Here is a 56,423-nt window from a genome sequence, read left to right as displayed (position 1 = left end):
TCTGCCATCGCAAAAATCACACGTGGGAATGAAAGAACCTTTCCGTTCAAACAGCCAAAGATGCTGATGATGATCCCAATACTAATGATTTTCCCGCCGATTGGTCCAAAGAGCATGGTAGCAGCAGTGCTCGTCGCATTTTCACCTAGCTGGACGATTTGATCAGCTGGCAGCACGTGCAAAAGTGCGACATTAATAAAGAGATAACAAGCCGTCACAATTAAAATTCCGCCTGCCATCGCGCGAGGAAGCAGTTTCTCAGGGTTTTTCATTTCTCCACCAAGCGCAGCAAGTAAAATCCAGCCATCATAAGCAAATAACGTAGCCAAAATCGCTGCACCGAAGTTCATTTGAGCGATACTATCGTTGACAGCCATGAAGATGTTTTCGTTACCCTTCCATATGCCAAACACAATAATAGCGGCAATCGGGACAAGCTTTCCAATAGTGGTCAGCCCCTGAACAAATCCGCCGTATTTTGTTCCCATGATGTTGATGATACATAAAAATAAAACGGTGATAATGCCGATCGTTGTAGACCATAAAGTCGAAAGCGAAAATAAATTGGCTAATAATGAACCAAAATAAAGACCAAGTGCACCAATGATGGCGGGTCCGTAAATAATAATCTGTACCCAGCCGCATAAGTAGCCCCAAAATTCACCATACACTTCTTCAAGATAGGCGTATAAACCGCCGGTTCTCGGGATTTGTGTACCAATTTCAGCGACAGTCAGTCCGCCTGCAAGGGTTAAGATTCCACCTAACAGCCAAGCAAATAATGCGATGTCTGAGCTCCCTGAATAGGAAAGGACGTTGCCTGGCTTCATAAAGACGCCTGACCCGATAATGGTCCCGATGACAAGAGATAGGGCGAAAAATAAGCCGATGTCTTGTTTTAACGCTGGTTGTTCTTTGTTCATTACACACGACCTCCTGCATCACTTTCGTACGTTACTGTGACATGTATTTTGTTCATTGTAATACGATTTTAGGAAAACAAGAATTAAAAAAATTTTCTGATTTTCGTATTTGTGATTGAAAGTGTTCGTTTATTGGAGATATTAGGGTGAATGTTGTGTTAAAAACGAACAATGAAAGATTATTTTCGATTTAATGTTAATTTAATGTCCAGAAACCGAACATCCAGTAAACGTACAGTTAAATGGTTGACTTTTCTTGAAAAATGAACTATTTTATTCATAAGGATATTATCTCGAATTCGAGATAATTAAAAATAGGAGTGAAAATAATGAAAATCAATGGGATTCACCACGTATCTGCGTTAACAGCCAATGCTCAGAAGAATGTTGATTTTTATCGCCAAATTCTTGGCTTGAAACTTGTAAAGAAAACAGTCAATCAAGATGACCCGTCTATGTATCACTTGTTTTATGGAGATGAGGTTGCTTCACCAGGAACAGAGCTTACATTCTTTGAGATTCCAATGCTTGCCCGCCGTTTGGAAGGGACAAATGCGATCACAAGCACAGGCCTTCTCGTTTCTTCTGAAGAGGCACTCACGTTTTGGGAAAAGCGGTTTGAAGATAAAGGCGTACAGCAAGAAACAGCTTCCTTGAGAGGCGGAAGACCTGCCTTGCGTTTTAAAGATCCAGAAGGGCAGCAGCTGTTTTTAACAGTAGAACCGAACGCACAAGAAGAAGGCTCACCGCCAGTGCATGACGATATCCCTGCAGAGTATGCGATTAGAGGTTTAGGTCCAGTTGAATTAACTGTTGCAGAAGCTGATAAGACGATCCGTGTTTTAACAGACATCCTTGGTTTCACCGAAAGAGCACGTGAACAATCAAATGATGGTGAGATCGTGACCATTTTTGAGTCAGGAAATGGCGGTGCTGGAACAGAAATTCATGTGATTGAAAAAACAGAAGGGCCTTCTGAACGTTCCGGCAGAGGAAGTGTGCATCATGTCGCATTCCGCGTGAAGGATGCAGAAGAGCTTGAAAAATGGTATGAAAAAATATCAAAAGCAGGCTTTACGAACTCTGGTGTTGTAGAACGCTTTTACTTTAAAGCTCTTTACTTTAGAGAGCCAAATGGTATTTTATTTGAAATTTCAACAGATGGTCCTGGGTTTACAGTTGATGAAGGGGTGGATGTACTTGGCGATCAATTAGCCCTTCCGCCATTCCTAGAGCATAAACGAGCAGAAATTGAACAAAGATTAACGCCAATTCAATCGTCATAAAAAAACAGCTCATAACTGAGCTGTTTTTTCATTAGGAACTGACTTGCTTAGATTCAGATTGTGTTAATGTGACCTGTTTCGTTTCTTGTTTTCCGTTTCGAATGAGGGTGATGCTCACGGTGTCTCCTACTTTTGTATTCGTGTATAGCTCGTGACGTAATTCGCTGCCAGTTTTGATTTGTTTTCCATTGATGGCGGTAATGACATCCTCTGACTTTAAGCCTGCTTTGGCGGCAGGTGAGCCAGCGGCGATTTCTTTGACATACACGCCTTGATCGAGCTGACTGCTTTTAAGTCCGAGTGTTTCTTTCTGATACACATCTGGAACTTGTTCGAGATCCAGCATGCTGATGCCGATATATGGACGTTCAATTTTTCCTTTTGCGAGAAGCTGATCAGCGATTGGTTTGACATCATTGATTGGCAGCGCGAATCCAATGCCTTCCACACCTGTTTCAGAGATTTTCATACTCGTGATCCCCACAACCTTTCCGTCTGTCGTTAGAAGCGGGCCGCCGCTGTTACCTGGATTAATGGCTGCATCTGTTTGAATGACATTAATGCTGCTTTCGCCTGCTGATGTGTTCATAGAGACTGTTCGATCGACACCGCTGACAATTCCTTGTGTTACCGTTCTTGAAAGGTCTTCACCAAGCGGGTTTCCGATTGCGATGACAGTTTCTCCAGCACGCAGTGAGGAGGAATTGCCTAATGCCGCCACCTTCGTCACATGACTGCTGCTAATTTCCACAACAGCTAGGTCAGTGAGCGGATCAGCTCCGACCAGTTTTCCTTCAATGGTTTTGCCATCGTGTAAGGATACGGTGAGTTTGTTTGCCCCTTCAATGACGTGGTTGTTTGTTAAGATATAGGCTTTATTGCCTGATTTTTTGAAAATCACTCCTGAGCCTGTACCGGTTTCTTCCTCTTGACTGCTTTTGTTTTGCTGTGATTCATCGAAAGGGTTACTGAAATCGCCAAAGCTCGTGTCTGTTTGAGTTTGTGCTTGGTAGTTTGTAATGCCGACAATTGCTGGTGATACATTTTCGACCATGCTGGAAATGCTGTTTGATGAATTTGCTGTTTGGACGGCTGTTGTTTTTGACGAATTCGTGTGATTTGTCGATACTGCTTCTGTTTTCGCTGCCGAATCATTTGCAGAGCTGTTTGATGAATGCTGAGCATACGGTGTAAGAACGTAGACACCTAACGCTAATATACCGCCTACAACACCGCTGACGAATGGTTTAAACCAGCCATTTGGCTTCTTCTGTTTTTGAGGTTGTTCAATAGTTTGTTTGTCATCTTTGTGAGTCATCCGAATCACTCTCTTTCATTGATTTTTTCATGTATGTGTTCAAGGTGTTTTACCGTATGTGGTGGTGACTGATTTTATCGTAAGAAAAAAGTGTGGGATAAAAATGAAAACATTGTGGGAAATTGTTAAAATAAGTAGTGAATCTTAGCAAATAGAGGAGTTTAAACTGTGGAGACAATCGGAATTATTGGATATGGAAGTATGGCTGATATGATGGTGCAAAAGTGGTTGGAAAATGGGGTGCTAGATGCTCATCAAATCATGATCCATACAAGAAGTGAAACGGAACGCCTGCATCAGCTTCAAGAAAAGTACCAAGAAATCAGCATTTGTTCATTAGACGAACTTTCTGCGTCATGTGATATATTGTTTGTCTGCGTGCCGCCGCTTGCTGTACTAGATGTTCTAGATCAGCTGCCATCTAAAGCGAAAGCGGTACATATTGTGTCAGTAGCAGCAGCTGTGACATTAGAAAAGTTACAAGCACATACAACACAGCCAGTGTCTAGATACATCCCAACACTTACGTCAGCTGTTGGGACAGGCGTATCCCTTGTTGCACATGGTGCAGCCGCAGGGCGTGAGAACAAAGAACGTTTACACCGTCTGCTTTCAGCTTTTAGCATCGTCAGGGAGGTAGAGGAAGACCGGTTTGATGCGGCAAGCAATTTGACAAGCTCATCTCCTGGTTTTATTGCTGCTCTGTTTGAAGAAATGGCGAAAGCCGCTGTGAGAAATAGTGATCTTTCCTTAGAGGAAGCGAATGAATTTTTAACGTATGCCCTTTTAGGGACAGGCCAGATCCTTGTAGAACGAGGTCTCACCTTTGCTGAAACTGTCGATAGAGTGGCGACAAAAGGGGGAATTACAGGAGAAGGTGCTGAGGTCATTCAACAGCAGGCACCTCAGATGTTTGATGATTTATTTACACAAACCATGAAGAAATATGAACAGCTGAAATCGCAGATTAATGAAGCGGATAAACACCACTAAAGACATAGTTAGTGGTGTTTTATTTGTTAAAAAAATCCTTTCTGAAATAGTCTTTTGACCTGTATTATCTGAGTCTAAATTCCTTATTTTCAGACATTGTATTGAAAAATCAATCAAGTTCTCATATAATTTTTTAGAAAATTTAGAAAAATATACACAAATTTTATGTTTAATTAAAGGGGGATGGGAATGAAGCTCTATCTATCTGTCGATATGGAGGGAATTACTGGTCTAGCTGATCATACATTTGTTGATTCACGCCAGCATAACTATGAGCGGGGCAGACGTATTATGACAGGTGAAGTGAATGCCTGTGTAGAGGCGCTTATTCAGCATGGTGCCACCGACATTTTGGTGAATGACAGTCATTCTAAAATGAATAATCTTTTGATCGAAGAACTGCATGAAGAGGCAGTTCTCATATCAGGTGATGTAAAGCCTTATTCCATGGTGCAAGGGTTGGATCAAACCTATGATGCAGCTGTTTTTTTAGGCTATCATGCAAGAGCATCAATGAAAGGTGTGATGTCGCACAGTATGATTTTTGGGGTCAGACATTTTTACATAAATGATCATCCAATTGGTGAAATGGGTTTTAATGCGTATGTTGCAGGCTACTATGGTGTTCCAGTGATTCTTGTTTGCGGGGATGATCAAGCAGCACTAGAGGCAGAAAAGCTGATGCCTGGTGTGAAAACAGTAGCGGTGAAAGAGACCATCTCAAGATCTGCTGTGAAATGCTTACCTCCTGCCAAAGTCAATAAACAAATCTCGCAGCAAGTGGAAGCCGCGATGAAACAGATTGATCAAATGAAGCCGCTGACGCCTCCTGATCAGCCGCTGCTTAAGATTGAGTTTGCCAACTATGGACAAGCTGAATGGGCGAATTTAATGCCGGGTACTGCCATCATAGAAGGAACAACAATGGTGACGTACCAAGCAGAGAATATATTAGAAGCCTATCAAGCGATGCTTGTCATGACAGAGCTTGCCGCACGTACAACATTTTGTTAAGCGAGGGGGAGACAGTAGATGGCCAGCTTTTTGCTCAAGCGTTTTATTGCGATGATTGCCACGATCTTAACGATTACGACTTTAACGTTTATTTTAATGAAGGTCATCCCAGGATCGCCTTTCAATGAAGAACGAAATACAAACGAAACCGTCCAGCGAAACCTCGAAAGCTACTATCACTTAGACGAACCACTCTATGTTCAATATGTCATCTATTTAAAATCCATTGTTACCTTTGATTTTGGTCCTTCCATTAAAAAGCCTTCTGAAAGTGTCAATGATCTATTGGCGAGAGGCTTCCCAGTCTCATTAGAACTTGGTCTTATCTCAATATTGATTGCTGTCATCTCTGGCATTCTGCTAGGGGTCATGGCTGCCCTCCGGCATAATGGTTTGATTGATTACATCGCTATGACCATTGCTGTTTTCGGTATATCCATTCCAAACTTTATCTTTGCTACCTTATTAATTCAGCAGCTTGCTGTCAATTTGAAGCTCTTTCCTACAGCGATGTGGACAAGTCCAATGCATATGGTGCTGCCTACAATCGCCCTTGCTGTCGGGCCAATGGCCATTATCGCCAGGTTAACGAGATCGAGCATGATTGAAGTGCTGTCGCAAGACTATATCCGTACTGCCAAAGCAAAAGGACTTTCTCCCTTAAAAATTGTATTTAAGCATGCGCTTCGGAATGCACTTTTACCCGTTGTGACCATTCTTGGAACACTTGTCGCAAGTATTTTAACAGGAAGTTTTGTCATTGAAAAAATATTTGCCATTCCTGGAATGGGAAAATACTTTGTCGAGAGCATTAACAACCGTGATTATCCTGTCATCATGGGAACCACTGTTTTTTACAGCATTATTTTAATCACACTTCTCTTCATTGTCGATGTGGCGTATCGTCTCCTTGATCCGAGGATTCAGCTGCATCAGAAAGGAGGAAAGGCATGAGTATACACCTTCAGCATGATCCACCGAACAGGCATCCTGAAGTCCCGGACGAATGGTTTTCCCCTCGAGAGCAAAAGAAAACGGAAGCCCATGCCATTAAAAGACCCTCTCTTTCCTATTGGGCTGATACATGGAGGCGGCTGAAGCAAAATAAGCTTGCGATGTTTAGTCTATCGGTCCTGATTTTTCTTTTTGTCATGGCAATCTTAGGCCCATTGCTTGCGCCAAATAGTGTGACAGAGCAGCGTCTTTCGATGCAAAATCTGCCGCCCTCGGCTGCTCACTGGTTCGGAACAGATGAGCTTGGGCGAGATGTGTTCACACGTACTTGGTACGGAGCACGCATTTCGTTATTTGTGGGTGTCATGGCAGCCCTGATTGATTTTGCCATCGGTGTGATTTATGGGGGCATAGCCGGCTATAAAGGCGGACGCTATGACCATATCATGATGCGGATTGTCGAGGTGCTCTATGGACTTCCTTATTTACTTGTCGTCATTTTATTGATGGTGCTCATGGGACCAGGGCTTGTCACCATTATTGTAGCGCTCACTGTCACCGGATGGATTGGAATGGCAAGAATTGTGAGAGGTCAGGTTCTTCAGCTGAAAGGCCAGGAATATGTCCTTGCCTCAAAAACCTTTGGTGCCAAAAGCCTGCGGATCATTCGCCGCAACCTTCTGCCGAATACGATGGGGCCGATTATCGTCCAGATGACCCTCACTGTGCCGACCGCGATATTTGCTGAAGCGTTCCTAAGCTTTCTCGGTTTAGGTATTCAAGCGCCGTTTGCAAGCTGGGGCGTGATGGCCAATGATGCTTTGCCGACTGTGCTGTCAGACAATGGACATTGGTGGCGTTTATTTTTCCCGGCATTTTTTATTTCACTCACGATGTTTTGCTTTAACAATTTAGGTGATGGCTTGCAAGATGCGCTTGATCCAAAGATGAAGAGGTGATGGTGCTGTGAAAAAAGTTCTGCAAATTATCGATCTGCACGTCAGCTTTCGAACATACGGCGGTTCAGTTCAAGCAGTACGCGGAGTGAATGTCGATGTTTATGAAAAAGAAACCTTAGCCATTGTAGGAGAATCAGGCTGCGGAAAAAGTGTGACATCACAAAGTATTATGAGGCTTCTGCCTGCATACAGCGCGCATGTTGATCAGGGAGAAATCTGGTTTCAAGACCGCAACTTGCTGTCATTATCTGAAAAAGAAATGCGCGCCATACGAGGTGTCGATATCTCGATGATCTTCCAAGATCCGATGACGGCACTCAACCCAACCTTGACAATAGGAGATCAGCTGATGGAAGCAGCGAAGGAACATCAAAAGCTGACGAAAAAAGAAGTGAAAGAAGCCGCCGTACAGATGCTTGATTTGGTTGGTATTCCGCAGCCGAAGGAGAGGTTAAAGCAATACCCGCACCAATTCAGCGGAGGAATGAGGCAACGGCTCATGATTGCAATGGCACTGATTTGTGAGCCAAAGGTGCTGATCGCAGATGAACCGACGACCGCGCTGGACGTGACCATACAGGCACAAATTTTAGAGCTGTTTAAAGAGATTCAGAGGAAAACAGGTGTCACCATTATTTTAATCACACACGACTTAGGGGTCGTAGCCCAAGTTGCCGACCGAGTAGCAGTCATGTACGGAGGGAAAATGGTTGAAGTCGGAACAAGACGAGATATTTTTTACAGTCCGCAGCATCCTTATACTAAAGGGCTCCTGCAATCCGTTCCAAGACTTGATATGAAAGATGAACTGATTCCGATCGAAGGAAGCCCGCCTGATTTATTTGCGCCGCCAAAGGGCTGTCCGTATACCGATCGCTGCCCGGTGGCCATGAAAGTGTGTGATCATATCATGCCGCATGAAACGCGGCGATCACCTACTCATACAGTGCATTGCTGGCTCCAGGATGAGCGAGCGAACCAAGCGATGTTATCTTCAACACAAAGGGGGAGTTTTTGATGAGAAAAAAAGGGTGGATCATCAGTGTTTGTTTGTTCATCATCATGCTGCTCGCAGGATGTACAGCGAATGAGCAAGCAGGTAAAGGATCATCAAGTAGTAAAGGTGAAAAGAAAATATTAACCTTAAATAACGAAAACGAACCGACGTCATTTGACCCGCCGATTGGTTTTAATAATGTATCGTGGCAAGGGCTGAATAACTTAATGGAAGGATTAACGAGACTGAATGAAAAGCACGAACCATCTCCTGCAATGGCTGAAAAATGGGAGATTTCAGAGGATGGAAAAACGTACACGTTTCATTTAAGAGATGGTATCAAGTGGTCGAATGGTGATCCAGTGAAAGCGAGTGACTTTGAATATGCGTGGAAGCGTCTGCTCGATCCGAAAACAGGCTCCTCTGCATCGTTCTTAGCTTACATGATTGAAGGCGGAGAGGCATTTAACAGCGGAAAGGGAAAGAAAGAGGACGTAAAAGTCAGTGCTGAAAATGACAAAACGCTAAAAGTCACACTGGCATACCCGCAGAAGTCATTCTTAAATATGACCGCAAACCCTGCCTTTTTCCCTGTCAATGAGAAGGTAGCTGAGAAGGACCCAAACTGGGCAAAGGATGCCAAAACCTTTGTTGGGAATGGACCGTTTCAGCTGACAGAATGGAAGCATGATGAGAGCTTCACTATGGAAAAAAGTGAGACGTATTGGGACAAAAAATCAGTTAAGCTGGATCAGGTAAAGTGGCTGATGATCAGTGATCGCAACACTGATTATCAAATGTATCAATCGGGAGATTTAGATACTGCCTTCGTCCCAGCAGAACAAAGTGAAAATTTGCTGAAAAATAAAGATGTGCATATTGAAGATCAGGCAGGACTGTTCTTTTATCGTCTGAATGTGAACATGGAACCTTTTCAAAATAAGAACATTCGCAAAGCCTTTCAAATGGCGATCAATCCGCAAGATATCGTGGATTATGTAACAAAGAATAAAGAGAAGCCTGCCCGCGCCTTCGTTTCACCGGGAATTCTAGATTCAAAGGGTGAAGATTTCAGAGAAGCTGGCGGCGATCTTGTCAAACAAGATACGAGTGAAGCTGCGAAGCTATTAGAAAAAGGGCTGAAAGAAGAGAACTATTCGAAGCTGCCGCCCGTCACATTAACATATAGCACAAAGCCTGAGAACAAGAAAAAAGCTGAAGCCATCCAGCAGCAATTAAAAGAAGCGCTGGGTGTAGACGTGAAGCTTGCAAACATGGAAGCCAATGTATTTGCAGAAGATCAAAAGGCACTGAAATTCCAATTCTCGCAAAGTTCATTTTTAGCAGACTATGCAGATCCGATCAATTTCCTCGAGAGCTTTCAAACAGGGAATGCGATGAACCGGACGGGATGGTCAAACGACACCTATGATCAGCTGATTAAAAAGGCGAGCCAGGAAGCAGATGAACAAAAGAGAAACAGCATCCTTCATGAGGCAGAGGCACTTCTCATGGAAGAAGCACCGATCATTCCAATTCATTTTTATAACCAAGTCCATTTACAAAAAGAGGGCGTAAAGGGGATTGTCCGCCATCCTGTTGGGTATATCGATTTGAAATGGGCACAAGTAGATGGAGAGTAGTAAATGAGAAACACGGACGCTTTGGAAAAAAGCGTCTGTTCCTTTATTCGTTCATGTTATGGAGAAGATGCCCATAGATTGAAAGAAACAAAGAGAAAGAGGGGATTGGCATGAACCAGCTGCCAGCAGCGCTTCAAACAGGGGATACGGTGGGGATTATTGCACCAGCAAGCCCGCCTGATGAATTGAAATTAGCAAAAGGAATTGCCTTTTTAGAAAGCCTCGGGCTGAAGGTGAAAAAAGGGAAGTATCTCGATTCTCGGTACGGGTATTTAGCGGGGCGTGATCATGAAAGAGTGGAAGATCTTCATGGCATGTTTCAAGATCCAGAAGTCAAAGCAGTTATTTGTGCCTGCGGAGGGTACGGAACTGGAAGACTTGCGGAAGCCATTGACTATGATCTCATTCGCCGGAATCCGAAAATCTTTTGGGGTTATAGTGACATTACGTTTTTACATACGGCCATCCAGCAGCAGACCGGCCTTGTGACCTTTCATGGTCCAATGCTTTCCTCTGATGTAGGACTTGAAGAGGTTCATCCGTATACGAAGGATACCTTTTTGCAGCTGTTTGCCCCGAAGGCCTTTACGTATACGCACCACTTGTCACCTCTTCATACCTTCTACCCCGGCACTGCTTCAGGTGACATCATAGGAGGGAATCTTGCCCTCATCGTGACAACACTTGGTACACCTTTTGAAATTGATACGAAGGGAAAGCTGTTGTTCATTGAAGATATTGACGAAGAGCCGTATAAAATCGATCGCATGATGCAGCACCTCACCTCTGCTGGAAAACTGGATGATGCGGCAGGATTCATCATTGGAGATTTTCATCAATGTGAACCAAAAAAGAAAGACCAGTCCTTAACCTTGGAACAGCTGTGGGAAACCTATATTGTGCCGCAAAAGAAACCTGCACTCGGCGGCTTTCGGATCGGTCATTCATCACCGAACTTTGCCATTCCAATGGGCGTGCAGGCTGCACTAGATGCGGAGGGGAAAAAACTGCACATTTCTCCAGGCGTTGCTGCGAAAGAGGCGATCAAATGAAAATCGTGGATGTTCATACATGCAGAACGAGTGTACCGCTAAAAAAGCCTTTTAAAACCGCTTTAAGAACGGTGTATGACGCAGCATCTCTGATCGTCATCATCACATATGATCAAGGTGACGTCAGCTACGGAGAGGCAGTTCCCACGGCGGTGATTACAGGAGAAACGCTGGAAAGCATCGACTATGCCATCTGTGAAGTGATCAGACCCATTTTGCTCGGGGCTTCCTTGGCAGAGTATGAACAAATCTTTTCTGCTATGAACCGTGTGCTCGCAAGCAACACAAGCGCAAAGGCTGCAATCGATATGGCCATTTATGATGGGTTAGCAAAGCAGGCAGGACTTCCGCTTTATCAATATCTTGGCGGATATCGTCATCAGCTCGAAACCGACTATACGGTCAGTGTAAACCGTCCGCTCGAGATGGCAGAAGATGCGAAACAATACGCAGCCGAAGGCTTTCAGACGTTAAAGGTGAAAGTGGGGAAAGATGACATACACACGGATATTCAGCGGATCAAGCGGATTCGAGAAAAAGTCGGACCGGACATTCAGATCAGGCTCGACGCAAACCAAGGATGGACGTGGAAGGAAGCGATCACAGCCATTCGAAAAATGGAAGCACTGAATATTGAATTAGTAGAACAGCCAGTGCCGAAAGAAGATATCGAAGGTCTGCGCCGTGTGACAGAAGCAACTGATACATTGATTATGGCAGACGAAAGCATTTTTAGTTTTCATGATGCAATCAAAGTGCTTGAAACGAGAAGCTGTGATCTGATCAATTTAAAACTAATGAAATCGGGCGGCATAAAAGAAGCACTAAAAATCAATGCCCTAGCTGAAGCATACGGTGTTCAGTGCATGGTTGGCAGTATGATTGAGTCAAAGCTTGGCATTACAGCAGCGGCACATTTCGCCGCAAGTCAGCCGAATATCACCCGCTGCGATTTTGATGCGCCGCTTATGCTGAAAGAAGACATGATAGACGGAGGAATCGTGTACAAAGGAAAAGACATATTTTTACCGCTCGATCATGGGTTAGGGATTCAAGGGGTGAAAGGAGTCTCGTGATGATATATGAATCAAAGGTTCCAGTCGCTAACGTATGGACAGCGCCGCAGTCTCCGAGAGAAATCGATCGAAATGTACTTCAGGACTCCATCAACATCAAAGAGTGGATTGACCAGCAAACATATGAAGAAAAGTTGGCTTTATGTGAAGAAAATTTGATTCAATCTCAAGTACTGCTCGGCGGGCGAGTGATTGGATTAGAAGAGGCAGATGGCTGGATGAAAGTTGTCATACCGCAGCAGGCCAGCCGGAAACATCCGCAAGGCTATCCAGGCTATATACCTGTTGAGCAATTAAACCAAGTAACAGAGGGAAGTGCGTCAGCAGCATCTCTGATCGTTTGTCAGAAAAAAGCCACGCTCTATCAAAACGGGGAACCCGATATGGAGATTAGTTTTTTAACAGAGCTGGCAGCAGTTAAAGAAACAGATGATCAATTTTATGTTGTCACACCAGTAGGAATAAGAGAAATCAACAAAGCGGATGTACGCCCAGTATCACATGCTTACTCTTTGACCGGCAAAGATGTCGTAGACGCAGGAAAACAATTTATTGGACTTTCATATTTATGGGGAGGCATGAGCAGCTTTGGCTATGATTGTTCAGGCTTTGCTTACAGCATGTACAAAGCGTGCGGATATCTTTTACCGAGAGACGCAAGTGACCAAGCAGTTCAAGGAACGCCGGTGACATCAAGCCATTTAGAACCAGGTGACTTGTTGTTTTTTGCAAATGAAAACGGAAAGGGAGCGGTCCGCCATGTAGGGATCTACGCTGGAGACGGGAAGATGCTTCATTCGCCTAAAACCGGCAGACAAATTGAACTGCTTTCCCTTTCTGGCACTTCATATGAAAAGGAATGGGCAGGTGCAAGGCGGTATTTACCAAGCGAGAGGAGGAGCGGTCATGACAGTTGAACCACTTTTACAAGTAAACAACCTCAAAAAACATTTTCACCTATCAAAAGGGAGAACGTTAAAAGCGCTGGATGGTGTCTCTTTTCAGCTGAAACAAGGTGAAACCTTTGGTCTCGTTGGTGAATCTGGCTGCGGCAAATCCACACTTGGAAAAGTGCTCATGCGTCTTTATGAACCAACAGATGGTGAAGCCTTATATGAAGGGAAAAGTCTTCACCACCTTTCTAAAAAAGAATCATTTGATTTCAACCGGCAAATGCAAATGGTCTTTCAAGATCCGTATTCCTCCTTAAATCCGAGACTGTCAGTAAAAGATATTATGCTGGAGCCAATGGAGATTCATCAGCTTTATGGCAGTCAAAAGAAAAGGATTGCCCGCGTAAAAGAACTGCTCGAAGCGGTAGGGTTAAGCTATGATTTTGCCACCCGGTATCCGCACGAATTTAGCGGAGGACAGAGGCAGAGAATCGGCATTGCAAGAGCACTTGCCTTAGCGCCAAAGTTTATTGTGGCAGATGAGCCAATTTCTGCACTAGACGTCTCCGTTCAAGCGCAGGTCGTGAATCTGCTGAAGAAACTGCAAAAAGACGAAGGATTAACTTTTCTTTTTATTGCACATGACTTGTCGATGGTGAAATATATTAGCGACCGAATCGGTGTCATGTATTTAGGCCATCTCGTTGAATTGACGACGAGTGATGCATTATATCAAACACCGCTTCACCCATATACACAAGCCTTGCTGTCTGCCATCCCCATTCCAGATCCTGACGTAGAGGACAAGCGCAAAAGGTTTATTTTAAAAGGAGAAATTCCAAGTCCAGTGAACCCGCCAAGCGGCTGTGTATTTCGAACAAGATGTCCTGCCGCGATGGATGTGTGTGCTGAAAAAAAGCCAGTATTACAAGCAGTGGAAGAAGGACATGAAGTCGCCTGTCATTTATATAATAGAAAATAGGACAAGCCAGATAAAAAGCCAGCAAGTAGACAAGCTGTTCTACACGCTGGCTTTTTTAATAGATGAACGCCGAATAGGTAATGTGCAGCATCTGAACGAGCCGCCAGATTTAATAATTTCAGAAAAGTCCACTTCAATAACGGTGTACCCGTGAGAGATTAATGCAGCATTTGTTTCTTGGTTGCTTGGCAAGCTGATCACTTTTTTCTGCCCAATGGATAAAACATTTGGTCCAAGTGTGAATTGCTCTTGTTCACTGATTTCAACAAAATGATAATACGTTTTGAGCAGCTGGAGATCCTTTTGCTTGAACGCTTCAGGATAAATGAATATCTCGTCATGAGACAGAATATTCATCACACAATCAAGGTGCAAAATGTGAGGAGGAAGGTGAATTGGAATGATGTCGTGATCCGGCAGTTCCTTTTTGAGCTGGTAGATTGCGGTTGGACTAGTTCTTTTGCTCGTGCCAACAAACACACGGTTCTGATCCACAAGCACATCGCCGCCTTCAATCGTTCCGTCTGTCAAGGTGACAGCTGATAACCCGTTTGCCTGTGCCCACTCTTTTAGACATTGTTCTTCCCCTTGCCGAACCGGAGCGGCCATCTTTGAAACAAACAGTGTATGTCCAATCGTAAACCCAATATCCCGAGTGAAGACTTGCTCAGGGAAGCGGTCATTCGCTGGGAGCAGGATGGGCCGTACTTGATGATCTTTAAGCGTTTGGATCAATTCTTTATGCTGAGCGACTGCTTTCATTTGAGAAATATTTTCTTTCGCAAAATGTTTCTGTGTTTCGTTGATAATTTGTTTGATTTCCATATAAATAGGACTGCATAAAAGAACTTCTTCTAAATCGTCGTATTCACTCATGCATTGCGGCATTTTGTATAATTGCTCTGCTCTCATCGAATCCATCAAATGGCCTCCTTGTTCGTTCATAGTTCTATTATTCCTTCTTCTTGTCATGGTTGAAACATTTCCGAAAGAAAATCTCTCACATAAGACTAAAGCAAAAAGTTTAGACAAACCTAAAAGAATAGTGTTTAATAAAAGTCGTTCCGCATCTACGAAAACAGCAAGAAGGAGCTATGATGATGAGTGAAGAAAATTTCAAATACTGCAAGGAATCGAAAGTTGTTAAAACCAGCAGGGTATTCCCTCTCGATACGAATAACCACCAAACGTTATTTGGCGGGAAATTAATGAGCTATATAGATGACATTGCCTCTATCTCGGCAGCAAGACACAGCCGCAGTGAAACGGTCACAGCTTCAATGGATTCTGTTGACTTTTTAGAGCCGATTGGACAAAAGGAGTCAGTATGCTTGGAATCCTATGTCACATGGGTCGGCACGTCTTCTATGGAAGTGTTCGTCAAAGTTATTAAAGAAAACTTGATGTCTGGAGAACGCAGGCTCGCAGCGACTTCATTTCTGACATTTGTTTCATTAGATGAAAACGGAAAGCCTAAACGAGTCCCGCAGGTGATGCCGGAAACAGAAGAAGAGATCATGCTTCATCAAACAGCAAAGCAGCGGGCAGAGGAAAGAAAAAGCCGCCGAAAACATAGTAAGGCGCTTGCTGACGCACTTGGGACAGATAAACCTTGGGCGTAAAAATCACCCTTTAAGCGGTGATTTTTTTCTAGTACGGTATCTTGCATGGCAAGATAGTGTATGGTAAGATGAAGCTATCTTGTGATGCAAGATACTGAAACCGGAGGAACAATTATGACAACATCCACACAAATGCTAAAAGGAATTTTAGAAGGCTGTCTGCTGTCGATTATTTCTGAGGGCGAAATTTATGGGTATGAAATGACGAAAAAGCTCGCGCATTATGGATTTGATCAAATAAGTGAAGGCAGTATCTATCCGATTTTGCTGCGAATGCAAAAGGAACAGCTGGTGACTACTGTCACAAAAGCGTCAGCAAGCGGACCGAAAAGGAAATACTATACGCTCACACAAGCGGGTGAACAAGCGCTCACAGAGTTTATTGTCCGCTGGGATGAGCTTTCAAATAATGTAAACCGCTTATTACAAAAAGGGAAGTGAGATTATGGTATCAAAAGAAACACGACACATTCTACTAGAGCTGCAACTTTATCTCATATCAAAGGGAAAAAATCAGGATGAGATTGATGAGCTGATGGACGAACTGACCACACATGCAGTTGAGGCTGAAAAAGACGGCAAAACAGGAGAGGATGTGTTCGGCGGAGATCCACGGAGCTATGCAGATGAACTCTCAAAAGAGCTGTCAGGAAATCATAAAGACTGGGTGCCGTTTGTCAGTGCATTTTTAATTGGGTCACTTTTTTACATGATTTTATCAGATGCAATCAGCCAAAATTTATCGTATTCTTGGTTTGCTTTGATTGGATATCCAATCGTTTTAGTGGCCAATGTGATCATGATCATTGTGATGTTTAGAGCGACCGCCTTTCAAACAAGCAGCCGGGTATTCCTCTACTTTTGGTTATTAGGAATTTTTCAGCTGACAGCAATGGTGACAATCAAACTTTTGGATCAAAAACTTGGTACGCCATTACTTGTACTTACTTCAGGACAAAGATGGGGCGTCATTCTGCTTATGCTGCTATGTATCGTTGTATTCAATGCAATCTTAAAGGCGAATGTCGTTTCATTGATTCCGCTCATCTTTTTCGGACCGCAGCTCATATTCGAATGGATTGGCTGGACGTCACCAAGTGTGATTTTACTGCAAAGCCTGCTGTCTATTGTGATTTTAATAGGGCTTATGCTCATTGTCCTGCGCCGAGCAAATAAGAAAAATGAAAATACGAATGTAAACTGAGCACATCCGATCCGATGTGCTTTTCTTTTTCTAAAAAAATGTAGAAATGGAATTGTGTTTTTCATTACAATGGGGAGAGGACAAAAATGAAAAGGGGTTCTGTTTTTGGATATCGTATGGGGATATGTACTCGTTTTTGTATTGGCTGCTTTGCCTTTTTTTGAAGTGATTGGTGTCGTTCCATTCGCAATCTTAAGTGGACTGCATCCTGTGACAACAGCTGTGATTGGATTCATCGGCAACTTTCTCACAGTCTTGTTTCTCATTGTGTTTGTGGACCGGTTTAAAGCATGGTGGTTAAAGAGAAAAGAAGAGAAAGGTGATGAAAAAGGAGAGAAAAAGCAGCTGCGGGCGAGAAAAATTTGGGAACGATACGGTCTGCCTGGATTAGCGCTCATTGGTCCTTTTATCATCGGAAGTCATTTAGCCGCCTTGATGTGCATGAGCTTTGGAACGAAAAGAAAGCAAGTCGCGGTGTGGATGACCGTGAGCTTAATGATGTGGACAGCGCTGGCTGCTAGTTTAACCGGTGCGGGCTTCCATTACTTTGCCCCAGATTCAAATGGTTTGTTCGGAGATATTTTTAGCAAGTAAAAAAAGGGAGGATCATCAATGACAGTTCACACAAGAACAGTATTTGAAACAGAGCGCCTGAAACTGAGAACGATGAATGAACATGATGCGTCATTTTTATATGACGAGCTGTTTCAAGACGAAGAAGTGATGAAGTATTATCCTTCTTTGAAGGATGAACAGCAGACAAAAGAGTGGATTGCATGGAATCAAAAAAATGACCGCACGTACCACACCTCGCTATGGATCATTGAAGATAAAGAAACAAATGAACGACTTGGACAAAGCGGAATTGTCCTGCAAAATATTGAAGGGCAAACCGAGCTTGAGATCGGCTATATGCTAAAGAAAGCGGCGTGGGGGAATGGCTATGCTGCGGAGGCTGCAAAAGGCTGTCTCACCTATGGATTTGAAGAAATGAAGGTCAGACGGATGATCAGCTTAATACGTCCTGAGAATGAAGCGTCGGTGAAGGTTGCTTTAAAAATGGGCATGAAAAAAGAAAAAACCATTTCAAAATGGGACCAAATCATTGATGTATACAGCATCATCCGTAACGGAGAAAACGGCTCGCTTACCGAATAAGCAGAGCCGTTTTCTCTTTTATTCACGCTGTTCTAACTGAAGCAAATATTTCTTCCGTTCAATTCCCCCGCCGTAGCCTCCAAGTTCACCACTTGTTTGAATCACGCGGTGGCAGGGAATGATAATCGCCAATTGATTCGCACCATTTGCATTACCAACGGCACGAACCAAATGCGGATCGCCCAGTATTGTGGCTAGATCACGATAGGATCTCGTTTCGCCTGATGGAATGAGTGAGAGCTGCTCCCACACCTTCATTTGAAAAGGGGTGCCATGTAAGGAAAGGGGTACAGTAAACTTGGTCAGCTTTTTCTCAAAATATAAGGCCAATTCCTTTGCTAATTGCTGATGGACGTTTGTTTCTCCAACTAAAATACGGGCATGATGCTTCTTTCTTAATGTTTCAATTTCTTTTTCGAGTCCCCGCCTGTCCATAAACTCCAGTAAATACACATGTGTGGCATCTGTCACGCTGATCATCCGCCCGATCGGTGTGGAAATAAAATTAGCATAGAGAATGTGAATCTGCGCTTTTTTAGGGGGATTTCCCATGATTTTCGTAAATGCATCATTGAAGGCGCTTGAAGATTCATAGCCGAAGGTGACCTGCTGATCGATTACTTTTTTTCCGTTCAAAATTTCTTTAAAGGCAAGTCCCATTCGGCGTGATCTTGCATATTGAACAAAGGTCATGCCGTAAATGTCTTTAAACTTTCTTCGAGCTGTGGCAGAGTGAATCCCTAATTGACGGAAGTCCTCTTCCTTCCAGCGTTTCTCAGGATTTTTTTCTACTGCTGAAACGAGTGTTTTGACTTCTTCAGGAATACTGTTAGGGTATGTTAATGGTGTGCAGCGTTTGCATGGGCGATACCCTGCCAGCAGTGCCTCCTCCGCTGTAAAGAAAAACTCACAGTTTTCATATTTGGGCTTTCTGGCCGTACATGTGGCATGACAGAAGATGCCGGTTGTCTTAATACAGGCAAAGAATGTGCCGTCATATTGCGGATTCTTGTCAACAAGTGCTTGATAAAATTCATGTTTTTGTTCATCGGTCATCATCATATGAATCCACCTCTTGATTTTCTATAAAATGTTTTTCAGTATTTTAAAGTTGAACGTTCATCACATCAATCTTATTTCATTATATCAGCGATGTGATCGTTGCCGTACCCGTACCCGTACCCGCGCTTTAAGGAAGGCGGAATGAATCTTCTTTCTCGTATGAAAGCATGATAAATATGTCGATCTCCTCCTGTTTTAGTTCATATACTTTAGCTGCTTCTGTTTCATTTCTTCATAAAATGCTTCAACTTCTTGTTCGTAAAGTACGGTCTCCATGTCCTTGTATTTACGCTTGATCGTCAATGTGATAAAAAATAAATGGATTGTCATATATGCTCATTTCCCTTCAGTCCGCAGCACGCGAAACAGCCCGTAAATCTTCTTGATCAGTTAACCTGTTTCTAACACTTAGTATACGGCGGTCCCATAAAAATTCTTTCGAAAAATGAACAAGTATATTTGGCAGAGGAAAGCAAAGTGATAGACCAGTATTTAGGGGTGTGATACAATTTTGACACAGAATCTGCTCTAAGTCAGATCTGCTTATCATGAATTGGTTTTCTAGGGTTCCGTGCGGGTGGCGCAGTCTGGACCGAGAGAAAACACATAGGGTCTAGACAATAGACCGTATGACACGGAGGGATAAAAGCCCGGGAGATTTGATCAAACGATCGATTTCCAGGCTTTTTTTTGTTGGTTGGAATCGTTCAGAAAGGAAGGGATCTAATGAAATGGGGAAATGTCTTGATTGCGGCGATCTTTGAAGTCGGCTGGGTGATGGGATTGAAATATGCTGACTCTTTATTGGAATGGGCCGCAACCATCGTTTGTATTGTCGTCAGCTTTTATTTACTCCTGAAAGCTACGACTGTACTGCCAGTTGGCACACTTTATGCCGTTTTTACCGGACTTGGGACAGCAGGTACTGTCATAGTAGGTATGGTCATGGGGGAGCCGGTACAGCTAGTGAAATTACTTTTAATCATGGTGCTTTTAAGCGGTGTATTAGGGCTCAAGCTGACCACAGGAGAAAAGAAAGGAGAGACTGAATCATGAGCTGGCTTTTACTCATTGGGGCAGGCATTTTAGAAATGCTTTGTGTCACCATGATGAATCAATTCCAGAAAGACCGGCATGTCAAATGGATTTTATTTATTGCAGCTGGATTTTCGCTGTCCTTTCTCATGCTCTCTCTTGCGATGAATACAATTCCGATGGGAACGGCGTACGCCATTTGGACAGGTATTGGAGCTGCTGGAGGAGCCATTGTCGGCATGCTGTTTTATGGTGAGTCGAAAGACGCAAAACGTATTTTCTTTATCGCATTGATTTTATCTGCGGCGGTCGGGTTAAAGATTATTGAATAAGAAAAGGGCTGGCATCTGTCTGCCAGCCTTTTTTATTACATCGAATGATGATTGGAATCGTTTTCATTTTTGCGGTAAAGCTGACTCACTAGCAGAAAACAGACACCAAATGTGAGCAAAGGAATGAGTCTCTCACCGGTCATAAATAGATAAATACCTGTGATCAGACATACGATGCCGAGCCAAAAGCTCACTTTACCAAACAAAGTCATGCTTTTCATCTCCATCACTCCTTTTGTGATAAAAGGTCTACTCACATTATATCATGCTAGGTGCAGAATTGAATGAATATTCAATAAAAAATGGACTCTTCATTGCTTTTTCTCTTTCCAGTCCAGTATAATATTTCATTAGAATGAAAACGTAAATGAGGTCATGATACATGAGAACATTGATTACAGAGAAACTTGAATTACACAGACAAAAGCACGAGCAAAAAGGCAGACTGCTTGTCAGTTGCCCGGATCAGCCTGGTATTGTATCAGCTGTTTCTTCCTTTTTATTTGAGCACGGAGCGAACATCATTGAATCCAGCCAATATACAACAGATCATGAAAGCGGCCGGTTCTTTTTAAGAATTGAATTTGATTGGAAAGACATTTCGGCCAACTTAGATCAGTTGAAAAATAGCTTTGAGCCAATTGCCGCATCATTTCAAATGACATGGAGCATGTCACGTGCAAGTGATCTGAAAAAGCTGGCGATCTTTGTATCGAAAGAGCTTCATTGTTTAAATGAACTTCTATGGGAATGGCAAAGCGGAAATTTAATGGCTGAAATCGCAGTTGTGATCAGCAATCATGAAACGGCAAAGGATACGGTCGAAGCACTCGGCATCCCATTCCATTTTGTGAAGGCGAATAAAGACATTCGTCAAGAGGCAGAAAAACAGCAGCTTGCTCTATTAGAAAAGTACGACATTGATGCCGTTGTGCTTGCTCGATACATGCAAATTTTAACGCCTAAATTTATTGAAGAGCATCCGAATAAAATCATTAATATTCATCATTCCTTCCTGCCAGCGTTTATTGGTGCAAACCCATACAAGCGGGCATATGAACGGGGCGTCAAATTAATTGGTGCGACTTCTCATTATGTGACCAATGATTTAGATGAAGGACCGATCATTGAACAAGATATTGAGCGTGTAGATCACCGGGATGATGCGGAAGCTCTAAAAAATATTGGCCGGACAATTGAGCGCAGTGTGCTTGCACGTGCTGTCAAATGGCACTTGGAAGATCGAATTATTGTTCATGAGAATAAAACGATTGTCTTTAATTGACCGCTTGACTTTTCTTTAGCAATTGGTGATAATATAAAAAAATTAACGAGCGTTGAAAAGGAATAGTAAGCAGGAACTGATGCGTAAAGAGAGCAAATGATATGCTGAAACATTTGTCGCAGACAGCTGCTGAACCTGCCCTTTGAGCCTTAGAGGAAAAATCTAAGCGCGTGCCTGGCGTTACAGGAGTTGAGTGGAATAAGCATGTCGCATGCTTATTCAATGAAGGTGGTACCACGGAAAATCCCTTTTCGTCCTTTACATAAGGAGAAAAAGGGATTTTTTTGTGCCTAAAGGTATAGCGGAGGGAATCAAGGATGAAAAAGCAAAGGATCGTCATAAAAATTGGCAGCAGTTCATTAACAGAGCAAAAAGGAGCCATTGATGAACAAAAGATGCAGGATCATGTAAGAGCCATAGCAAAGCTCAAAGAAGCAGGGCATGAAATCATTTTAATTTCATCAGGAGCCGTTGCGGCAGGATTTGGAAGCCTAGGCTATCCATCAAGACCTGTGACCTTAAAGGGGAAACAGGCAGCCGCTGCCGTTGGTCAGGGCTTGTTAATGCAAAAATATACAGAGCTTTTTTCACAGTTTCACATGACACCTGCTCAAATGCTTTTAACACGTAATGACTTTTCAGATCGAACGAGATATCGAAATGCTTACGCAACGATGATGGAGCTGCTGGAAAGAAAGATTTTGCCGATCATAAACGAAAATGATTCAGTTTCCATCGAGGAGCTTACCTTTGGGGATAATGACATGCTGTCAGCTCTTGTCAGTGGATTAATCCATGCAGACCAATTGATCATATTAACAGACATCAATGGCATTTATGATGCAAATCCAAATGAGCATCCTGAGGCGAAGCGGTTTGATGTCCTGACTCACATTTCAGAAGAATTGTTTTCATATGCAAAGAGCACTGGTTCAAAGGTTGGCACAGGCGGAATGAAATCGAAGCTGTCTGCTGCACAAACGGCACTTTCACTTGGTGTGAAAGTATTCATTGGCACAGGCACTGGGGAAGACAAGCTGCTTCGCATTCTTGCGGGTCAAGGTGACGGAACGTATATCGGTGAACAGGATTTATCAGCCGTGAACAACCGCCGTCAATGGATTCAATTCCACTCACCGGTCTCTGGAAAGATCATGATTGATGCAGGAGCGGAAGCGGCGATTTTGCATAATGGCAGAAGCCTTCTTCCGGCAGGAGTCATTGATGTCGCTGGTGACTTTTCTAAAGGAGAGGTTGTAGAAGTCGTCGGGCCAAATGGATTAGTTGGTAAGGGACAAACCTTGTACGCATCCGATGAGCTTCTTGGCATTAAAGGAATGCGAAGTGACGAGCTTTCAAAAGAGAAGCCAGAGGTCATACACCGAGATCACTGGGTACAGCATGTACAAAACTGAGGAGGGAATACGATGAATGAAGTTCTTGAAAAAGCAAAAAAAGCAAGTGTAGCTAAAGATCAGCTGCTTCTAAAAACGACGGAACAAAAAAATGCTGCCTTGCACGCCATTGCAAGTGCACTAAAAGCATCTTCAGCTTATTTAATAGAGGAGAACCAAAAGGATGTTCAAGCGGCTGAGGAAAAGCAGTTCACGCCATCTGTCATTGACCGGATCACACTCACGGAAGAGAGAATTGAAGCCATTGCAGACGCGACCCTTCAACTCATTCAGCTAAAAGACCCAATTGGTGAAACGTTAGAAACCATTCAAAAAGAAAACGGTCTATTCATCGAAAAGGTCCGTGTACCGCTTGGAACGGTTGGCATGATTTATGAAGCAAGACCAAATGTGACAGTCGATGCTGCGACCCTTTGCTTGAAAACTGGGAATGCTGTGATTCTGCGCGGAAGCTCATCTGCTATTCATAGTAATAAAGCGATTGTAAAGGTGATTCATGAAGCGCTTCATACGACGGATATTCCAGTAGACAGTGTGCAATTGATTGAAGATACGGGCCGTGAAACGGCGAAAACACTGTTCACCTTAAATGAATACCTCGATGTCCTCATTCCGCGCGGCGGGAAGAATTTAATTGATCTTGTAGTGAGAGAGTCAACTGTGCCGGTGCTTGAGACAGGTGCGGGAAATTGTCATATCTACATTGATGAAACAGCGAAAAACGAAATGGCTGAGCGGATTGTGCTGAATGCCAAAACCCAAAGACCATCTGTTTGTAATGCGATTGAGAGCATTGTCATTCATGAAACTTGGGCAAAAACATACGGTGCTTCGTTATTTGAAGCCCTTCAATCAAATGGGGTAGAAATACGCGGTGATGAAGCTGTTTGCGCGCTTGCTCCTAGTGCTGCATTAGCGACAACTGAGGACTATGCAACGGAGTTTTTAGCACCGATTGTCAGCATTAAAATAGTAAAAAACATAGAAGAAGCGATTCAGCATATTCAAACTTATAGCTCTAAGCACTCTGAAGCGATCATTACGGAAAATGATGAACATGCAGCCCTTTTCTTAACAGCTGTCGATGCTGCCGCTGTTTATCATAATGCTTCTACTCGTTTCACAGATGGATTTGAATTTGGTTATGGAGCGGAAATAGGTATTAGTACACAAAAACTTCATGCAAGAGGACCAATGGGTCTGCCAGCCTTAACGTCTGAAAAATTTGTCATTCGTGGTCAAGGACAAATAAGAGAATAACGAATTCAAAAGAGAGTCTTGTGACAACAGGCTCTCTTTTTCCTTTCATTTTTGTATTTCTCCGGTCAAGTATGATAAAATATGGTAATGTTTTATATTTTGAGAAGATTGGAGAAGGCAACGTATGGCGAAAATCATTCCCTCTTCGGATATTGGAGTGAAAATCAACAAGTGGTATGAATTAATCCGCAGATTTGATTCAGAACAAGCAGAACAGTTAAAACAGGAAATTCGCACCTCTCTTGATTCAATGGAAGAAGATCAGAATTTGCTTCTCTATTTTTCTTTAATGGAATTTCGGCATGAGGTCATGCTCGATTATTTAAAGCCATTAAAGGAAGGAAAGCTTCGCGCCAACTTTTCCGAGCTTTCGAAAGAAATAGATGAGCATCAAACGCATGTCACAGGCATGCTTGAATACTACTATCATTTTTTCAGAGGCATGTATGAATTCGGACGGAGGGAGTATATTGCTGCCATATCGTCTTATCAAAAGGCAGAGCACAAGCTTTCTTTTGTATCAGATGATATTGAACGTGCGGAATTTCATTTTAAAATGTCAGAAATATATTACCACATGAAACAAACGCATATCTCGATGCACCATGCTAAACTAGCGCTGGATGTTTATGTTCAGCATGAACTGTATGCGCTTCGCACCATTCAGTGTCAATTTATTGTGGCCGGTAACTACGATGATATGAGAAGGCATGAAAAAGCATTACCACATCTCGAAAGAGCACTTGCGAGATCAAGAGAGTTTCAGAATGTGCGTTTTATTGCCTCCTCTTTATTTAATATGGGCAACAGTTATTACCGAATGGGAGACTTAGGCCGCGCACTCGAATTAATGAAAGAATCCATCTCGTTATTTGATCAAAATCAATCCGATCATCTTCGTCGATCTATAGACCCTCTTTATACAGCCGCTCAGATATTATACAAACAAGGAAAACACGAAGAAGCATTACACTACAGAGAAGAATGTATGAAGCGAGCAGAAGCTCTTCAAGATGACATTCATATTCAGAAAACCATATTTCTAGAAGCATTGTATTTAAGACAAGATGCGGAGCATATGAAACAAATTTTCCATTTTTTAGAGTCTGCCTATGCATATCCTGATATAGAGGAGCTGGCATTAGATACCGCAAAGTATTATAATGAAATGGGGGATTATGAAAAATCTTCCATGTTCTATGGGGAAGCGGAACATGCGCGAATCTATATTCAGAGAGGGGATTGTTTATATGAATTTTAAAAAATGGGCAGTCGTCTGTACAAGCATCACCATCATGGCATTGTGGCTGGCAGCAGCAAATGCCGATCCAGATAACAGAAACCATACGCTAGAACAACCGAATCCACAGCATGACACGATCTAAAAGCCCTTGTTAAAGGGCTTTTTTTATGTCTAACAATTTTGGGACATGCTCATAAAAAGGGTTCAGGGAGGAAAACTTAAAAAAGAGTATTTATTGATTGACTCCGCAATTTAAATTGTGTACAATTCAATTGTAGAAAATATTATTGGAGAGAAAGAGGGTTATATTCATGTCAGACGTTTTATTTACAGCAACGGTATCAGCTGTCGGAGGAAGAGAAGGAAAGGTTGTTTCAACAGATGGTGTACTTGAGCATGATGTAGCAATGCCTGGAACACCAAGAGCAAAAAAACTTGAAAAAGCAACAAACCCAGAGCAATTATTCGCAGCAGGCTACTCTGCATGTTTTGATTCAGCCCTTCAAATGGTAGCAAGACAAGAGCGTATCCGTTTTGAAAGTGAAGTAACAGCACATGTCAGCTTATTAAAAGACAGTTCAGATGGCGGCTTCAAACTAGGCGTTCAATTAGAAGTAAAGGGAACTGGCATTGAGCAGTCAGTATTAGAAGAACTTGTTCATAAAGCACACGGTGTATGTCCATATTCAAAAGCAACTCAAGGAAATATCGAAGTAGAACTAGTAGCTGTCGCACAATAATTAGACATCAATAAAAGGCTGAGGGGATCGTTCCCTCAGCCTTTTGGTTGTGTTAAATTTTGCAAAAGCTCATGTAAAGAGGCGCGCAGTATTTTTAGCTCTTCTTCTGATCTGCCTGTCCCAGTCAGCATGTGAGACGGAATTGCAGTAGCCTTTTCCTTTAGCTGTTCTCCATATTCCGTTAAACGAATTTGCACAGACCGCTCATCCTCTTTCGAGCGTTCTCGGATAATGAGTCCGTTTTGCTCCATTCGTTTCAGCATGGGTGTGAGTGTACCGGAGTCTAAATAGAGAAGCTCTCCCATCGTTTTCACATTTAATGTTCCATGCTCCCACAATAAAAGCAGTGCCAAATATTGCGGATACGTAATGTTTAATTCTTCTAATAACGGTTTATACTGCTTCGTCATCTCTCGTGAACTTGCATATAACAAGAAACAAAGCTGATTTTCCAGCTTCATATGTTCAAATTCATTTGTCATGTCAGTCACCAACTATTTTTTGTCATACTTATCATTGTATAAGATTTTCTTCCTTTTTAAAATAAATACAGACGAAAAATGAAAAATTGTTCAATGTGCGATAAATGTTTGAGAAATGAATAGAACGTGAAAAGGATCAATAGATAAAGGAGGAGATGAAGATGAAACCATTATTCACAGCAAAAGTAAAGGCGCAGCATGGAAGAGCTGGACATGTTCGTTCAGAAGATGGTGTGCTCGATCATAACATTGTCATGCCTAACGCAAAGAAAGATGGAGAGACTGGTACAAACCCAGAGCAATTATTTGCAGCAGGCTATGCAGCTTGTTTCGGAGGAGCACTTGAACAGGTAGCCAAGAAGCAAGGGATAGAAATTGAATCGGAAGTAGAAGGACATGTCAGTCTTTTAAAAGATGAAAGCGACGGCGGCTTTAAGCTTGGCGTAAAGCTGATTGTGTCTGCGAAAGGTCATGATCATGACAAAGTGAAAGAGCTTGTCCATGCTGCACATGAATTCTGTCCATATTCAAAAGCAACAAGAGGGAACATTGAAGTAGAGCTTGAAGTGGCGGAGTAATAGTAGAAGACACCTGCTTACGAGCAGGTGTCTCAGCGTGTAGACAAACCCTCGCATTCTTTGTCAGGTCTGCGCTCCGGTGCTCATGAATGTCGAATTCGCTCCGCTCCGGTGCTCATGAATGTCGAATTCGCTCCGCTCCGGTGCTCGCCCTTCCTAGACTTCAAAGGTTTTCTATCACGCTGAATAGAAGACAAAGGGCTAAAATAAAAACCATTTTAGCCCTTTGTCAACAATTCGCAACACCTGCTTACGAGCAGGTGTCTTTTTTTAATATTCTTTCTTTTTATCGTATGCTTCCCATGCTTCAAATGGCGCAAGGTTTTTTTGAGGTGTCAGCTTGTAAAATGGTATATTTCTTGATTCGTATTCTTTGTTGATTTCTTCATAAATAAACGAGTCATCAAAACCAGCATCCGCTGCATCCTGATGTCCAGCAGCGAAATACACCGCTTTTGGTCTAGCCCAGTAAATAGCGCCAAGGCACATCGGACAAGGCTCGCAGCTTGTGTATAGAGTGCAATCTTCTAATTGGTATGTATGTAGAGTTTGGCACGCTTTGCGAATGGCTGTGACTTCTGCATGTGCGGTAGGGTCATTACTCGTTGTCACATTGTTGCTTCCCTCTGCAATAATCTGACCATCCTTGACAATGACTGCTCCAAAAGGGCCGCCAGTACCACTATTGACTCCTTCTACTGCAAGATCAATTGCGCGTTGTAAAAAATCTTCGTGATTCATTGTCTTCCTCCCTTTGTTCGACTGACTTCTCTAGTATAAACGAATCATGCTAGAAAAGAAATCTTCATAGTAGAAGATCGAACAGGCCAATTTGCACATAAAAAACCCCTGCCACGTTCAGCAGGGGAGAGGCATTCAATTATGCGTGCTGCGCCAGCTTTTTACGAGCGACTTCAGCAGCTGTGACCATGTTTTTCAAAGCAGCAATGGTTTCTGGCTCTTGTCTAGTTTTTAGCCCACAATCCGGATTCACCCAGAAACGATCTGTTGGACAAACGTTTAGCGCATCATCAATGATTTCGCTCATTTCTTCAACAGATGGAACGCGCGGGCTATGGATGTCATAAACGCCTAGTCCAAGTCCTTTCAAATATGGGTGCTTTTCTAAGTAATCGAGGAATCCGCCATGACTGCGTGAATGTTCAATTGTAATCACGTCAGCATCCAAGTCTTCGATCGTATCGACAATATCCTCGAAGTTACTGTAGCACATATGTGTATGAATTTGTGTGTCATTTTGAACGGATGATGTGGATAAACGGAATGACTCTGCTGCCCAGTTTAAATATTCTGCCCAATCACTTTCTTTGAGCGGAAGTCCTTCTCTTAGCGCAGGCTCATCCACTTGGATCACTTGAATACCAGCTGCCTCTAAAGCTTCTACCTCTTTACGCAAAGCGAAAGCGATTTGGAAAGCAATGTCTTTTCGAGAGATATCCGTTCTTGGGAAAGACCAGTTTAAGATGGTAACAGGTCCTGTCAGCATTCCTTTGACTTTTTTCTCTGTTAAACTTTGTGCGTAAACTGTCTCTTTCACTGTCATTGGCTCTGTAAACTCTACATCTCCATAAATGATTGGCGGTTTCACGCAGCGTGATCCATAGGATTGTACCCAAGAAAATTTTGTAAAGGCAAATCCTGCTAGCTTTTCACCGAAGTATTCAACCATGTCTGTCCGTTCAAATTCTCCATGTACGAGCACATCCAGGCCAATTTCTTCTTGAATATCAATCCATCGTTTTGTTTCTTTCTTAATAAATTCATCATACTCTGCATCTGTCCACTCATTTTTGCGCCACTTTTGACGAGCACTGCGCACTTCGGCAGACTGCGGGAAGCTGCCAATCGTTGTGGTTGGAAGAAGCGGGAGCTCAAGAGATTCGTTTTGGATACGCAGGCGTTCTTCAAAGGCAACTGGACGTTTAAAATCTTTCGATGAAAGATTGTTGCGTTCCGCTGTGAGATCCGCATTTGTTCCTTTTGCGAACTCTTTTAAGGTAAGAAGTGCTTGTGCTGCTTCGTTAATGTCGGCATCAATGGCAGCTGCTCCTTTTGTTAAACCTTCTTTTAATAATGTCAATTCAGCCAGCTTTTCAGTGGCATAAGACAGTCCGTTTAATAGTTTTTCTTCAAGCTGTTCACTTGGGTGTTTGGCAACTGGTACATGCAGTAAGCTGCTTGATGGCTGCAGCCACACTTCTTTCGGCTGAACGTCAGCAATGACTTCAGAAATAAAGGATAATCTTTCCCCAAGATCTGATCTCCAAATATTTCTTCCATCAATGATGCCAGCTGCTAAAATTTTATCTTTCGGGAAGCCGTGCTTTTTCACTTGATCCAGGTTGCGCCCTTGATCATGGACAAAATCAAGACCGATTGCTTCAACAGGATATGTGACAAGCTCTTCATACGCATCTACTGAATCAAAGTAGGTTTGAAGAAGAATGTTCAAGCCAGGTACGGCTTCTTTGATCGTTTGATAAATTTCTTTTACGGATTTTACGTCTTCACTTGAAGCTGTGACAAGTGCAGGTTCATCAATTTGAACCCATTTGACACCGGCTTCTTCAAGTTCTTTTAAAAGCTGCGTATAAAGCGGCACTAGACGCTGCTGGATTTCTTTCACTTCATTTGCTTCATAACCTTTAGAAAGTGAGACAAATGTATAAAGACCAAGTACAACCGGTTTTGTTTCAACACCAAATGCCTTTTTCACCTTTTCGTAAGCTTCAAGCGGTTTGTTGTGTGTGAGTTTAAATTCTGTGCTTTTTTCGTATTCTGGAACGATGTAGTGATAGTTTGTATTAAACCATTTTGTCATTTCACTTGAGACGGCATCTTTTGTCCCTCTTGCCATCGCGAAGTATGTATCTAGCGGGTCTTTTAAGCTGCGGAAGCGCTCTGGAATCCAATTGAACATAACAGCAGTATCCAGTACGTGATCATAGAAGGTAAAGTCTCCAGAAGGTACAACATCAATTTGTTGATCGATTTGTGTTTTAATGGCAGTTAAAAATTGTTCATCCAGTGTGCCTAAGAGGGTTTCGCGGTCTGTTTGACCTTTCCAGTAAGACTCAAGTGCTTTTTTCCATTCTCTGTTTAAACCAATTCGCGGAAAGCCTAGATTACTTGTTTTAACAATTGTCAATTCCAATTCCTCCTCTAAATATAAAAAGACATTTACGCTCATGATCAAGATTGATGAGGTAAATGTCTGGTTTAAAAGACAAAATGTGTGTGCGAAATAAGGCGTGAGTATCACTGACGCTTTTCCGACATCTCCTATCAACCGTAGGGGGTTTGATGTGATAGAGCGGCTGGTATCCTGGCTGGTGAATCTGCAAGCTTTTCATCCTTCCCATCTTAATGACAGTGGATTACTGAGAAAAGCTCTCCTCACTCACAGTGGCGGGACCGCGCCGGATTTTCACCGGTCTTCCCAATTAAAATTCGACGTGTAATCGAATTACCGACTCTCAAACTATGAATTTATTGTGTTCGATTATATAACGTTCACTTCATTTCGTCAAAGTAAATTTTGAATAATTTTAATTAAAAAAATCCTGAGAAAATTCTTACTTTTCTCAGGACCTCTATTTAAGCTATAGAGATAAAAGATCTGCTTCCAATGTTTTTTCTAAAAGGACATCAGGCGCAGTTAAATATAAAAATCCATTCCCTACAAGGGCTTTCGACTGTTTTAATGGAAGGGTTCTTCTGACAAGCTGAGCATAGATCTCAGGCTCTGTCAGCTTGCGCTGGAACGCTTCTTCTTCGGCATTTTTGATAATGGCTAGTGCACCGCTTACGTGAGGGGCAGCCATTGAAGTCCCTGTGAGTCTGCCATATTTATGGTTAGGGAGAGTGGATAAAATGTCTTCTCCTGGAGCGACGAGGTCGATTTCTTTATTGGCATTAGAAAATTCAGAGGATTCTCTAGCAAGGGAAACAGAACCGACGGCAATGACTTCATTGTATGCTGCTGGGTAGGAGAACTCTTCCGTACGCTCGTCCCCGTCCCCTTCATTTCCTGCTGCACATACAACAAGCACACCGCTTTTCACCGCATTTTGAATGGCTTCCTGCAGGGCTGGCTCATTGCTTGGACCACCGAGAGACATGGAGATAATATCTACCTTCTGCTCTGCAGCATAGTTGATGCCATCAATGATCCATTCATATTTTCCGCTGCCATTTTCACCGCCAAGAACTTTCACGATGAGCAGCTTGGCTTCAGGGGCAACCCCTAAAATTCCGCCATTTTGATCTGTTGCGGCAATCGTTCCTGCTACATGGGTACCATGCCCATTGTAGTCTTTGACATTTTCAGCATCTCCATCGTCATCATCGGTAAAGTTCTTTCCTCCGATAATCTGATCTTTTAAGTCGGGATGCTCTGTGTCACAGCCTGTATCAAGGACAGCAATGGTTATGCCTTTTCCTTTGAAGCCACTTGACCAAAGTTCGGGTGCTTTAATCTCCTGAATACTTTCCGGCGTCTCTTTCGCTTCCATCACATTGGCTTTTACTTCATACGGAATTAAGCGAATTTCACCTTTCATAAGAAAGCCCTCCTTATTTTGTTTTCAAAGTAGATTCAGGCTGCGTAATGTTATTGTATAAAAGAAACTTTTGATCGGAAAGGGTCAATTGTAATAATTTTTCAAATAATCAATCTAATATCAAAAGTGCAGTTCTCCTCACTTATTGACGAAAGAGCTCACCTTTTGAAGAAAACTCTTGATATCATATGAAAAAGAAGGAAATGCTGCATAGTGAGGTTGCACCTGTACAGATGAAAATGGGTGAATAGAACTAAAATAGGCAGATTGAAAAAGAATCAATAGATGAAAGAAGAGAAGAAAATAGATAAACCATGAGAGCAGATTATTGCTTTTCAATGATAATATTATAAAGAATAAGAAATGTAAAAAGTATTTGACATTTAAGGGACTAATGCTATGATTATAAATGTAAAGAGTATTTGACATTTTATTTGAAAGGGGACTAAAGATTGGATTACGTAAAGGTTGTCTATTCAGTTATAATATTATTGATCGGATTGTTCATTTTGATCACTTCGATGATTCAAAAGGGTGATGAACGAAAGAGATTTATTTACTCGAAAGCTCAATCTTATGCGTTTATTGTGGTTTTCGGTATGCTTTTATTAGAAGTCGCACAGAATATCTTTCTAACGATTCAAGGGAACTCAAATCAGGGCATTGGGATTTCACCTATCGCGTTCCTGTCTGTGGTTTCAATAATATATGTATTCACATTCCTCATTTACAGAAAAAAATATGGTGATTAAATGCAGAATCATATTAGAGAGCTAAGAAAATCTAATAAATTGTCTCAAGAAGAATTAGCTAAACTTTGTAAGGTGTCGAGACAAACCATAAATGCGATCGAAAATGATAAATATGACCCCACTTTGCAATTAGCTTTTGACATAGCTTTTGTTTTAGGAACTTCAGTAGATCAGCTCTTTGTCAGCAGACCTATAAAAAAGTAAACAGGCCTCAAGATGAGGTCTTTTTTTGAGTGGTTAGCCGTTTTATTTTCCTTTCAATTGATGTGCGGTTACTGTGTTAAAAAACAACTTCATTCAATATATTTCTTCTTTTATGAAAAAACAGATGTGAAGATTGTGACTGTTCCAAATGAGAAAGGCAACATATAATAATGGAAAGACAAGCTTGCCTTTCAGATAGGAGAGATAGAGATGAACAAAGGGAAGATACTCGTAGTCGAAGATGAAAAGAAAATCGCAAGGGTGCTGTCACTTGAACTTGAATATGAAGGATATGAGGTGACAGTCAAAGAGACAGGAATGGCCGGCCTTCAGGCTCTTGAAGAAGACAGCTTTGATTTGGTGCTGCTTGACGTCATGCTTCCAGAGTTAAGTGGTCTTGAAGTGCTGAGAAGGGTTCGAAAGACAAATACAGCGACACCTATTATTTTGATTACAGCAAGGGGGAGTGTCCCTGATAAGGTAAGCGGGCTCGATCTTGGGGCGAATGATTATATAACAAAACCTTTTGACATAGAAGAATTATTAGCACGAATTCGCGCGCAGCTAAGGTTGAATATACATGCACAAGAAGAAAAGGAGACAGAGCTGAGCATAGCAGATTTAACGGTCAACGAGAAAACAAGAGAAATACAAAGGGGTGGGCAAATGCTTGAACTCACGCCGAGAGAATATGATCTGCTTGTCCACTTACTGAACCATCAGCAGCAAGTGCTCACAAGAGATCAGCTTTTAACAGCGGTTTGGGGTTTTGATTATTTTGGTGATACAAACGTGGTAGATGTCTATATCCGTTATTTAAGGAAAAAAATCGATTACCCATTCGAAAAACAGCTGATTCACACAGTGAGAGGTGTGGGTTATGTGATGAAAGGATAAAGAATGAGATTAAAAAATAAGATTCAGCTTTATACGTCGTTGTCTTTGTTTTTAATGGTGCTCTTGTTTCATACAGCCATTTATTTTATTTTTTCGATGACCTTGACGCAAAAAGATATGTCCCGTTTGTCTGAGGTGGCTGAAAATATTGCCATTGCTTTAAAAAAATCAGAGGAAGAGGGTCTTCCGTCCTCGGAGCTGCTGAAGGCGTACCTGCCTCAAAATGGCATGATCCGTGTCGTGACAGAATCGGGAGAGTCAAAACTGACTGTCACAAAGGAATCAACGTTTAGCTCATTGCCTTTTACATATGAATCTGGCCAGACGGCAGAAATTAAAGAATACAATAAGCATATGGTTGCGTTCGCTGCTATTCCGGTCATTTGGACAAATGGTGAGATTATGTCGCTTCAAGTATATGAAGAAATCGAAAATACGGAAGAGAACTTAGCGTTATTAAAAATGATTTTAATCACAACCGGCGTTTTGTTTATTGTGCTTTCCTATTTTGCAGGCCACGTGTTAACAAAGCAAATTGTCCGGCCGATTAGCAGAATAACGAGTACCATGAAGGCAAGTATGAAAGAGAAGGCGTTTAAACGAATTGAATTAACAGGCGATTCAAAGGATGAACTATATCAAATGGGACAAACCTTTAATGAAATGTCCGAGATTCTCGAGAAGCATTATGAAAAAGAACAGCAATTTTTGCATGATGCCTCTCATGAATTAAAGACTCCGATTACCGTCATTATGAGCTACAGCAATTTACTAAAACGCTGGGGGCAAACACGTCCAGAGGTTGTAGAAGAATCTTCCCAAGCGATTCATGATGAAGCGAAAAAAATGAAAAGACTGACAGATCAATTACTGACATTGGCGAAAAACGGTCAGCCGTTATACTTGGATATGAAGCCGGTTGATCTTGGTCATTTGTGCAAGCAGCTATGTCATACACTTGAAGTGGCCACCAATCGAACGATCCAATTCCATGTGCAGACAGATCAGCCGCTGATCGCAGAAGGAGACGAAGAGAAAATCAAACAGCTTTTGACCATCTTAATTGATAATGCGGTCAAATATAGTAGAGAGCCAGTTGATGTGACCTGCGGATGGGCAGGAGACAAGCCATTTATTTCAGTGATTGATCAAGGAATCGGTATAAAAGAAGAGGATCTGCCGAAAATCTTTGACCGCTTTTTCCGTGTGGATGAAGCGAGAAACAGCGAGACGGGCGGAACCGGACTTGGTCTTTCAATTGCGAAGCAAATTGCAGAAGAACATGGGGCCGAGCTGAAGGTAGACAGCCATATCGGCGAAGGGACAGCCATGACCATTCTTTTTCAGAAATAAATGGGTCTTTTCTCATCAATTTCTCATTTCCTCCTTATAAAATAGGAAATAGGAAGGAGGCGCTGCATGTCTAGAAAAACGAAAATGGTGCTTGCGCTCGCAGGATGTCTTGCAATTCTTGCGGCCTTTGCAATGCTCATGATCCAAACCATTGATCATAAAATATTAAGTGAAGCAGAAATGAAAAAAATGATCTCAAAAGACTACAATGGAAACATTACACATATTGATCTAATCAACCATAAACAGGACTATACATTGACGCTGGAAAATGCAAATGGCATCTACCAAATCATTGCATCTTCTAGCGGTCAAATGAAAGAAATTAGACAGTTAAAAAGCTATCAGAAGCCGAATGAAAAAAATGCTGAGCTCCAGGCAGAAGAGGCGGCTGTTAAAAAGGTGAGCGGAACCGTCATTCAAAAAAAAGAGACGACAGATCGTTTTATTTTTACCATCCAATCAAAAAAAGAATTATATCAAGTCGAGGTCGACAAACAGTCATTCAAGGTGCTTGAAGCAGAAAAGAAAAAACCAACCTCTAAAGAAAAGAAGCTCACAAAAATCACCGTCGAGGAAGCGATCCAAATTGCCGTCAAAGAGGTTGGCGGAACAGTGGATGATGCCGATCTTGAAACATTCAGCGGTATGCTCGTATTTGAGGTGGAGCTGGATTTGCCTGACGGCAGAGAGGCAGAGGTACTTGTGAACGCCTATACAGGAGACATTGAGGGCATTACGTACGAAAACTAATCCTTTTCTCATGATATTCTCATGTTTCTTTCCTTCCTTTATCATCTTGTTTTCTTAAGATATAGAAGAAATCAAAAAGAGGAGGAAATGAACATGATGAAAAAAGTACTAGTAGCTACAGCATTAACGGGAACTCTTGTCGCAGGTAGTTTCACACTTCAAGCGCAAAATACAAATCAAACAGCAAACGCCGAGCAAGTCGTGCAAAAGAAATCGTCTTTTGTTTCAAAGAAACAAGCTGAAAAAGCAGCCTTAAAAGTGGTGAAAGGCTATGTAGACGATGTGGATCTTGAGCGTAAAAAAGGAAAATGGGTGTATGAGGTCGAGATTAAAAAAGGCGGCTTTGAATATAAAGTATATGTCGATGCAAAAACTGGAAAAGCGCTGAATGATCCAGTCAAAGAAAAGAAACAGAATGTGAAGATCACGAAAAAACAAGCTGAAAAAATTGCTCTTGCAAAAGTAAAAGGCACAGTCACGGATTCTGATCTAGATAAAGAAAATGGTGTGTACATCTATGAAGTTGAAATCACAACACCAAGCGGCGAAGAAGTTGATTTTGAGATTTCCGCTAAAACGGGCAAAATCCTGAAGCAAGAATGGGATGATTAAGCCATCATCAAACCTTACACTTTCATGTGTAAGGTTTTTTCATTGGGACAAACTACGGGAAAGGAGGCGAGAGAATATGAAGAAAAAAGAAGAAGAGCAGACAATGGATTATGCGGAATACGTTCCGCATCCTGATGGAGAAGGATATGCTTTGTTTTTGCATGATTCCTTTCATCTCCTCTCCCAAGAGGATATGAATCAGCCGGAAGAGGAATAAAAAGACATGAAAGGGCGATGGTAAGAGTTGTCCATCGCTCTTTTTTTTGAAAAGTAAGCGAATACATAAGAATACTTGGCATCTTGCTTATTGACATCATTCCGCTTTTTCTGTAATCTCAGTGTGTTAACAATATGAGACTTCGTTAGGTGAGGCTCCTGTATGGAGATACGCTGCTGCCCAAAAATGTCCAAAGACGCCAATGGGTCAACAGAAATCATCGACATAAGGTGATTTTTAATGCAGCTGGATTTTATCCTATGCCATACAGTGCTAAAGCTCTACGATTGAAGGAGCAAGTGTTTATTTTGTCATGCTTACAAAGCGCCTTCATTCGGTTGAAGGTGCTTTTTTATGAGAAAAGGAGGTGTGGGGATGGATCATCCCGATTCGAGACACATAGAGAGTATGTCAAAAGATCAGATTGACGCATCAGACAGAGGAGATCCTGACCCCCCGCACATTCTAAGGGATTCGGGTATCTCCTGATTTTGGGGAGGTAACAGCGATGATACAGAACATTACGTACGATGAACTCATTTTAAGAATCATTATTTTGTTAAGAGATGGCAAACGCAAAGAATTCAAAAACATTATGGAAGAACTTCAGCCATATGATATGGCCTATTTATTTAAAGAACTTCCAGAAAAACACCGCGGCCGCTTCCTTAGCTTTTTAACAGTCGATGATGTGACGGAAATGATGGGTGAGCTTGAGCGCGAGTACCAAGAAATTGTGCTTGAAAAAGTAGGGAAAGACAAAGCCACCTTCGTCACAAACAAAATGGATAACGATGACCTAGCCAACTTGTTTGATGAAATGGATGATGAGCTGAAAGATCAGCTTTTATCAAACATGGAGGCAGAGGAATCAAAGGCCGTCCAGCTTCTCATGAATTATCCTGCTGAGACAGCAGGCCGGATTATGACCAACCGGTACGTATGGATTCCTCAGCACTATACGGTTCAGGACGCAGTTGTGAAGCTGAAAAGCTTTGCTGAAATTGCAGAATCGATCAACTATTTATATGTTATTAACGATCAAAAGCAGCTTGTAGGGGTTCTGTCGTACCGCGATCTCATTTTAGGTGAACCAGATGAAAAAGTGCAGGATCTTATGTTTACAAGAGTCATTGCCGTTGGGGCCTTTCAGGATCAGGAAGAAATCGCCAAGCTGATTGAACGGTATGATTTTCTTGCCATTCCTGTTGTGGAAGAGAACAATGTCCTCGTCGGAATCGTCACAGTCGATGATATCATTGATGTCGTCATCCAAGAGGCAGGAGAAGACTATGAGAAGTTCGCAGCCTCCGGTAAAGATATTACATTCGACACGCCCGCTTTTGTTGCAGCATACCGCCGTCTCCCGTGGCTCATTTTACTTTTATTCATTGGGCTGATTTCAGGCAGTATTTTAAATTACTTTGAAGATACCCTTCAGCAAGTCGTCGCCTTAGCTTTCTTCATGCCAATGATTGCTGGGATGACAGGGAATACAGGGACGCAGTCGCTAGCGGTCGTCATTAGAGGACTTTCAAAAGAAGAATTAACGAAAAAAACCATTATGCGCCTAATTTTTAGAGAGCTCCGGACCAGTATTTACATTGGGATTGTCTGTTCCATCATTATTACAGTCGTCGCAATGGTGTGGCAGGGCAATATGATTTTAGGTTTTGTTGTCGGGTCCTCACTACTTGCCACACTGATTATTGGAACGATGGCAGGTACGATCGTGCCTATTATTTTACACAGATTAAACGTCGACCCTGCTATTGCATCTGGGCCGCTTATTACAACATTGAATGATATTTTATCACTGCTCATCTATTTTGGAATTGCGACAGCGTTCCTCCATACACTTATGTAGCAAGAAGACTGTAAAACATGACGTTTTACAGTCTTTTTTTGTATAAAGATTGCATATAGCGCTTCCATCCTTTACATTTTAAGGAGAAGGTGGGAGAGAAACATGAAGAAGTTTTTATTCATTTTGATGTGTTTGCTTTTGCTGAATGCATGTCAAAGGGAAGACGAGGGGAAAGATCGGAGGCTAGTGGCTGCAGAGCATATGCTTGAAGCCATCACTGAAGGAAATAAAAGAAAAATGGAAGACGTCTACGTCGAAGGTGCGGTCCCGAGCCCAAATGACATTCTGAAATTGAAAAAAGAATGGGGCATAGACACACTTTCTTATGAGGACTTTCAATTGGAAGAAGCCAGCATTCATGTGTTCCATGCGAATTATGAAGATGCAAAAACCGGGAAGAAAAAGGCACTTGCCCTCCGGGTGAAAGAAGATCCAGAAAGAGGCGGTGTGCGAATTGACTTTGTAGGGGTTGTTGAAGGGTCTGAGGCATCCTCTAAATAAAAGTCAAGGTATATTTAAAAGGATAGAAGAGCTGACAAAAATTAGCTCTCCTATCCTCTTTTTTATCACAAATCAGTTATACCCATTAACTCCATAAAGTGTGAGAGGGCACTGGTCATGTAAGAATCGCGGCGCCTTATAAACACAGTGGGTACTATTCTATGTGGCTCCGGTAATGGATGACAGGTAAAGCCGCCTTGCACCCGGGATTCAACCATAGATTTTGGTAATACGGTAACTCCCAGTCCGTTTTCAACGCATTTAAGCACGCCCTCTAAAGTACCATATTCCATTACCTTCATAGGAGGATAACCGCTGCTCTCTAGCCATTGCTGCCAACGGCCTAAATAGATGCAATGAGCGAATGACGAGAGCAATGGTTCGTGTAAAATTGATTCTACCTGGAATTGCTCCGAGGAGTAGCTTGTAATCAGGACCAGGGATTCGTCCAATACAGGATACTCCATAATTTCCGGATGAAGAATGGGCCCATCTACCAATGCGCCGTCTACCTTGTAGTTGAGAATAGCGTTAACTTGATCTACTGTAGGTGCCATATACATACTCAATTCTACTTGTGGAAAATTCTTATGATATTCGGCAAAAATTTTTGGCAATCTTGTAGAAGCGGTTGACTCTATAGATCCAATGTGTAAAGTTCCCCGCGGAGTAGAGGAAAGCTTTACTGCCTCTATCGCTTCTTCGAAATCGTAGAGTAATTTGTTTACATAGGGCAATAGTTCGCGTCCTGCAGGTGTTAAAGATATCTTCTTATGATATCGATAGAGAAGAGGAACTCCTAATTCTTGTTCAAGACGTTGGATTCGTGCAGTAACATTGGACTGCACATAATTCAATTTCTGTGCCGCTTTTGTGATGCTTTGTTCAATTGCAACGGCTTTAAACACTTCCAAAGATTTAATATCCAAAATAACTCTCCTTTTTGCATCACAAATTGTGATTAACTATACATTATTATTTGATTTTACGTGATCCAATGGAATAAGTAAACTTAATGATATAAGAGGTTGATGCTAATTGTGTCCCTTGGTATTTGATCATGAGGAGGATGGTGAGGTAGGGAATTTTATCTGGAAAAAGATAAACAGACGTTTCCAATGAATAGGAGGGAATCTATTGATTTCTAAGACGAATATCCAAGAGAAATTTTTGCAAATAAATGATTATTGGAATCCTAGAATAAGCGGAGAATTGAACGATTCATACATTAAAATGGTAAAAGTTAAAGGTGAATTCATTTGGCATCACCATGATGACGAGGATGAAATGTTTTTTGTATGTAAAGGGAAGCTGGTCATCCGTTTCAGGGATAAAGAAATAGCTGTTAATGAAGGGGAGTTTATTGTGATTCCTAAAGGAATTGAACATCAGCCAATTGCTGAAGAAGAAGTTCATTTGTTATTAATTGAACCCAAAACGACTCTAAACACGGGGAATGTGGTCAATGAACGAACCGTTTCGATTCCTGAACGATTCGATGAACACTAACTCGTTGCACTTAACAGGTGCGTTAGTTAAAAAAGAGGCAGCAATCGCTGTCTCTTTTTCATTCAGCAATTGCAACAATCAATACGAACAAAGCTTTGATTTTAAAGAGTAAGCGATTCTTTTTTTGTTTAACGATTTTTATACCGAAAGTGTGCATTAATCTGGCCTTCCAGCATTTTTTTCTTAAATTGTCCGCTTTTTAGCGCTTGTTCTTTTTTCTTCATGTCTTTTAAAATTTCAGCTGTCTGCACACCATCTTCTCGTTTATTGGCGATGTCCATTAAACGTTCAACATCTGCAAAAGAATATTTCCGTGTGCCTCTTGTTGAGCGCTGGGGGTAGATGAGTTTACGTTCCTCATAATATCGGATTTGCCTGACGGAAAGCCCTGTTAACTCACTGACAATCCCGATTGAAATGACTTTTTTATCTTTATAAGATACATCTTCCTGCGTCATATACTCACCCCTGCAAGTCTTTTCTTCATATTATATAGAACGAGAAGTAAAAAAACCTATCGTTTGTTAGAAAATATAACACAAAAACGAAAAAAATGAAAAAACTATGGAAGGAAAAATAACAGGTAATGTGCAATACATCTTACGTCGGCATATAATCATGGTGAGTTGACATAGGAGGAGGAGCATATAATGGAGCAAGCACAGATCATTCGTATGGCAAAAGAAATCATCGCATTAGATGTGAAGAGGGATGAATTGCTCGAGCAATTCATGCAGGCTGCGGGTCAGAATGCACATGCGCTTCTAAGGGCCATACAAAATGATTTGTATAAGAGGTCTTCATAAGCACCCGATCCAAATCACTTGATAGGAGGGGATAATCGGTGCGGCGTATATTAAAAGAAGCTTTAGCAAAAGAAAGACATTATTATACGAAGCAGCTATGTTCATTAGGGGTTTACAGCCCTGATGCGGCCAAGAACATGACAATTAGTGACTTAAAAAAAGAGTATCATTTCTTTTTCAACAAAACAGAGCGCTGTTTGTAAAAATCCCTTGAAATGTGCGTATGTCACATAAAGGGTTCTTTTTTTGTTTAATATTATAGCAATATTGAATTTTGTAGAAATTTGGCGAATGAAGTGCAAGAAACCATAGATTCTTTACAGATTATGTTAAAGTGTGTCGCATCTTGATGGTTTGCTGAAAAAGCTTTTTTTCGAGATGATTGTGAAAAATAAGAAGGATTTTAAAAGTTTATATCGAAAACTTATACATAACACGAATGGAGTCACTTATGTGGTTGAAAGGGTTTTCAAAAACGTACTTCTATTTTTTACGAAAGGCTCCAACTGCACCGCAAGACAGCCTTGAAGTTAAAAAAATATTATAAGAGGTAGATATGTGATGAGACTATCGTTTAATGAAGAAGAAGTAGAACGCTCAATGACGCTTTACAAAGTTTTTGCAAGAGCATTTAAAAGCGTTTCAGAACACAGTATTAGAGACAGTAAAGAGCATGGGTTTAATCCAACTGAATTTGCCGTACTTGAATTACTGTACACGAGAGGTGCTCAAAAGCTTCAGCAAATCGGCTCAAGACTCCTGCTTGTCAGCGGGAATGTGACGTACGTAATTGACAAATTAGAACGAAATGGTTTCATTGAAAGAGAACAGGACCCCAAGGATAAACGTTCGGTTTATGCCCATTTAACGGATAAAGGGCGAAGCTATCTTGACAAGATTTATCCGATCCACTCTCTTCGGATTGCGCGTGCATTCTCTGGTCTGACGCGTGAAGAACAAGAGCAATTGATTAGTCTATTGAAAAAAGCAGGTATTCACAGTCAGCATTTATTATTTAGATAAAACGAAAAGGTGCCATGATTGGCACCTTTTTTATGTATCAAGATGAGCCGGATAGGCGATGAATTTTTCGATATCGCTTGCTGGCAGCGGCTTGGCATAATAAAACCCTTGCAGGTCGTCACAGCCCTGGGCAGATAATAGCTGGGCCTGTGCAAATGTTTCAACACCTTCTGCTATCACTTCGAGAGATAATTGGTGTCCCATCGCTATAATAGCCCCTGTAATCTGTTCTGACTTTGAATCACTTAAAATATCCTCAATAAAGGATTTATCAATTTTCAGTCGATGAATAGGTAAATCCTTTAAATAGCTTAAGGAGCTGTGGCCTGTACCGAAATCATCAATACTAATGCGGACGCCAAGTTGTTTTAGCGATGTTAGCACTTGTTTTGATTGCTTGATATTGTCCATTGTCATACTTTCTGTGACTTCAAGCTCCAAGAGGGACGGTTTCAGGTCGTATTTTTTCAGTGTCAGCTTGATCAAATCAATTAAGTCTTCAGAATTGAATTGTTTCGCAGATAAATTCACAGCCACAGGGATCTTTAGCCCATCGTCATACCACCTTTTTGCCTGCTTACCAGCCGTATCAATGACCCATCTGCCAATATCGATGATCAGTCCTGATTCCTCTGCCAGCTCAATAAAAGCCTCAGGTGACTTTAAGGAACCATCTGGTGCCTTCATTCTTAAAAGGGCTTCAACCCCAGTCATCTGTCTTGTTTTGGCACTGACTTGCGGCTGGTAGTGAAGGACAAATTGTTCTCTTTGAATGGCATCCCTCAGCTCTAGCTCCCGGTTTAACCTGTCCTCACTCAATCTTTCCATGGATTCGGTAAAGAACTCATAACGGCTTTGCTTATGTTTTTTGGATAAATACATGGCCATATCGGCTTTTCTCATCAGCTCCATTCCGTCTTTGCCATTTTGCGGAGAGATAGCGATCCCAATGCTGATCGATGTAATGAGTTGGTGGTTCTGGATGAAAAAAGGACGTTCAAATTGATGAATGATATTTTTAGAAAATTGTTCGACTTTATATGTATCATGATCCATGTGAGGAAAGATCATTAAAAATTCATCGCCGCCAAGTCTTGCGATAAAGCCATTGTCCGGTAAACATTGTGTCAGTCTATTTGCGGCAGCTTTCAGCAGTAAGTCTCCGATGTTATGCCCAAGTGCATCATTAATAATTTTAAAACGATTTAAGTCAAGAAACAGAACCGCTGTTGATGTTTTTGACTTTTCTTGAGCGGAGAGAACATCATTTAAATGATTAATGCCGTGGCGGCGGTTAGGAAGCTCTGTTAATGCATCATAATGTGCCATCACATGAATTTCTTTTTCTGCTATCCGCTGCTGCGTTAAATCTTTTAAAACAAGATAAATGCTGTCGAGTGAATTGTTTACATGGACAGGTATGTAAGTGACATGATAATAATAAAAACGATCTGCTGCTTTCAGTTCTGCTTCGCGTGTAATGGCTTTTTTTGACTGAGAAATAAATTCTTCCCACAATTCAGTAGGCATCACATATTGGCTGACATCATCACCAATCTTAGAATTGCACAACTCTAAGATTTGTTTACCTGAGTCATTTGCAGAAAGCACCTTTCGATGGACAGATAACACGATAATACCGTCTATATTATGCTTGATCAGCGATTGAAACCGCTGTTCATTTTCCTTCAGCTGATCTGACTGTGTCATGATCCGGTGATCAATATAGGCACCAAAGATCATCAGCGTTTGGACAATCAGTGTCATCAATCCTATGAAAAGCGACAGGCTGAATGGCGACATTTCAAAAAAACCACCTTCAGCGGTCTGTCCATTTGTATGATAAAACATGGTAGAGGAAGCCATACCAGTATAATGCATACCTGCTATAGCACCGCCCATCAACATTGAACCAAGACCCTTTAAAAGATAATTCTCCCGTTTACTTTTAGTGCGGTCAACACGAAAGAAGAGCTTCAGTGAGAAGTAGGAGGTAATGGCAGCAATGAAAAACGAAAGAAAAAAGAGGACTGGATCATAGCTGATTGAGACATTGGCCATTGATTCCATTCCAAGATAATGCATGCTGCAAATAGCTGAACCCATGGTGATTGAACTAATGAGCAGCCGTCTTCTAGAGAGCTGCTTTTGAATGCATATTGAAAAAGCGATCAAGGATCCGATAAATGAGGCCAAAATCGATAAAATCAGTAAGTATGTATCATATGTGATGCCAACACGCATTTGAAATGCCATCATGCCAATAAAATGCATCGACCATATCCCCATTCCCATGATCATTGCACCAATGAGCAGCCATACCTTTTTCTTTGCACCGCTTGATTGTGCTACCCTGCTGGCTATATGAAGAGCTGAGTAGGAGGCAACAGCGGCGACAGCGATTGACAGAAAGACAAGCCATCCATTGTAGCTTCCTGTTAAATGGGTCATGTAAGAAAACCTCCAGTACTTTAAAACAGACATATACTTAATATATCGGATCGAACGGCTTCTGTGTTCACCTTTCCTTCACTTAAATACAATAATCAACGTTTTTTTCACCCTTCTTTTATAGTAAAATCAAATTTAATGTAAAAAAACGACGAAAAGCGAATCGTTTCTTCGGTTTTATTCGTTTAATATATGGTGTGATTCTAAAAGAGATAGAATCAGTCAAATGATTATGTTTGAAAGGGATTGATAAACATCGAAGATTTTATTATTTCTTTAGCTGATGCCTTTAAGAACTTGTCATACTTTGGCATCTTCCTCGCATTATGCATTGAATTTGTACCTGCTGAAGTGGTTTTGCCTCTTGCGGGTTACTGGGTCTCAGAAGGGGACATGGCTTTTATCGGTGTTGTGGCGGCCGGCTCCATTGGCGGCGTGGCTGGTCCTTTGACCTTGTACTGGTTAGGGCGTTATGGCGGCAGACCCTTTTTAAATAAATATGGAAAGTACTTTTTTATAAAACCTGAGTCGCTTGATAAATCGGATGCTTTCTTTGAAAAGCATGGCGGATTCGTCGCATTCAGCGGCCGGTTCATACCAGGAGTCAGAACACTTATCTCCATCCCGTGCGGTATTGCCAAGATGAATGTGTGGGTCTTTTGCCTGTATACGTTTTTGGCCATTACACCAATTACGTTTGTGTATGTGTATCTTGGATTTATGCTCGGAGAGAACTGGAAAGAGGTTGGCGCCATCTTAGATCCATATCTTTTACCAATTGGGATCGGTGTGGTGTTATTGTTTGTTCTCTACTTATTGCTAAAACGAAGAAAAAGAAAAACAGAAACGCCAACTGCCTAATCAATGGATCGAAGTGAAAGTCACCTGTTGACAATCCAGTGTCTATTGATTAAAATATAAGTAATCTAAATATTCTAAATCCCGCCAAAGGGGAGTAGCGTCCGGTTTTTACCGGAAACAAAGTCGTCATTACATGGACTGATGTTCATCGGCTTTGTTGGCATGATTCTACATATCACATGTCTAGCAAGACCTTTGCCATTACAGGCAAAGGTCTTTTTTGCATTCATAAGCCTTTGTCTGTTGTGGGACAATAGATAAAAACAAGGAGGAATGATGATGGATGCAGCCATTATTTTAGAGTACGGGTGGGTTCTGCTCGTACTGATTGGATTAGAAGGGATTTTAGCAGCTGATAACGCGCTGGTCATGGCCGTGATGGTCAAACACCTTCCTGAAAAACAAAGAAAAAAGGCACTGTTTTACGGACTTGCAGGTGCGTTTGTCATGCGATTTGGTTCTCTGTTTCTTATTTCGTTTTTAGTGGATGTATGGCAAGTTCAAGCCATTGGCGCAATTTATCTTCTTTATATTTCCATTCACCATATTTTAAAATCGCACGTATTTAAGAAAAAGGAAACTGAAACAAATATGAAACAAAGCGGCTTCTGGGCAACAGTCGTGAAAGTAGAGCTTGCCGACATTGCTTTTGCTGTTGATTCCATATTAGCGGCCGTCGCTTTAGCTGTGACACTGCCGAAAACAAGTCTTCCGCAAATCGGTGGACTCGATGGCGGTCAATTTATTGTCATTCTTTTAGGCGGTATTATTGGTCTTGTCATTATGCGATTTGCAGCAACTGTCTTTGTGAAACTGCTCAAAACAAGACCGAGCCTAGAAACAGCAGCATTTGTCATTGTCGGATGGGTGGGTGTGAAGCTCACGCTTTATACACTGTCACATCCAGCCATTGGGGTCGTATCGTCTCATTTTATCCATTCAGCATTATGGAAAATCATTTTCTGGACAGTGCTTCTCGCAATTGCAGCATTTGGCTGGTTTTTATCAAGTCCATCAAGAAAAGGCGGGCAGGAAAACGAGGAGAAACAAGAGGCGCGCCTGGGAGAGTAGGTTTTTTGAAAGAAATATCATTTCATTTTCATAACACGTATATTACAAATAAGGGGGAGATACCCCCTTATTTCTTTGCTTTTAGACGAAACATTGTAAAGTAGATGATGACATACATGTCATAATTGAGTAACAGGAAATGAATTCCTCATTTCTTCCTTTGCGCTTCCCTCATAAATTAGCTATCATAAATGAGTAATATAGGGAGAACTGAGGTGAAACCATTGCTTAGCCTTTTGTTTAAAAAAGGAAAGAAAAAGCAAACATTAGAGCAGTCGGCTATCAGTATTCAACAAGGTGATAGCGAACTGCAAAATGCATTAATAGAGCAATACAAACCATTTGTCGCTAAGACGGTTTCATCCGTTTGTAAACGATATATAGATGAAAAAGATGATGAATTCAGCATAGGCTTAATTGCCTTTAATGAAGCGATAGAAAAATACTCTGCCGAAAAAGGAAACTCACTGCTTGCTTTCGCAGAATTAATTATTAAAAGAAAAGTGATTGACTATATTCGAAAAGAAGCAAGAAATGCGCCAACGGTTCAAATGGACCTGCAAGAAAGTGAGAATGGTGAATACTCTCAAAGCATGATTGAAGCAGAGCTCTCTGCAAATGAATATAGGCGTTTAATTGAACAAGAACATAGAAGAGAAGAGATTGAACATTTTAAAGAACGACTGAAAGTATACGGTCTCACGTTTCAAGAGCTACTTGAGCATTCACCAAAGCATGCAGATGCCAGGCAAAATGCCATTAAAGTAGCCCATACACTCGTTGAACACGATGAGCTGAGAACAATTTTATTTCAGAAAAAACAATTGCCGGTCAAACAGCTGGAAAAGCTAGTGGAAGTCAGCCGCAAAACGATTGAGAGAAATAGAAAATATATCATTGCGATGGCGATCATTATGACAGGTGATTATGTGTATTTGAAAGATTACCTTAAAGGGGTGCTTAATTCATGAGAAGAGGCATTATAGTAGAGAAAAACAAAAAATATGTCACGCTGCTGACCCCTGATGGACAATTTCTGCGGACAAAATATGAAGAGCAAAACTATGAAATCGGCCAAGAAGTGACATTTCCAAATGAATCACGTCTTGAAAGAAAAAGAGCCGGTTTTTTTGACCTGCTTCGTTTACGTCCGTTAAATGCAGGAATCCTATCAATAGCAGCGATTATTGTCGTGATTTTTACTATGATGCCATCTTTCTCAAGTCAAAAAGCATATGCGTATATGACAATTGACATTAACCCAAGCTTTGAACTGAAGCTTGATCACAATTATCAAGTGATCGGTGTCACACCGCTGAATAAAGATGCGAAGCAAGTACTGGCGAGTATGAAGGATTTAGAAAAAAACGACATGACCAAAGTCGTGCAGGAAATTATAGATGACTGTGACAAAAAAGGATATGTGAACGACTCTAAAAGTATTTATATTTCAACCGTTTATGAAAACAAGCAGGACAATACATATAAAACAAACGTAAAAAGCAAAATTAACACCATTTCTGGTGAATATCAAAAACGCAATTATAAGCTGGAAACTGTGGAAAGTGACCTGGAAACAAGGGAAAAAGCTCAAAAGGCAGGCATTTCAACAGGAACATATATTAGAAATCAAGAAATGCAAGACAAAGAACATGAAGATATCAAAAAGGATGAAGACGCAGCAGAGAACGATGCTGTGAAGGAAGAAGATCCTAAGAAACATGATGAAGAACAAGCAGATCAAGACAAACAAGAAGACGTAAAAATAGACGATAGCAAAGAGATGCAGCCAGATCAAGAGGCTCCAGAAGCTGAGGACAAAGAGCAGAAGGAAGCAGAGAGGGAAGAGCAAGGATCTGTTCAAAAGCCTCAAAAACCTGAGGATGAAAGCAAAGACAACAAAATAAAGGAAGAAAAGGTTCCTTCTTTTGATAAAGAGCAAAAAAAAAATCACTCAACTGATCGTGATGAAAGAAGACACTGGAACGGTCCATCACGTGGTGATGCGGAAAAACACGCAAAAAAAAACGGCAGGGATCTCAACAATCCTTCCGCTGAACAAAAAAGAGAACATGCAAAGCAAAAAGGGAAAGGTGCACCGTTTCCTTATCGCGAGAATCGGCATGAGCATACATATGAACAATAAAAAAACGCCAGAATAGCTCCGGCGTATTTCACCATGTCATGATTTAGATTGATTGCCCATTTGTGATTGAGCTTGTTGAACGAGTCTTTTTGTGATTTCACCACCAACAGAACCGTTAGCACGTGAGACTGTATCTGAACCGAGAGTGACGCCAAATTCTTGCGCGATCTCGTATTTAAATTGATCTAAAACTTGTTCTACTCCAGGAACAAGAAGTTGATTTCGATTTGCCATGTCATATTCCTCCTTTCACCTCATGTTTGTTGCGCCTTCTTATTTTGAAAAAAACGGCGTGCAATTATGCTGGCAATTGCTGTACAAAAAAGCCGAGGTGATGGAAGTCACCTCGGTTGTTATTTATCCCTTATTCAGCTGCAGCGTATTATACATCATTTCTTGAGCTGTACTTTGCAAATGAGAAGTAAAGACAGAGAAGACGGTAGAACTGATAATCCCTTTAATCAAATGCCATTGGCTCTTCGTCAATTCTGTAAACTCGTCATGGAGCTTGTCTGTCTGCTCCTCGGTTATTTCTCGTAAATTTGTTTCCTTTAATGGAAATTGTGTATGGTGATAAATAAAATCAAGGACGTGCGCATATGCTTCATAAAAACGGATTGGACTAATAATATCATCTGTTCGATCTGTGATGGTGTTAAATAAGGCAGATAAGATCATACGAATGGTATCGAAGTCAAAAACTGATTTTAAATCCCTGACAATTAATAAAATAACGACCTGATCAATAGAGTATTTTTTGCCAAGCTCTGGATGGCCAATCATATCTTTAATATCACGTTTGATCCAATTTTGAATCGCCGTCGATTTAAGAGAAGTCAGCTCACACAAATTGCCAAGCTCAACAATTTCATTTGTAGAAAGACCATGCTCTGATTTTTGCTTCCGCCGTTCAAGCTTCTCAAAAAAAGACGGGATCTTTAATTCATCATAGTCATGATCCTTGCCATTTTTTACAGATAGTTTCAAAAGCTGAAGCGGAGTCAGATCTCCCTCTCCTTTTAGAGAATACAGAAGTCTTGTCATGTCAATTCTCGTTAATTTAAAAGTAACCATGTTCCACCTCATTTGTACGTCAAAACGTGATTATTGATCTAATTCAACATCATAGTCTCTTTTTGATGAAAATGCAAAATAAACTCAAAATCAAAGCCAGCGCGTCACAATTTGTTCACTTTTATGCTGGGGCAAATGTCGTAAATATTGATGTGACGGGGCTTTAGCCGTTATGATAAACAGAGAAAGTGATTCCTTTTTCCTTGCAATTTGAGACGTTTATTTTTATAATTTTATTAATAAGTTCATTTGAACTTAATATGACAGCGGAGGTTATGTATGGGTAAGAGAATATTTCTGTTTATATTAACGAACATTCTTGTTATCACTACGATTGGTATTGTACTGTCGGTTATTAGTGCAGCAACTGGTGTTGGTTCTTATATAGGAGCAGACGGAAGACTTAATATCCTTTATCTTCTTGTATTCAGTGCAGTTGTTGGTTTTGTTGGCTCGTTTATGTCACTTGCAATGTCTCGCTGGATGGCAAAAATGATGATGGGTGTACGTGTGTTAAATCCAGAAAAGGATTCATTAACTTATGATGAGCAGCAGCTTGTTGACCGCGTGCACAGACTTTCAAGAGCAGCAGGGCTTTCTAAAATGCCTGAGGTTGGTATTTATCAATCATCTGAAGTAAATGCATTTGCAACAGGTCCTTCTAAGAGAAGATCACTTGTTGCGGTATCAACTGGATTGCTTCATGAAATGGATGATGCAGCAGTTGAAGGTGTAATCGCCCACGAAGTTGCTCACGTTGCAAATGGTGACATGGTGACAATGACGCTGCTTCAAGGAATCGTCAACACGTTCGTTGTCTTCCTTTCAAGAATTGCGGCATGGATCGCAAGCCGTTTTGTTTCACGTGAAGAGCTTGTGCCGATTGTTCACTTTATCGCTGTGATTGTTTTCCAAATCATTTTTTCTATCCTAGGAAGTCTTGTCGTGTTTGCATATTCTAGACACCGTGAATTCCATGCAGACCGCGGCGGAGCCGACCTTGCGGGTAAAGATAAAATGATTCATGCGCTTCGTTCACTTGAGGCGTACACGTCAAGAATCAAAGATGATGATCAAACAGCAGTCGCTACGCTAAAAATCAGCGGTAAACGAAAAGCTTCTCTTTTCTCAACACACCCTGATTTAAACGAAAGAATCAGAAGACTGGAAGCAAAATAAGAAGGACGAAAAGACATTCTTTTACAGGATGTCTTTTTCTTTTTGATGAAAAAGAAAATAAAGCATAAAATAGCTTTAAAATCATGTCTCTTTTCATTAAAATGATAAAGGTATTCGAAAAGATAGATAAAAGAAGGAATGACAATGAATCCTATAAAAAAGCTAATTGACCGGCTGTCAGCGTTTCAGTTGATTGCCCTTTATTATTTTCTTGCTGTAACCGTGTCGCTTATTCTTCTCAGCCTTCCAGTGGCTCATCAAGAGGGAGTCAAATGGACATTCATTGATGCCTTGTTTACAGCGGTGAGTGCTGTAAGTGTCACAGGACTGACTGTTGTCGACACCTCACAAACATTTAGTGTGACAGGGATGTGGATCCTTGCGTTTGTTCTGCAAATCGGAGGCATTGGCATTATGACGCTCGGTACCTTCGTATGGCTTGTCATGCGAAAAAGAATTGGGATTAAAGAAAGAAAACTTATCATGGCAGATCAAAACCAGAGCAATTTATCTGGAATTGTAAAACTAATGAAGCAGGTCTTATATTTGATTTTACTGATTGAGTTTGTCGGCGGGCTCATTTTAAGCATGTATTTTCTCAAATATTATGATGTGCAAGGAGCTTTCTTACATGGTTTCTTCTCGAGTATTAGTGCGACAACCAATGGGGGCTTCGATATTACGGGGAGCTCACTTATCCCTTACAAAGATGATTATTTCGTCCAGTTTATTACGATGCTGCTGATCATCTTTGGAGCGATTGGTTTTCCTGTGCTAGTGGAAGTGAAGGATTATTTGTTCAATCAGGACCGAAAGCACGCATCGTTCTCATTGTTTACAAAAATCACAACGCTCACGTTTGGCGGCCTTGTCGTTGTTGGAGCGATTGGGATATATGCACTAGAGGCCGGGTTTAGCTTCGTAGGGAAGAGCTGGCACGAAATCTTGTTTTACTCTTTGTTTCAATCGACTGCAACAAGAAGCGGGGGGCTGACAACGTTAGATATTACGCAGCTGACCGAACCGACGCTTTTATTTTTATGTATGCTCATGTTTATCGGGGCTTCCCCAAGCTCTGTGGGGGGCGGAATTCGGACAACTACGTTTGCCCTTAATTTACTCGCATTGTTTCATTACGCTAGGGGAAATAAGTCCATCAAAATCTTCAAGAGGGAGCTTCATCAAGCGGATATTAATAAATCCCTTATGGTGACCATGATGGCTTTTATTTTGGTTTTTGGCGCTACGTTCCTGTTATCCTTAACAGAGCATAATACACTTCTTGAAAATTTATTTGAAGTTTGCTCTGCTTTCGGAACAACGGGACTGTCGCTTGGGATTACATCAGATCTCACTGTGTTTGGTAAATGTATCATCATGATTGTCATGTTTATTGGACGGATCGGTATTCCAAGCTTTTTATATTTAATCGGCCGAAGAGAAAGCGAAGCGAATTATCATTATCCGAAAGAGCGCGTCATCATTGGCTAAACAGCATTCAATTTGAATGCTGTTTTTTTATTTCCAATATCTAACTGGCTAAATCACATGGGATGTTCGCAATCTATAGGTAAGAGGTGAACGAGACGTGCTGGATGTGTTATGGAAAGCAATTGTCATGCTGCTAGTTGGTACCTTGCTGCTGAGAATAGCAGGGCCTAAATCCATTAGTCAATTAACTGTACAACAAACAGTGATTATGATTTCAATCGGATCAATTATTATCCAACCATTTATTGAGCATAATTTACTTGAAACCATTTATGCAGCTACCATCTTTATTGTGGCACTTGTCATTATGGAAAAGCTGTCGATTCAATCTGATTTCTTTGAAAAGTTGCTTTCAGGCAAATCGGTCGTGATTTTACAGGATGGCGAAATGCTTGATCATAAGCTGAAGAAAATAAGGCTCACAAGGGATCAATTTAAAATGCGTTTAAAGCAGCAAGGCATCACTGACATCAGCTGTCTCAAAAAAGCCACGCTAGAAGCCAATGGACAAATTGGCTTTGAGTTAAAACCTGAGGAAAAGCCAGTGACGGTCAAGCAAATGAAGGAACTCCTTGACCAATTAAGAGAAGAACTAAACCTGACAAAAAAGGACTGATTTCAGATGAAAAGAAAAGCAGCGAAAAATGAAGCATTAACAAATAATATGACGCCGACAGAAAGCATGGCACATGATCAAGGGCAAACCCAATTTGACGAACAATCAAGAGATCGTCAGGCAAACCGTAATTCTCATAAAGGGAAACAAGGGGGAGCATCTCGTGACTAAGAAGCATATGAAGAGCAAAGAGATGAAGGATCATAAAAAGCCGATGGACCCAGATATTTTAGAAGAGGAATTTGGCAGTGAGCTTGGAGATATCAACAGCAGCAAATGGATTGATACGTTGATGAAGCCAAAGAAAGATGCTGCATGTAAGCAGAATAAGAAATAGAAAAAACGATCCAATAAGGATCGTTTTTTATTTGATATAACTCCCCTGCCTGCCGGTGATCGTTCGCATGAAGTTGTTCATTTTGAGCTCAATCACTGGCTGTGCAACGGTTTTAACAAAAGTGCTAGACAGGGTAAAGGTTAACAGAATGGTCAGCAGCAATAAAATGAGAACACTTGCTGCATTTAGCGCCCAGTCATCAAACCAAGTGGTTCTTAGCAGCTTGATCACAAAGCCATGTAATAAATAAACATATAACGTTCTTGTTCCCCATTTTGTAAAGAAGAAACGGCGTGTTGGAACTAATGCAAAGAAGCTGAATGTAGCACCAAATGCAAGCAAATACCATGCCATTCGTTTCATCGCCGCAATCATTCCTTCATCTCCTAGAGAAGCATACGACTTTGAGCCAAATAAGAAGGAATAATCAAATTCATAGAAGTAGCAAAACAGGAAGACAGCCATTAATACAAAAAGTGCTGCCAGTTTTCCTTTGCTTGTACGAATGAATTCAAAATGCTGCTTTTTTAAATAAAATCCAGCTAAAAACATAGGCAAAAAGACAAACGTACGTGATAAGCTGAGTGTATTGCTGATGCTGTCCACATAACCGACAAGTAATGCAATCGATAAACTGACGATCATCGCCCAGTGGAAAGGTAGTTTTGAAAAAGGAATAAGCAGCAAATTCCAAAAGAATAAACTAATTAAAAACCATAAGGACCATTGCGGATCAATTGGATTTAAATTGGTTATGCTTTGATCCTGTAATAGGTAATAGTAAACCGAATAGATCACCTGAAAGATTAAATATGGGATGATCAGCTTAACGGCGACTTTTTTCATAAAGCCCGGTTTTCTAAACCCTTTTGCAAAAAAGCCAGAAACTAAAATAAAGGCGGGCATGTGAAATGTATAAATAAACTTGTATAAATAGAGCATCCAGTCATTATCGTGAATGAATGATCGTAACAAATGACCAAAAACAACTAGAAAAATCAGAAGGAATTTCGCATTATCAAAATAACTATCTCGTGAAGATGCCATAACATCACCTTTCCTGCTCGATTTCAAACATAAATGTTCTAAGTGCACTGTTCCCTTATTTGCCCCATTCTAAAATACATTTTCGCTTAATTCGCTATTTGATGTGAAATTGTAGAACGGTTGTAAAAGAAGCGTAAGAAAAGTGAATTGTTATACAATCCTGTCATCCAAATGAAATAAATGAGACAGTCTTCGTGTAAAAAGTTATCTTTTTTTATGAGTCGAATGAAGGAACAATGAAAATATTGTAGAAATATTGTAGAGGAATGAGGCTGGAAAAGGAGTGTAAGAGAATGACTGAAACGCTCGATGGCAATAGATTAACCCCTGCAGGAGATATCAGAAAATTAGAAAAAGAGAACGAATATTTGCGAACTGAGTTGATGCAGCAAAAAATGCTGTTAAATAAGACGCTAGATGCCATTTTTATATTTGATCAACACCTCAACATCATCCAAGCCAACGAAGCAACATGCAGGCTTGTACAGACACCGAAAGAAGACCTCCTCAATAAATCCGTTCTAGATTTCCTATACGGCATCCCGAAAGATAAAGTTGAATGCTCACTCGATCTATTTTTTCGAAAAGGTACGTTAAAAAGAGAAATCTCCATTCAGCTTGAAAGTGGTGAAACAAAATACATTGAATTTGTTGCAGAGCATGACACCATGAATCAGCAATATATTGTGGTCATGCGAGACATTTCCTCCAAAAAAATATTAGAACGAGAACGCTCCATGAATGAGCAGCTGTTCAAAGATTTGTTTGACCGAGCCATTGACGGGATGGTCATATTTGATCAGGATGGCTGCATGATTGATGCGAATCATTCTTTTTGTCAGAGCTTTGAGCTGCAAAAGACTGATTTAACCGATCGGTATTTGCATGAATTTGTTGAAGGAGATAATCTTCCAGCTTTGCAGCATCTTTTAACGTCACTTAAAGAAACAGGGAAAGCAAAAGGGGAGCTTCCTGTTACCCTTCAATCTGGCCAGCAAAAATTATTCGAACTCACCATTACATCAAATGTGATGAGTGGTTTTTATATGTCCATCATGCGGGATATTACAGAAAAAAGACTGATGGAAGAGAAACTGTTAAAAAGTGAAGAACGCTTTAGAGAAATTTTCGAAAATGCAATGGATGCCATCATCATATGGGCGGATGATGGAGAGATTGTGAGAGCCAATGAATCAGCCTGTCGAATTTTTGAATTACCGATGCACTCGCTGATTGGCAAAAAACTTACCGACTTTCTCGTCAAATCTGATAAGAGATATAGACCAACAAGAAGACGCTATATCCGCAATCATGAAATAAGGGAAGAGCTATTGTTCAAAATGGCAAATGGGCAGTATAAAGAGCTTGAGTTTACATCAAAACATGCGGTATTAGAAGGACAGCACCTAACCATTTTACGTAATGTAAGTGATCGAAAAAGAATGGAGCAGGAGCTGCGCGAAAGTGAGCTCAAATTCCGTAAAGTATTTAATGGGTCAATGGACGGCATTGTTCTTTTTGATAATCAATACCGAATCATTGAAGTCAATCCATCTGCAAGCGAGCT

At 41.3% G+C, this 56,423-nt stretch carries 63 protein-coding genes, 4 riboswitches and 1 other annotated feature (2 of these 68 cut by a window edge); of the genes, 47 read left to right on the top strand and 16 right to left on the bottom strand.

Annotated features, from left to right (window positions below; genetic code table 11):
- A protein-coding gene (locus OIT90_RS13310) for an APC family permease (protein ID WP_099663189.1) crosses the window boundary here: on the bottom strand, positions 1-923 show its 5' portion. 403 nt of this gene lie to the left of the window's left edge; only the first 923 of its 1,326 coding nucleotides appear in the window; the start codon lies at positions 921-923; its stop codon lies off the left edge, out of view.
- 329 nt (positions 924-1,252) lie between these two features.
- Here OIT90_RS13310 and OIT90_RS13305 point away from each other — a divergent pair, with 329 nt between their 5' ends.
- Complete coding sequence (locus OIT90_RS13305; protein WP_047203045.1) at positions 1,253-2,209, top strand: ring-cleaving dioxygenase; 957 nt, start codon at positions 1,253-1,255, stop codon at positions 2,207-2,209.
- A gap of 31 nt (positions 2,210-2,240) precedes the next feature.
- On the opposite strand, the gene OIT90_RS13300 is transcribed toward OIT90_RS13305, so the two are convergent.
- The gene (locus OIT90_RS13300; RefSeq protein WP_106025251.1) at positions 2,241-3,527 is read right to left on the bottom strand and encodes a S1C family serine protease; all 1,287 of its coding nucleotides are present in this window, start codon (positions 3,525-3,527) and stop codon (positions 2,241-2,243) included.
- 168 nt (positions 3,528-3,695) lie between these two features.
- On the opposite strand from OIT90_RS13300, the gene proG reads away from it, so the two are divergent.
- The 10 genes from proG to OIT90_RS13250 all read left to right on the top strand — a co-directional run bounded on the left by proG (position 3,696) and on the right by OIT90_RS13250 (position 14,090).
- Complete coding sequence (gene proG / locus OIT90_RS13295; RefSeq protein ID WP_058838942.1) at positions 3,696-4,520, top strand: pyrroline-5-carboxylate reductase ProG; 825 nt, start codon at positions 3,696-3,698, stop codon at positions 4,518-4,520.
- A 189-nt stretch (positions 4,521-4,709) separates the two neighbouring features.
- Positions 4,710-5,534: a M55 family metallopeptidase gene (locus tag OIT90_RS13290; RefSeq protein WP_047203042.1), complete on the top strand. Its 825-nt coding sequence runs from the start codon at positions 4,710-4,712 to the stop codon at positions 5,532-5,534.
- Positions 5,535-5,552: 18 nt separating this feature from the next.
- Positions 5,553-6,488, top strand: coding sequence for an ABC transporter permease (locus OIT90_RS13285; RefSeq protein WP_039177974.1), 936 nt, complete (start codon positions 5,553-5,555; stop codon positions 6,486-6,488).
- Positions 6,485-7,447, top strand: a complete 963-nt coding sequence (locus tag OIT90_RS13280) for an ABC transporter permease (protein WP_058838943.1) — start codon at positions 6,485-6,487, stop codon at positions 7,445-7,447. Before OIT90_RS13285 ends, OIT90_RS13280 begins: the two co-directional genes overlap by 4 nt.
- A gap of 7 nt (positions 7,448-7,454) precedes the next feature.
- Entirely contained in the window at positions 7,455-8,465 is a 1,011-nt protein-coding gene (locus OIT90_RS13275; protein ID WP_064498349.1) for an ABC transporter ATP-binding protein, read from the top strand.
- The gene (locus tag OIT90_RS13270) at positions 8,465-10,087 is read left to right on the top strand and encodes a peptide ABC transporter substrate-binding protein (RefSeq protein ID WP_099663192.1); all 1,623 of its coding nucleotides are present in this window, start codon (positions 8,465-8,467) and stop codon (positions 10,085-10,087) included. Before OIT90_RS13275 ends, OIT90_RS13270 begins: the two co-directional genes overlap by 1 nt.
- 110 nt (positions 10,088-10,197) lie before the next feature.
- On the top strand, positions 10,198-11,139 hold the full coding sequence (locus tag OIT90_RS13265; RefSeq protein ID WP_058838945.1) for a S66 peptidase family protein: 942 nt from the start codon (positions 10,198-10,200) through the stop codon (positions 11,137-11,139).
- Positions 11,136-12,215 (top strand): dipeptide epimerase, encoded by a 1,080-nt coding sequence (locus OIT90_RS13260; protein WP_058838946.1) that lies wholly within the window; start codon positions 11,136-11,138, stop codon positions 12,213-12,215. The genes OIT90_RS13265 and OIT90_RS13260 overlap by 4 nt, the downstream gene beginning before the upstream one ends.
- Positions 12,215-13,132 carry a C40 family peptidase gene (locus OIT90_RS13255; protein ID WP_058838947.1) on the top strand — a complete coding sequence of 306 codons (918 nt, stop codon included), beginning with the start codon at positions 12,215-12,217 and terminating at the stop codon, positions 13,130-13,132. Before OIT90_RS13260 ends, OIT90_RS13255 begins: the two co-directional genes overlap by 1 nt.
- Complete coding sequence (locus OIT90_RS13250) at positions 13,122-14,090, top strand: ABC transporter ATP-binding protein (protein ID WP_039177986.1); 969 nt, start codon at positions 13,122-13,124, stop codon at positions 14,088-14,090. The genes OIT90_RS13255 and OIT90_RS13250 overlap by 11 nt, the downstream gene beginning before the upstream one ends.
- Positions 14,091-14,129: 39 nt before the next feature.
- Here OIT90_RS13250 and OIT90_RS13245 read toward each other — a convergent pair whose 3' ends face one another.
- A complete protein-coding gene (locus OIT90_RS13245; protein ID WP_058838948.1) occupies positions 14,130-15,011 on the bottom strand; it encodes a dimethylarginine dimethylaminohydrolase family protein in 882 nt (293 codons plus the stop codon).
- Between the two features lie 179 nt (positions 15,012-15,190).
- Here OIT90_RS13245 and OIT90_RS13240 point away from each other — a divergent pair, with 179 nt between their 5' ends.
- From OIT90_RS13240 to OIT90_RS13220, 5 genes are all read left to right on the top strand, one after another.
- Positions 15,191-15,712, top strand: coding sequence for an acyl-CoA thioesterase (locus tag OIT90_RS13240; RefSeq protein ID WP_008346212.1), 522 nt, complete (start codon positions 15,191-15,193; stop codon positions 15,710-15,712).
- A 114-nt stretch (positions 15,713-15,826) separates the two neighbouring features.
- Positions 15,827-16,153, top strand: coding sequence for a PadR family transcriptional regulator (locus OIT90_RS13235; RefSeq protein ID WP_059376879.1), 327 nt, complete (start codon positions 15,827-15,829; stop codon positions 16,151-16,153).
- Positions 16,154-16,157: 4 nt separating this feature from the next.
- Entirely contained in the window at positions 16,158-16,916 is a 759-nt protein-coding gene (locus tag OIT90_RS13230) for an HAAS domain-containing protein (RefSeq protein WP_064498355.1), read from the top strand.
- Positions 16,917-17,021: 105 nt separating this feature from the next.
- Positions 17,022-17,510: a small multi-drug export protein gene (locus tag OIT90_RS13225; protein WP_039177994.1), complete on the top strand. Its 489-nt coding sequence runs from the start codon at positions 17,022-17,024 to the stop codon at positions 17,508-17,510.
- Positions 17,511-17,528: 18 nt separating this feature from the next.
- Positions 17,529-18,074, top strand: a complete 546-nt coding sequence (locus tag OIT90_RS13220; RefSeq protein ID WP_058838952.1) for a GNAT family N-acetyltransferase — start codon at positions 17,529-17,531, stop codon at positions 18,072-18,074.
- Between the two features lie 18 nt (positions 18,075-18,092).
- Here the strand turns inward: OIT90_RS13220 and OIT90_RS13215 are convergent, their stop codons facing one another.
- Together OIT90_RS13215 and OIT90_RS13210 are read right to left on the bottom strand one after the other, a co-directional pair.
- Positions 18,093-19,136, bottom strand: coding sequence for a bifunctional transcriptional activator/DNA repair enzyme AdaA (locus OIT90_RS13215; protein ID WP_058838953.1), 1,044 nt, complete (start codon positions 19,134-19,136; stop codon positions 18,093-18,095).
- Between the two features lie 195 nt (positions 19,137-19,331).
- Entirely contained in the window at positions 19,332-19,466 is a 135-nt protein-coding gene (locus tag OIT90_RS13210; RefSeq protein WP_080652936.1) for a YrzI family small protein, read from the bottom strand.
- A gap of 220 nt (positions 19,467-19,686) precedes the next feature.
- A riboswitch (guanidine-I (ykkC/yxkD leader) is annotated at positions 19,687-19,795 on the top strand.
- A gap of 67 nt (positions 19,796-19,862) precedes the next feature.
- Here OIT90_RS13210 and OIT90_RS13205 point away from each other — a divergent pair.
- Together OIT90_RS13205 and OIT90_RS13200 are read left to right on the top strand one after the other, a co-directional pair.
- The gene (locus OIT90_RS13205) at positions 19,863-20,192 is read left to right on the top strand and encodes a DMT family transporter (RefSeq protein ID WP_047203028.1); all 330 of its coding nucleotides are present in this window, start codon (positions 19,863-19,865) and stop codon (positions 20,190-20,192) included.
- Complete coding sequence (locus tag OIT90_RS13200; RefSeq protein WP_024424636.1) at positions 20,189-20,503, top strand: DMT family transporter; 315 nt, start codon at positions 20,189-20,191, stop codon at positions 20,501-20,503. The genes OIT90_RS13205 and OIT90_RS13200 overlap by 4 nt, the downstream gene beginning before the upstream one ends.
- Before the next feature lie 35 nt (positions 20,504-20,538).
- Here OIT90_RS13200 and OIT90_RS13195 read toward each other — a convergent pair whose 3' ends face one another.
- On the bottom strand, positions 20,539-20,724 hold the full coding sequence (locus OIT90_RS13195; RefSeq protein WP_024719622.1) for a hypothetical protein: 186 nt from the start codon (positions 20,722-20,724) through the stop codon (positions 20,539-20,541).
- 161 nt (positions 20,725-20,885) lie between these two features.
- Between OIT90_RS13195 and purU the strand changes: the two genes are divergently transcribed.
- From purU to OIT90_RS13165, 6 genes are all read left to right on the top strand, one after another.
- Entirely contained in the window at positions 20,886-21,788 is a 903-nt protein-coding gene (gene purU, locus OIT90_RS13190; RefSeq protein ID WP_039178002.1) for a formyltetrahydrofolate deformylase, read from the top strand.
- Between the two features lie 43 nt (positions 21,789-21,831).
- Positions 21,832-22,050 (top strand) — a binding site (T-box leader).
- Between the two features lie 55 nt (positions 22,051-22,105).
- Positions 22,106-23,203, top strand: coding sequence for a glutamate 5-kinase (gene proB, locus OIT90_RS13185; RefSeq protein ID WP_041085058.1), 1,098 nt, complete (start codon positions 22,106-22,108; stop codon positions 23,201-23,203).
- 12 nt (positions 23,204-23,215) lie between these two features.
- Positions 23,216-24,463 (top strand): glutamate-5-semialdehyde dehydrogenase, encoded by a 1,248-nt coding sequence (locus OIT90_RS13180; protein WP_058838956.1) that lies wholly within the window; start codon positions 23,216-23,218, stop codon positions 24,461-24,463.
- A 124-nt stretch (positions 24,464-24,587) separates the two neighbouring features.
- The gene (locus OIT90_RS13175) at positions 24,588-25,724 is read left to right on the top strand and encodes a Rap family tetratricopeptide repeat protein (RefSeq protein ID WP_058838957.1); all 1,137 of its coding nucleotides are present in this window, start codon (positions 24,588-24,590) and stop codon (positions 25,722-25,724) included.
- Positions 25,714-25,848, top strand: coding sequence for a hypothetical protein (locus tag OIT90_RS13170; protein WP_024424642.1), 135 nt, complete (start codon positions 25,714-25,716; stop codon positions 25,846-25,848). The genes OIT90_RS13175 and OIT90_RS13170 overlap by 11 nt, the downstream gene beginning before the upstream one ends.
- A gap of 169 nt (positions 25,849-26,017) precedes the next feature.
- Positions 26,018-26,446 (top strand): organic hydroperoxide resistance protein, encoded by a 429-nt coding sequence (locus tag OIT90_RS13165; RefSeq protein WP_039178010.1) that lies wholly within the window; start codon positions 26,018-26,020, stop codon positions 26,444-26,446.
- Between the two features lie 35 nt (positions 26,447-26,481).
- On the opposite strand, the gene OIT90_RS13160 is transcribed toward OIT90_RS13165, so the two are convergent.
- Positions 26,482-26,928, bottom strand: coding sequence for a MarR family winged helix-turn-helix transcriptional regulator (locus tag OIT90_RS13160; RefSeq protein ID WP_039178012.1), 447 nt, complete (start codon positions 26,926-26,928; stop codon positions 26,482-26,484).
- 161 nt (positions 26,929-27,089) lie between these two features.
- Between OIT90_RS13160 and ohrB the strand changes: the two genes are divergently transcribed.
- Positions 27,090-27,506: an organic hydroperoxide resistance protein OhrB gene (gene ohrB / locus OIT90_RS13155; protein WP_034281509.1), complete on the top strand. Its 417-nt coding sequence runs from the start codon at positions 27,090-27,092 to the stop codon at positions 27,504-27,506.
- A gap of 270 nt (positions 27,507-27,776) precedes the next feature.
- On the opposite strand, the gene guaD is transcribed toward ohrB, so the two are convergent.
- The 3 genes from guaD to OIT90_RS13140 all read right to left on the bottom strand — a co-directional run bounded on the left by guaD (position 27,777) and on the right by OIT90_RS13140 (position 32,089).
- Complete coding sequence (gene guaD, locus OIT90_RS13150) at positions 27,777-28,247, bottom strand: guanine deaminase (protein WP_471655962.1); 471 nt, start codon at positions 28,245-28,247, stop codon at positions 27,777-27,779.
- Between the two features lie 139 nt (positions 28,248-28,386).
- Positions 28,387-30,675 carry a 5-methyltetrahydropteroyltriglutamate--homocysteine S-methyltransferase gene (gene metE / locus OIT90_RS13145; RefSeq protein ID WP_474892613.1) on the bottom strand — a complete coding sequence of 763 codons (2,289 nt, stop codon included), beginning with the start codon at positions 30,673-30,675 and terminating at the stop codon, positions 28,387-28,389.
- 150 nt (positions 30,676-30,825) lie between these two features.
- A riboswitch (cobalamin riboswitch) is annotated at positions 30,826-31,017 on the bottom strand.
- A 112-nt stretch (positions 31,018-31,129) separates the two neighbouring features.
- The gene (locus OIT90_RS13140) at positions 31,130-32,089 is read right to left on the bottom strand and encodes a S8 family peptidase (protein WP_039178019.1); all 960 of its coding nucleotides are present in this window, start codon (positions 32,087-32,089) and stop codon (positions 31,130-31,132) included.
- A 752-nt stretch (positions 32,090-32,841) separates the two neighbouring features.
- Between OIT90_RS13140 and OIT90_RS13135 the strand changes: the two genes are divergently transcribed.
- From OIT90_RS13135 to OIT90_RS13100, 8 genes are all read left to right on the top strand, one after another.
- On the top strand, positions 32,842-33,045 hold the full coding sequence (locus OIT90_RS13135; protein WP_039178022.1) for a helix-turn-helix transcriptional regulator: 204 nt from the start codon (positions 32,842-32,844) through the stop codon (positions 33,043-33,045).
- A gap of 210 nt (positions 33,046-33,255) precedes the next feature.
- A complete protein-coding gene (locus tag OIT90_RS13130) occupies positions 33,256-33,942 on the top strand; it encodes a response regulator transcription factor (protein ID WP_341083614.1) in 687 nt (228 codons plus the stop codon).
- 3 nt (positions 33,943-33,945) lie between these two features.
- Positions 33,946-35,295, top strand: coding sequence for an ATP-binding protein (locus tag OIT90_RS13125; RefSeq protein ID WP_474892612.1), 1,350 nt, complete (start codon positions 33,946-33,948; stop codon positions 35,293-35,295).
- A 66-nt stretch (positions 35,296-35,361) separates the two neighbouring features.
- Complete coding sequence (locus OIT90_RS13120; protein ID WP_474892611.1) at positions 35,362-36,048, top strand: PepSY domain-containing protein; 687 nt, start codon at positions 35,362-35,364, stop codon at positions 36,046-36,048.
- Between the two features lie 93 nt (positions 36,049-36,141).
- Positions 36,142-36,660 carry a PepSY domain-containing protein gene (locus tag OIT90_RS13115; protein ID WP_474892610.1) on the top strand — a complete coding sequence of 173 codons (519 nt, stop codon included), beginning with the start codon at positions 36,142-36,144 and terminating at the stop codon, positions 36,658-36,660.
- Between the two features lie 76 nt (positions 36,661-36,736).
- Complete coding sequence (locus OIT90_RS13110; RefSeq protein ID WP_180272400.1) at positions 36,737-36,877, top strand: hypothetical protein; 141 nt, start codon at positions 36,737-36,739, stop codon at positions 36,875-36,877.
- Positions 36,878-37,011: 134 nt separating this feature from the next.
- A riboswitch (M-box (ykoK) riboswitch) is annotated at positions 37,012-37,176 on the top strand.
- 209 nt (positions 37,177-37,385) lie between these two features.
- Positions 37,386-38,744 carry a magnesium transporter gene (gene mgtE, locus OIT90_RS13105; RefSeq protein WP_039178033.1) on the top strand — a complete coding sequence of 453 codons (1,359 nt, stop codon included), beginning with the start codon at positions 37,386-37,388 and terminating at the stop codon, positions 38,742-38,744.
- 102 nt (positions 38,745-38,846) lie between these two features.
- A complete protein-coding gene (locus OIT90_RS13100) occupies positions 38,847-39,245 on the top strand; it encodes a hypothetical protein (RefSeq protein ID WP_059376903.1) in 399 nt (132 codons plus the stop codon).
- A 65-nt stretch (positions 39,246-39,310) separates the two neighbouring features.
- On the opposite strand, the gene OIT90_RS13095 is transcribed toward OIT90_RS13100, so the two are convergent.
- Positions 39,311-40,174 carry a LysR family transcriptional regulator gene (locus OIT90_RS13095; RefSeq protein WP_047202741.1) on the bottom strand — a complete coding sequence of 288 codons (864 nt, stop codon included), beginning with the start codon at positions 40,172-40,174 and terminating at the stop codon, positions 39,311-39,313.
- A 208-nt stretch (positions 40,175-40,382) separates the two neighbouring features.
- On the opposite strand from OIT90_RS13095, the gene OIT90_RS13090 reads away from it, so the two are divergent.
- Positions 40,383-40,754 (top strand): cupin domain-containing protein, encoded by a 372-nt coding sequence (locus OIT90_RS13090; RefSeq protein ID WP_474892609.1) that lies wholly within the window; start codon positions 40,383-40,385, stop codon positions 40,752-40,754.
- Positions 40,755-40,882: 128 nt separating this feature from the next.
- Here the strand turns inward: OIT90_RS13090 and OIT90_RS13085 are convergent, their stop codons facing one another.
- A complete protein-coding gene (locus tag OIT90_RS13085; RefSeq protein WP_024424656.1) occupies positions 40,883-41,212 on the bottom strand; it encodes a MerR family transcriptional regulator in 330 nt (109 codons plus the stop codon).
- A gap of 192 nt (positions 41,213-41,404) precedes the next feature.
- Here OIT90_RS13085 and OIT90_RS13080 point away from each other — a divergent pair, with 192 nt between their 5' ends.
- The 3 genes from OIT90_RS13080 (at position 41,405) to OIT90_RS13070 (ending at position 42,583) form a co-directional block, all read left to right on the top strand.
- On the top strand, positions 41,405-41,560 hold the full coding sequence (locus tag OIT90_RS13080) for a hypothetical protein (protein ID WP_185847124.1): 156 nt from the start codon (positions 41,405-41,407) through the stop codon (positions 41,558-41,560).
- 38 nt (positions 41,561-41,598) lie between these two features.
- On the top strand, positions 41,599-41,763 hold the full coding sequence (locus tag OIT90_RS13075; protein WP_024426818.1) for a hypothetical protein: 165 nt from the start codon (positions 41,599-41,601) through the stop codon (positions 41,761-41,763).
- Between the two features lie 355 nt (positions 41,764-42,118).
- Positions 42,119-42,583: a MarR family winged helix-turn-helix transcriptional regulator gene (locus tag OIT90_RS13070; protein ID WP_095408317.1), complete on the top strand. Its 465-nt coding sequence runs from the start codon at positions 42,119-42,121 to the stop codon at positions 42,581-42,583.
- Positions 42,584-42,613: 30 nt separating this feature from the next.
- Here OIT90_RS13070 and OIT90_RS13065 read toward each other — a convergent pair whose 3' ends face one another.
- Positions 42,614-45,034 carry a bifunctional diguanylate cyclase/phosphodiesterase gene (locus OIT90_RS13065; RefSeq protein ID WP_474892608.1) on the bottom strand — a complete coding sequence of 807 codons (2,421 nt, stop codon included), beginning with the start codon at positions 45,032-45,034 and terminating at the stop codon, positions 42,614-42,616.
- A 246-nt stretch (positions 45,035-45,280) separates the two neighbouring features.
- Between OIT90_RS13065 and OIT90_RS13060 the strand changes: the two genes are divergently transcribed.
- The 4 genes from OIT90_RS13060 (at position 45,281) to OIT90_RS13045 (ending at position 49,112) form a co-directional block, all read left to right on the top strand.
- Entirely contained in the window at positions 45,281-45,895 is a 615-nt protein-coding gene (locus OIT90_RS13060) for a DedA family protein (RefSeq protein WP_039178042.1), read from the top strand.
- A gap of 77 nt (positions 45,896-45,972) precedes the next feature.
- Positions 45,973-46,143, top strand: a riboswitch (yybP-ykoY riboswitch).
- Positions 46,144-46,174: 31 nt separating this feature from the next.
- Positions 46,175-46,966 (top strand): TerC family protein, encoded by a 792-nt coding sequence (locus OIT90_RS13055; RefSeq protein ID WP_064498365.1) that lies wholly within the window; start codon positions 46,175-46,177, stop codon positions 46,964-46,966.
- A 215-nt stretch (positions 46,967-47,181) separates the two neighbouring features.
- Positions 47,182-47,937: an RNA polymerase sigma factor SigI gene (gene sigI, locus OIT90_RS13050; RefSeq protein ID WP_039178045.1), complete on the top strand. Its 756-nt coding sequence runs from the start codon at positions 47,182-47,184 to the stop codon at positions 47,935-47,937.
- Positions 47,934-49,112 carry an anti-sigma factor domain-containing protein gene (locus tag OIT90_RS13045; RefSeq protein WP_474892607.1) on the top strand — a complete coding sequence of 393 codons (1,179 nt, stop codon included), beginning with the start codon at positions 47,934-47,936 and terminating at the stop codon, positions 49,110-49,112. Before sigI ends, OIT90_RS13045 begins: the two co-directional genes overlap by 4 nt.
- A 36-nt stretch (positions 49,113-49,148) precedes the next feature.
- On the opposite strand, the gene OIT90_RS13040 is transcribed toward OIT90_RS13045, so the two are convergent.
- Together OIT90_RS13040 and OIT90_RS13035 are read right to left on the bottom strand one after the other, a co-directional pair.
- A complete protein-coding gene (locus OIT90_RS13040; RefSeq protein WP_474892606.1) occupies positions 49,149-49,346 on the bottom strand; it encodes a small, acid-soluble spore protein, alpha/beta type in 198 nt (65 codons plus the stop codon).
- 123 nt (positions 49,347-49,469) lie between these two features.
- Positions 49,470-50,186: a DUF1836 domain-containing protein gene (locus tag OIT90_RS13035; protein WP_144495079.1), complete on the bottom strand. Its 717-nt coding sequence runs from the start codon at positions 50,184-50,186 to the stop codon at positions 49,470-49,472.
- Positions 50,187-50,465: 279 nt separating this feature from the next.
- Here OIT90_RS13035 and htpX point away from each other — a divergent pair, with 279 nt between their 5' ends.
- The 5 genes from htpX to OIT90_RS13010 all read left to right on the top strand — a co-directional run bounded on the left by htpX (position 50,466) and on the right by OIT90_RS13010 (position 53,809).
- Positions 50,466-51,365, top strand: coding sequence for a protease HtpX (gene htpX, locus OIT90_RS13030; RefSeq protein ID WP_024424664.1), 900 nt, complete (start codon positions 50,466-50,468; stop codon positions 51,363-51,365).
- Between the two features lie 144 nt (positions 51,366-51,509).
- Complete coding sequence (locus tag OIT90_RS13025) at positions 51,510-52,856, top strand: TrkH family potassium uptake protein (protein WP_084096377.1); 1,347 nt, start codon at positions 51,510-51,512, stop codon at positions 52,854-52,856.
- Between the two features lie 97 nt (positions 52,857-52,953).
- Positions 52,954-53,472, top strand: coding sequence for a DUF421 domain-containing protein (locus OIT90_RS13020; RefSeq protein ID WP_474892605.1), 519 nt, complete (start codon positions 52,954-52,956; stop codon positions 53,470-53,472).
- A 6-nt stretch (positions 53,473-53,478) separates the two neighbouring features.
- Positions 53,479-53,643 (top strand): hypothetical protein, encoded by a 165-nt coding sequence (locus tag OIT90_RS13015; protein WP_087975542.1) that lies wholly within the window; start codon positions 53,479-53,481, stop codon positions 53,641-53,643.
- Entirely contained in the window at positions 53,636-53,809 is a 174-nt protein-coding gene (locus OIT90_RS13010; protein WP_175297136.1) for a hypothetical protein, read from the top strand. Before OIT90_RS13015 ends, OIT90_RS13010 begins: the two co-directional genes overlap by 8 nt.
- A 27-nt stretch (positions 53,810-53,836) precedes the next feature.
- On the opposite strand, the gene OIT90_RS13005 is transcribed toward OIT90_RS13010, so the two are convergent.
- Positions 53,837-54,856, bottom strand: a complete 1,020-nt coding sequence (locus OIT90_RS13005; RefSeq protein ID WP_039178056.1) for an acyltransferase family protein — start codon at positions 54,854-54,856, stop codon at positions 53,837-53,839.
- 293 nt (positions 54,857-55,149) lie between these two features.
- Here OIT90_RS13005 and OIT90_RS13000 point away from each other — a divergent pair, with 293 nt between their 5' ends.
- Positions 55,150-56,423, top strand: the 5' portion of a protein-coding gene (locus tag OIT90_RS13000) for a PAS domain-containing sensor histidine kinase (protein WP_039178058.1). Its footprint extends 937 nt past the window's final position; 1,274 of the gene's 2,211 nt are visible here — the first part of the coding sequence; it begins with the start codon at positions 55,150-55,152; its stop codon lies off the right edge, out of view.

Source organism: Bacillus sp. ABR, assembly GCF_056172715.1.
The sequence above is the reverse complement of the archived record's forward strand: the minus strand, read 5'-3'. Positions and strand labels throughout refer to the sequence as shown.

Excerpts from the sequence above, each read along its gene's own strand:
- OIT90_RS13305 (WP_047203045.1), top strand. The coding sequence starts at position 1,253 with ATGAAAATCAATGGGATTCACCACGTATCTGCGTTAACAGCCAATGCT.
- OIT90_RS13300 (WP_106025251.1), bottom strand. The coding sequence starts at position 3,527 with ATGACTCACAAAGATGACAAACAAACTATTGAACAACCTCAAAAACAG.
- OIT90_RS13290 (WP_047203042.1), top strand. The coding sequence starts at position 4,710 with ATGAAGCTCTATCTATCTGTCGATATGGAGGGAATTACTGGTCTAGCT.
- OIT90_RS13285 (WP_039177974.1), top strand. The coding sequence starts at position 5,553 with ATGGCCAGCTTTTTGCTCAAGCGTTTTATTGCGATGATTGCCACGATC.
- OIT90_RS13280 (WP_058838943.1), top strand. The coding sequence starts at position 6,485 with ATGAGTATACACCTTCAGCATGATCCACCGAACAGGCATCCTGAAGTC.
- OIT90_RS13270 (WP_099663192.1), top strand. The coding sequence starts at position 8,465 with ATGAGAAAAAAAGGGTGGATCATCAGTGTTTGTTTGTTCATCATCATG.
- OIT90_RS13265 (WP_058838945.1), top strand. The coding sequence starts at position 10,198 with ATGAACCAGCTGCCAGCAGCGCTTCAAACAGGGGATACGGTGGGGATT.
- OIT90_RS13260 (WP_058838946.1), top strand. The coding sequence starts at position 11,136 with ATGAAAATCGTGGATGTTCATACATGCAGAACGAGTGTACCGCTAAAA.
- OIT90_RS13255 (WP_058838947.1), top strand. The coding sequence starts at position 12,215 with ATGATATATGAATCAAAGGTTCCAGTCGCTAACGTATGGACAGCGCCG.
- OIT90_RS13250 (WP_039177986.1), top strand. The coding sequence starts at position 13,122 with ATGACAGTTGAACCACTTTTACAAGTAAACAACCTCAAAAAACATTTT.
- OIT90_RS13245 (WP_058838948.1), bottom strand. The coding sequence starts at position 15,011 with ATGGATTCGATGAGAGCAGAGCAATTATACAAAATGCCGCAATGCATG.
- OIT90_RS13240 (WP_008346212.1), top strand. The coding sequence starts at position 15,191 with ATGAGTGAAGAAAATTTCAAATACTGCAAGGAATCGAAAGTTGTTAAA.
- OIT90_RS13235 (WP_059376879.1), top strand. The coding sequence starts at position 15,827 with ATGACAACATCCACACAAATGCTAAAAGGAATTTTAGAAGGCTGTCTG.
- OIT90_RS13230 (WP_064498355.1), top strand. The coding sequence starts at position 16,158 with ATGGTATCAAAAGAAACACGACACATTCTACTAGAGCTGCAACTTTAT.
- OIT90_RS13220 (WP_058838952.1), top strand. The coding sequence starts at position 17,529 with ATGACAGTTCACACAAGAACAGTATTTGAAACAGAGCGCCTGAAACTG.
- OIT90_RS13215 (WP_058838953.1), bottom strand. The coding sequence starts at position 19,136 with ATGATGATGACCGATGAACAAAAACATGAATTTTATCAAGCACTTGTT.
- OIT90_RS13210 (WP_080652936.1), bottom strand. The coding sequence starts at position 19,466 with ATGACAATCCATTTATTTTTTATCACATTGACGATCAAGCGTAAATAC.
- OIT90_RS13205 (WP_047203028.1), top strand. The coding sequence starts at position 19,863 with ATGAAATGGGGAAATGTCTTGATTGCGGCGATCTTTGAAGTCGGCTGG.
- OIT90_RS13200 (WP_024424636.1), top strand. The coding sequence starts at position 20,189 with ATGAGCTGGCTTTTACTCATTGGGGCAGGCATTTTAGAAATGCTTTGT.
- OIT90_RS13195 (WP_024719622.1), bottom strand. The coding sequence starts at position 20,724 with ATGAAAAGCATGACTTTGTTTGGTAAAGTGAGCTTTTGGCTCGGCATC.
- purU (WP_039178002.1), top strand. The coding sequence starts at position 20,886 with ATGAGAACATTGATTACAGAGAAACTTGAATTACACAGACAAAAGCAC.
- proB (WP_041085058.1), top strand. The coding sequence starts at position 22,106 with ATGAAAAAGCAAAGGATCGTCATAAAAATTGGCAGCAGTTCATTAACA.
- OIT90_RS13180 (WP_058838956.1), top strand. The coding sequence starts at position 23,216 with ATGAATGAAGTTCTTGAAAAAGCAAAAAAAGCAAGTGTAGCTAAAGAT.
- OIT90_RS13175 (WP_058838957.1), top strand. The coding sequence starts at position 24,588 with ATGGCGAAAATCATTCCCTCTTCGGATATTGGAGTGAAAATCAACAAG.
- OIT90_RS13170 (WP_024424642.1), top strand. The coding sequence starts at position 25,714 with ATGAATTTTAAAAAATGGGCAGTCGTCTGTACAAGCATCACCATCATG.
- OIT90_RS13165 (WP_039178010.1), top strand. The coding sequence starts at position 26,018 with ATGTCAGACGTTTTATTTACAGCAACGGTATCAGCTGTCGGAGGAAGA.
- OIT90_RS13160 (WP_039178012.1), bottom strand. The coding sequence starts at position 26,928 with ATGACAAATGAATTTGAACATATGAAGCTGGAAAATCAGCTTTGTTTC.
- ohrB (WP_034281509.1), top strand. The coding sequence starts at position 27,090 with ATGAAACCATTATTCACAGCAAAAGTAAAGGCGCAGCATGGAAGAGCT.
- guaD (WP_471655962.1), bottom strand. The coding sequence starts at position 28,247 with ATGAATCACGAAGATTTTTTACAACGCGCAATTGATCTTGCAGTAGAA.
- OIT90_RS13140 (WP_039178019.1), bottom strand. The coding sequence starts at position 32,089 with ATGAAAGGTGAAATTCGCTTAATTCCGTATGAAGTAAAAGCCAATGTG.
- OIT90_RS13135 (WP_039178022.1), top strand. The coding sequence starts at position 32,842 with ATGCAGAATCATATTAGAGAGCTAAGAAAATCTAATAAATTGTCTCAA.
- OIT90_RS13130 (WP_341083614.1), top strand. The coding sequence starts at position 33,256 with ATGAACAAAGGGAAGATACTCGTAGTCGAAGATGAAAAGAAAATCGCA.
- OIT90_RS13125 (WP_474892612.1), top strand. The coding sequence starts at position 33,946 with ATGAGATTAAAAAATAAGATTCAGCTTTATACGTCGTTGTCTTTGTTT.
- OIT90_RS13120 (WP_474892611.1), top strand. The coding sequence starts at position 35,362 with ATGTCTAGAAAAACGAAAATGGTGCTTGCGCTCGCAGGATGTCTTGCA.
- OIT90_RS13115 (WP_474892610.1), top strand. The coding sequence starts at position 36,142 with ATGATGAAAAAAGTACTAGTAGCTACAGCATTAACGGGAACTCTTGTC.
- OIT90_RS13110 (WP_180272400.1), top strand. The coding sequence starts at position 36,737 with ATGAAGAAAAAAGAAGAAGAGCAGACAATGGATTATGCGGAATACGTT.
- mgtE (WP_039178033.1), top strand. The coding sequence starts at position 37,386 with ATGATACAGAACATTACGTACGATGAACTCATTTTAAGAATCATTATT.
- OIT90_RS13100 (WP_059376903.1), top strand. The coding sequence starts at position 38,847 with ATGAAGAAGTTTTTATTCATTTTGATGTGTTTGCTTTTGCTGAATGCA.
- OIT90_RS13085 (WP_024424656.1), bottom strand. The coding sequence starts at position 41,212 with ATGACGCAGGAAGATGTATCTTATAAAGATAAAAAAGTCATTTCAATC.
- OIT90_RS13080 (WP_185847124.1), top strand. The coding sequence starts at position 41,405 with ATGGAGCAAGCACAGATCATTCGTATGGCAAAAGAAATCATCGCATTA.
- OIT90_RS13065 (WP_474892608.1), bottom strand. The coding sequence starts at position 45,034 with ATGACCCATTTAACAGGAAGCTACAATGGATGGCTTGTCTTTCTGTCA.
- OIT90_RS13055 (WP_064498365.1), top strand. The coding sequence starts at position 46,175 with ATGGATGCAGCCATTATTTTAGAGTACGGGTGGGTTCTGCTCGTACTG.
- OIT90_RS13045 (WP_474892607.1), top strand. The coding sequence starts at position 47,934 with ATGAGAAGAGGCATTATAGTAGAGAAAAACAAAAAATATGTCACGCTG.
- OIT90_RS13040 (WP_474892606.1), bottom strand. The coding sequence starts at position 49,346 with ATGGCAAATCGAAATCAACTTCTTGTTCCTGGAGTAGAACAAGTTTTA.
- OIT90_RS13035 (WP_144495079.1), bottom strand. The coding sequence starts at position 50,186 with ATGGTTACTTTTAAATTAACGAGAATTGACATGACAAGACTTCTGTAT.
- htpX (WP_024424664.1), top strand. The coding sequence starts at position 50,466 with ATGGGTAAGAGAATATTTCTGTTTATATTAACGAACATTCTTGTTATC.
- OIT90_RS13025 (WP_084096377.1), top strand. The coding sequence starts at position 51,510 with ATGAATCCTATAAAAAAGCTAATTGACCGGCTGTCAGCGTTTCAGTTG.
- OIT90_RS13015 (WP_087975542.1), top strand. The coding sequence starts at position 53,479 with ATGAAAAGAAAAGCAGCGAAAAATGAAGCATTAACAAATAATATGACG.
- OIT90_RS13005 (WP_039178056.1), bottom strand. The coding sequence starts at position 54,856 with ATGGCATCTTCACGAGATAGTTATTTTGATAATGCGAAATTCCTTCTG.